The sequence below is a fragment of the Candidatus Omnitrophota bacterium genome (assembly GCA_030688425.1).
GTDB lineage: Bacteria > Omnitrophota > Gorgyraeia > Zapsychrales > JANLHA01 > JAUYIB01.
The window spans coordinates 112,893-168,243 of sequence record JAUYIB010000018.1 but is presented as its reverse complement, the minus strand read 5'-3'; the positions used below and the strand labels follow the sequence as shown (position 1 = coordinate 168,243).

Here is a 55,351-nt window from a genome sequence, read left to right as displayed (position 1 = left end):
CCTGCTGGGGACTGCGGTCCGTGCGGCTGCCCGGCGCGACGTAGGCCTCACAGCCGATGATGGGCTTGACCCCGACCTTGACCGCGCTCTGATAAAAATCGATCGCGCCGAACATGTTGCCGTGGTCGGTCAGCCCCAGGGCCGGCATCTTGTATTCCGCCGCCTTCTGGACAAGCTCCTTCACCCGGCAAGCGCCGTCGAGAAGACTGTACTGGGAATGGACGTGGAGATGGACGTAGTCGGAATGATACATGCGTTAGCGGATAGCGTATAGCGTTCAGCGGTTAGAAAAATCCGTGGCTTTAACAAAGCTCAACCCCGGGGATTGAGCAGTCACAATTTCCGGGGTTGCATGAGGCATCTTTAGAACTTCAGCGGACTTATTGTATTACTTCAAGGAGGGCTGGTCAAGGGGGGAAATCTGGACGGACAGGAGAAATTTATTAAGAAATAATTAATTTTCGCCGTGTGTCCCGGGAGTGATACTCGGCACCCAGTTATACTTTGGAAAATTTACGCCTGCGCCAAAATGCGCCAGCCAATCCGCCTCCTAATAAAAGCATTGTTGACGGTTCGGGGACGACATGTCCATATACAGATCCCGGAAACATTGAGCCATCGCCGCCAGCTTGTGCTGCAATCCAATATTTTCCAGGTGTTAATCTGACATTAAGCCCATCAACTATATACAGATCATTTTCATTAAAGTCACGATTAGCCCCATCATAAGGCGGCGCTTGAACATTCCAATTCTTATAAAGTTTATCAGGCACATTTGAATCGGTTAAATACGAATATCTTGTTCCCTTATATAATCTAATATCGAAATCCGGCGTATATGACGATCCCACATAAAACTGATCAGGAATATAGTATCCGGATACTGCTGTCAGTATATACGTTTTTGTAAAATTAAACTCATTTCCCAATCCATCATCAGATTGGTTTGACGTAAAACCAGAGTATGGGAAGCTTGGGCAGGTAAGATAAGTATCATTGCATTCAGTCCAAGTCCCTTGCTGAGCAACAGCTCTGCGAGTAATTGGCTCAGAAATTACTGGGAAAAAGGCATGTGCCATTGACGGGAACAAAACAATAACCAAAACGATTATTAACTTTTTCATCCTCCCCCTCCTTAAATTAAAAAACATTTTCTAAAGAAAGGGGGCAGTCCCCTTCCGATTCTAATAGTTAAAAAGGTCCCGAAGCATGAACTTCTGGTCAGGGCACAAGGTGTGGAGCGCCTCGAGGATCTTGATTTGGACGTTGGACGTGAGCTTCCGGCCTTTTCTCCCCTTTTGCACCATCTTGTGCGTCAATTGGCTTGTCGAAACCTTCACAAGATCGGCATTGGATATCCCCAACCGCGTCATCAAACCATCCAGCGGCTGGGGGCCGAGCTCCCTGTCTGTCATGACTTAACTCCCTATGTTCCCGGGAAACAACCGAAAATCAACCCCGGGGGTTGAGCAGGTCCCAACCCCCCGGGGTTGGAATGGTCAAAGCTGGCCCTGAATCAAGTCATGTGTTCCCGGAATTAATCTGGAAGGTTTCCCGCGATATCATCGATTGTCCCGAACTCATTGTCGATCCCACTGCTTATTAATGTAAACCCCTCCCCGTCCCCGCTCACCTGATATTGAAAAGGACACCCCACAAATGACTCGGGCAGACCTTCCAGCATCCAGGGCTTGTTCATTTCAACCAATGACTTTGGGTAATGCCCCTTTTCCTTTTTATAAGTCTCCAGGGCCTCGGCTACAGACCGAATTTCCTGCCGGATAACCCTATCAAATCCTTCAACACTCTTGTCTTTCGGCCCGAGATCAACATAGATCCTCCGGTTGAATTGGATCCAACCATAAATCATAAATGCCAAAAGGATCAATACGAAGTTGCCTATCAATAAATCCCATAATTTATTTCTGATCTTATAATAGAACGAAACACAGAGCGCCAGTCCGGAGATCAAAAGGCCCGCGGTCCCGATCCCCATGGAAAGGTCATGGCAAATATCATACATCCCTCTGTCCGCGTAGAACAACTCCACCGCGGAACGGGATGAGGGCGCAAAATAACCCGACAGGATCCGCTTCACGAGAATAAAGGCAAGAAAAACAGCAAGCGGGATCCAGGGGCTTCTCAAGAACTGATGAATCATTCTCCCCATTTTAAGGGCTCCGACGAAGTTGGGGACACAGGACTTAACTGAATATCAACCCCAGGGGTTGGAATGGTCAAAGCTGGCCCTGAATTAAGTCATGTGTCCCCGGAATTCCTAACATTCTCGTGGCGCCACGAGAATCCAACCCCCAGGATTGGGATGGTTATGGTTGGCCCCGAATTAAGTCATGTGTTCCCGGAATTCCTTCTTTTCCAACAGGAGACACTTCGCTCAGAACTTTATGGGCTTCAAGAGGTTTTAGGTACCCGGTCCTTAGGGGCGTGTCCTCGGAAGCCACGCTCGAATGTCTGCGAAGACGATTTTCATATTTCAAGTTTTTCCCATTTATTCTTAAATTCATCGGCATTTAAAGCGTACCTGTTTACAATTCCTCTTTCCTTGTATTCTTTAACATTACCCTTGGCTTCATCGCTGGTGCAAATAAAATATTCGGGAGTCTCCATCTTATCTGCGCAGAGATTTACAAAAACATAAAAGCAGTCACGCCTAATTTTGTTTTTAGTAATTGGCCAACCGACATTTTTCTTTTGATAGATAGCTTTTACCTGAATCGCTACCCGTTTATCCCCTTTTTGAGCAAATAAATCTACAGCCTTTGCATTTCCAACAGTCATACCGACAGACCAGCCCCTACGATAAAGTTCTGCAGCAACAAAGTATTCACCAGATAATCCGGTATTGTTTCTTGAAATTTCTGCCATTTAAATTCACCTTTGCCTGTGTCGGGTTAACCCGCTTCCTACAGTTGCACCTTTAAATCTGAGGACACTGCAGTTAATGATAAGCATATTCCTTCCGGCAAAGGGGTCTGACCCCAAATGGGGTCAGACCCCTTCACTCGGGGACACTTCGTTTGGAAACTGATGCGGCTCAAGCGGTTCTTGGTACCCGGTCCTTAGGGTCACATCACAACAACCGCGTTTCTCATATACTTCCTTCTCCAACAGGGGACACTTCGCTTGGAAGCTTGTGGGCTTCAAGAGGTTTCTGGTACCCGGTCCTTAGGATGCAAGGTTAAGCCTTCTGTCGTTTCTTTATTTCATCTATAAAAATAACAATCCGCTTCAAATCTTCTTCTATCTCCTCATGGCCTGGCAGCTTAACAGGCGCCTCTTCAGGCTGTGAGTGCTCATAAAAAGAATACTTGGTCAACATGTCATCCATGAATTTACAATTGTCTTTGGTAATTTCAGCCAGTGTTTCAATCTTACCTTTTGTTTGAACATCGGGTTCGTATCGACGAATTATTCCAGCCAAAAGATCAACCTCAACGACATGCTCAAGTAGAACCCGGATGTCTCTACACAACGCCTTTGTCTCTTTTTCATATTCCTCATCTCCCTCCGTCAATGCAACCTTAAGCTGTTTTATCCGATCTTGGAGGAAACGATTTGCTGTTGGCCCTGTCTTACTCCACATTATCGCGTCTGAAACATCACCAATTCTTGATTTACTTAAACAGACAATGGCTGGGTCAATCTTTTCTTTTTTTGCATATTTCTGCAAAAGACCCACCAGGGATAAACGGTGCGTAAATACAATCACTTGCCGAGAACTACTTAATTCAATTAGCCGCTCAGCCGTAACCTGCTCGTAATCTTGATCCAATGAGGAGATAGGATCATCAAAAACAAAGGGAGTCTTTGATCCTCTCCCTTCAGTATCTGCTAAGAATGCCGCCAACGAAACAATTCGAAATTCCCCCTCACTTAGAATGTCACCCGCCTTAATAGATTCCGAAGCATTTCGGATAAAAATCCCGTGGTATATCCGTCCCACCTCGGCTCCAGTTTTTCGTAGCTCAACTGAGACTTGAGAAGCCCTGAGATGCTTAAGTTCAGCTTGAAATCTTTGGACATAGGCATTCGTTATAAGATCTGTGCTTAGCGCCGATTTCTTTTTTGAAAGAGTCGTAGTATCCGTTAACCTCAATGCGTTCTCGAGTAAACGCAAATGCTGCAATCTGTCAACCTCATCTTTAATTGCCTTACGTTGTTGATTTAACCATCCTCGCGCTAAAAGCTCATTACGATCTTCCTCAAGCTGTGGTCTATTTTGACCTTTAGCATCCTCGTCACATTTTAACGCTTGTTTTTCCATTTCTCCGACGAATCCCTTCAGGTGATTCAACCCTCCTGCCGGGGGAAGCGGGCTTATCGCATCTAACGATTTCGCTGGAATATTTGTTTGCTTACGGATAGTCAATGCAGACCCAAAATCAATAATAATTTTCCTAACCTCGGCATTAGCACAACCAGCCACATCCAACATTGAATTAATTTCTTCAGGACTTGGGACATTCAGGAACCGAGACTCCATCTCCTGCATCAACTTTTCAACTTCAACCGCTAACCCTTGCAATTCTCCTTTAACAAATTCCTCAAATGAATCCAATCGCTCACCTGTTTCCGGGTCCAACTTTCTCTGACATAACAAACAACTTGCATCCGGTCGTATTACCGGGAAAACCTCATCGGGATACGCCTTTTTTTCTGAATAGAGTCGCGCCACCTCCCACAAAGCTCTCCACTCTCCAGAACCCGTGCCAGCAAGCGGCGCATCCTTAAAAGCCTTTTTAGCGAAAGCTTCAACAGCGTTTTGCTTTAAGATGGCGTCTTCTTTAACTTTTAAATATTCAGCACATCGGTCATCGGAAAGACTTTCATAAGACTTGCTTAAATTATCAGCAAGGGAAAGGATAGATTCTTTCTTCCTTCTCAGTTCAACCGCTCTAGCCCCAGGGTCTATTTCCCCCAACCTCTTCCTAATTTCAATCAAACTGGCTTCATCTTGTTGGGTCCACGCAGTTTTTTCACTGACCTCCTGCTCGGAAGTTGTGGCAGCAATGCTCGAATACCACACATACCCAGACGTAGATATTAAATCCGAAGGGAATGTTGGCTTTTTAGAAGCATTTATCTTGATTTGGCCTTGTATGCGTTTGCTTAAAACCGTACAGGCATCCGTTAAGCCAGTAAAAAAGCGTAAAATTCCTGGCTCATACGACACTTCCCTTTCCTCATTTACGTATATATGGCTACAAGCGGTGTCATAAATTTCAACTCCACGCAATTCCCTCAAAGGAGCCCCAGCCCATTTTAAAATCTTTACTTGGCCACTATCGTCCACTGTCAATTGGGCTGACTGTGGCGCAGGAGCAGTCTTAAACACATCCCCTAAAATCTCGCCTGGATGGCGAACACCGCAAGCATGTTTCAACAATCGCACATATCCAGATTTTCCAGAGCCGTTGAGCCCATACACAATACAAAGCGGAGTTTTTCCAAATTCAAGTGGTCGAGATAAAATAAGCGCATTAATGCCGTGTACTTCATTTATCGCTTCTAGATGTAGAGGTTTTGTGGAATCTTGAATAATTAACGAGCCAGTAGGTAGGCCTGTAAATTTTACTGCTTTCTGCGCTGCTTCGTCTGTGCAGATGGCATATAATTCGTCAAAATCTGCATCAGTTAGGATGCCATTTTGGAGAATACGGCGAGCGGCGTCTTGAAGCCATTTAGGCCGATCTTGAAACCATTTTTCAAGCTCTGTTGTCATTAAAACCTTAGGGTCATAGAGGCGCGTGACTTAATTAGTCCAATGTTCCCAAAATCAAAACCCCCTGCCATCTCTCGACCGCAGGGGGTTTGGTGTTTACGTCTTTATTTTTACGCTTCTATCGTCCATCTTCCATCCTCTATCTCTCTACTCCCACTCAATCGTCGCCGGTGGCTTCGAACTCACGTCGTAAACCACGCGGTTCACGCCGGGGACTTCGTTGATGATGCGGTTGGCGATGCGGCCCAAAAGGTCATAGGGCAATTGCACCCAGTCGGCGGTCATGCCGTCCACGCTCGTGACACAACGGATGGCGATGACGTTCTCGTAGGTGCGCTGGTCGCCCATGACGCCGACCGTTTTGATGGGAAGCAGAACGGCGAACGACTGCCAGATCTGGTTGTAGAGGTTGGCCCTCTTGATCTCTTCCAGGACGCGCTCATCGGCGTCGCGGAGGATGTTGATGCGCTCTTTGGTGACTTCGCCGATGATGCGGATGGCGAGGCCGGGTCCGGGAAACGGCTGGCGCAGGAGGATCTGCTCCGGCAGGCCGAGGTGCTTTCCGATGACGCGGACTTCGTCCTTGAACAGCTCGCGCAGGGGCTCGATCAGCTCCAGCTTCATGTTCTTCGGGAGCCCCCCGACGTTGTGATGGCTCTTGATGGTGGCGGACGGGCCTCCCAGCGGCGAGATGGACTCGATGACGTCCGGATACAGCGTGCCCTGGGCCAGAAAATGCACGCCCCTGATCTTCTTGGCGTTCTCCTGGAAGACCTTCACGAACTCCTCGCCGATGATCTTGCGTTTCTGCTCGGGGTCGGTGACGCCCTTCAAGCGGTTTAAAAACCGCTGGGACGCGTCGACCGTGATGAGGTTCATGTTGAAGGTGCCCTTGAAGGTCTTCTGCACGACAGACACTTCGTTGTTGCGCAGAAGGCCGTTGTCCACAAAGATGCAGTAAAGGTCCTTGCCGATCGCCTTATGGATCAGCATGGCGGCGACCGAGGAATCCACCCCGCCGCTCAGCCCTAAGACCACGCGCTTCTTGGCCGCGGTCTCTGCGACCTGGCGGACAGCCGCGTCCGCGAACTTGTCCATGGTCCAGCGCGGCAGACAGCCGCAGATATGGAACGCGAAGTTCTGGAGGATGCTCGCCCCGCGCTGGGTGTGAACGACCTCCGGATGGAACTGGACGGCCCAGATCTTTTTCGCGCGGTTGGCGATGGCGGCCGTGGGGGCGCTGAGCGTGTGCGCGATGGAAACGAATCCCTGCGGGAGCTTCTTCAATTCGTCGGAATGGCTCATCCAGCAGGTCAGGTTGGTCGGGAGATTGGCGAACAGGTCTTTGTTGCTGTCGATGAACAGCTCGGCGCGGCCGAACTCGCGCTCCTTGCTCCTCTTGACGTCCCCGCCGAACAAATGGGTGATGGCCTGCATGCCGTAGCAGACGCCCAGGATGGGAAGACCCATGTTGAAAATTTCTTTGTGCGGAAGCGGGGCGCCTTTGTCATACACGCTCAAGGGCCCGCCGGACAGGACCAGACCCTTCGGGTTATGCTTGCGGATCTCCTCCACCGTGATGTTGTAAGGGACGATCTTGCTGAAGACCTTGTTCTCACGGATGCGCCGGGCGATGAGCTGGGTGTACTGCGAGCCGAAATCCAGGACAAGGATCAAATCCTTGAGGCGCTGTTTGGTGATCTTGACGGAAACCGTCGGGAGCTTGCCGCGCAGTTTCAGGGCCGTGCGGCGGTGGGCGTTGATGCTCTTGATGCGCAGGACCCCTCTGCGGGCGGCCACCGGGGCCTTGGTCAATTGCCTCCGAAACGGCTTGTGCGATGTCCAGCCGGAGTGTTTCCTCACGGGGTTCTTGAGCGTCGTGAGCGTCTGGGCTTTCTTGAGCTTCTTTGTCTTCGGAAGATTTTTTGTCTTCGGAGTTTTCTTTTGGGTCTTCTTTGCCATGGGTCAACCTGCCTTAATAAAGTGTGCGAAGGTCTCTATCCAACAGCCGCTAACGGTTAAAAGTCAGAATGCCGGCGAAAGGTAAAACGGATTATCAAATATTCGGTCCCAGCACTTGTCCCAGCAGCCCTAACTGCTTCGCAGGGCTAAACGCTGTATTCATTTCCGCCGGCTGCTTCAACCGCTCCTAAAATCGCCGGCAGAACATTGATTCCGGTATTTGCCCCAGTTGCCCTAACCGCTCCGCAGGGCAGGCGACTGGGGTAAGTTCCTGCCTACCGGCAGGCAGGCGCCCATCAAATTTGCGTTCGCCTCACGGCTCCGCAAGTTTGGGTCTTACTTGCCCATCCCTACCCTCTGCCCGACCTGGAAGACTTTGCCTTCGGTCTGGATGGACGGGGCGATGATGATCTCGACGTCGTGCATTTCCTTGAGGTTGGACGCGCCCAGCGAACCCATGGAGGTGCGCAACGCACCGACGAGGTTCTGGGAGCCGTCGTCCACCTTGGCCGGCCCGAGAAGGATCTCCTTGAGCGTGCCGGTGGTGCCGACATGGATGCGGGTGCCGCGCGGGAGGTTGGCGTGGGACGTGGCCATGCCCCAGTGATACCCCCGGCCCGGCGCTTCCTCGGCCTTGGCAAAGGCGGAGCCGACCATGACCGCGTCGGAACCGGCCGCGAAGGCCTTGCAGATCTCGCCGCCGATGCGCATGCCGCCGTCGGTGATGATCGGGATGTATCTTCCCTTGCGTTTGAAATAGTGGTCTCTGGCCGCCGCGACGTCCGCGGTGGCCGTGATCTGCGGAACGCCGATGCCCAGGACCCCGCGGGTCGTGCAGGCCGCGCCCGGCCCGACACCCACAAGAACGCCGGCGACGCCGATTTCCATGAGCTCCAGGGCGATCTCATAGGTCACGACGTTGCCCATGAGCACCGGAATCTTGGAACTGGCGACGAATTTTTCCATGTCGAGGACTTTGTACTGCGTGGCGATGTGCTTGGTCGTGGCGACCGTGGACTGGACGACAAAAATGTCACAGCCGGCTTCGATGGCGATGCTGGCGATCTTTTCGGTGTTTTTCTGCGGGACACAGCTGACAACTGCGGGAACTTTGCCCTTTTTGATCTCCTCAACGCGCTTGGCAATGAGGTTTTCCTTCATGGGCTTGAGATAGACGCTCTGGACCAGCTTGGTGGCTTCCTGCGGGGTGGCCTTGGCGATCTCTTCGATGACTTCGGCCGGATTGTCGTAGCGGGTCTGGATGCCGTCCAGATTGAGGACCGCGGTCCCTCCCAGCTTGCCCATTTCAATCGCAAACCTTACGTCCACAACCCCATCCATGCCTGAGGCGAGGAAAGGAAGAGTGAATTTCTTGTCTCCGATGGCCCAGCTGATGTCGACTTCTTCCGGGTTGATCGTGACCATGCCCGGAACCAGGGCGATTTCATCAAAGCCGTAGCACCGTCTGGCGCGGCGCCCGATGCCTATCCACTCTGCCATAGGAAAAACCCCCTCTATCTATGAAAAGGTTGAGCCCGAAGGCGAAAAAATTCTAAAATTTGAGGATTTTGAGGGTGAGTAATTAAAGATATACTATAGTTAGATTTCTTTAACTTGTCAACACTTAAGAAAAAAGGGCAAAGGATTGTAACCCTTTGCCCTTTTTCTATTTACATCACCCAAGATTTCTGGATGAATTCTGGACTTTTTAATACATCCCGCCCATTCCGCCCGGGGGCATCGCAGGCATGGCCGGTTTGTCCTTTTCAGGGGCATCCGTGACCAGGGCCTCGGTTGTCAACAGCAGGCCGGCGATACTGGCGGCGTTCTGCAAGGCGGTCCGGGTGACTTTGGCCGGGTCAATGACGCCGGATTCCAGCATGTCCACGTACTCGTCCTTGTTGATGTCGTAGCCGATGTTGTCTTTCTCGATTTTCAGGCGTTCGACAATGACCGACCCTTCCAGGCCGGCGTTGGTGGCCAGCTGGCGGACAGGGGCCTCGAGCGAGCGCTTCACGATCTCGGCACCGGTTTTTTCATCCCCTTTCAGGGCGATCTTGTCCAGATCGTTGATACAGCGCAGGAGGGCCACTCCGCCGCCGGCAACGATCCCCTCTTCCACGGCCGCGCGGGTCGCGTGCAGGGCGTCCTCGACTCTGGCTTTCTTTTCCTTCATTTCCGACTCGGTAGCGGCACCGACGTTGATGATGGCAACGCCGCCGGCGAGTTTGGCCAGGCGTTCCTGGAGCTTTTCCTTGTCATAAGACGACTCGGTGTTCTCGATCTGGACGCGGATCTGGTTGATGCGCTCCTTGATCTTGGCGGTCACACCGGCGCCTTCGACGATGGTGGTGTTGTCTTTGTCGATCTTGACCTTCTTGGCGCGGCCCAGGTTGGAAATGTCCACGCTCTCGAGCTTCATCCCGCGGTCTTCGGTCACTGCGGTCCCGCCTGTGAGGACGGCGATGTCATCCAGCATGGCCTTGCGGCGGTCGCCGTAGCCCGGCGCTTTGACAGCGGCGCAGGACAGGGTCTTTCTCATGGAGTTGACGACCAGGGTCGCCAGGGCTTCGCCTTCGACCTCTTCGGAGATGATGACCAGCGGCCGGCCGGATTTGGCGACCTTCTCCAGAAGGGGAAGCATGTCCTTGATGTTGGAAATTTTCTTCTCGTAGATCAGGATGTAAGGATCATCCAGTTCGCATTCCATCTTCTCGAGGTTGGTCGAGAAGTACGGGGACAGATACCCCTGGTCGAACTGCATGCCTTCGACGATCTTGAGCTCGGTCTGCATGGTCTTGGATTCCTCGACCGTGATGACCCCGTCTTTGCCGACGGCGTCGAACGCCTCGGCGATCTTTTTGCCGATGAGCGTGTCGTTGTTCGCGGCGATCGTGGCGACCTGCTCGACTTCCTTGGATTTCTTGGGGTCGATCTTCTTGGAGAGGGCGGCGATCTTGGTCACGATCTTCTCGACCGCGGCGTCGATCCCGCGCTTGATGGCCATGGGATTGGCTCCGGCGGTGACGTTCTTGAGGCCTTCCTTATAGATGGCCTCGGCCAGGATGGTGGCGGTGGTGGTCCCGTCGCCGGCCAGGTCGGAGGTCTTCTCGGCGACTTCTTTCACCATCTGCGCGCCCATGTTTTCATAGGGATCTTCGAGTTCAATCTCCTTGGCGACCGAAACGCCGTCTTTGGTGACGGTCGGAGAGCCGAATTTTTTGTCCAGGACAACGTTGCGCCCCTTGGGGCCCAGGGTGACCTTCACGGCCTGCGCGAGCTTCTCGACACCGGCGAGAATGGCGCGTCTGGCCTCGTCACCGTATTTCAATTGTTTTGCTGACATGTTCTTATTCCTCCGTTGGTTTTCAAAACGTTTTCAAATGGATTAGCTGAGGACGGCCAAAACGTCTTCTTCCCTCATGATTAACAGCTCGTCACCGTCTTTGTTGGTGATCTCGGAGCCGCTGTATTTTCCGTAAAGGACCCTGTCCCCGACCTTGACTTCCAGCGCGTGGATCTGGCCGTTGTCCAAAAGCTTGCCTTTGCCGACAGCCACGACTTTGCCTTCCTGGGGCTTCTCCTTGGCCGTGTCCGGCAGGAGAATTCCGCCCTTGGTCTTTTCTGCCGCTTCGAGCGGTTCTACAACGATTCTGTCTCCTAACGGTTGGATCTTCACTGTGAACCTCCTTGTTTAACGCTTGACCTGTTCATGTTTATGGGTTGGAATTTAGTTAGCAGTGTTTCCCGTAGAGTGCTAATGTACAAAAAACATGTTTTTTTGTCAAGAAAAATTTTCGTTCTCCCAGAAAAAACTCCACAAATGACATTTGTGGAGTTTTTTCTCGCCGGGGAGAATCGACCCCGGCGCCTTGAATCCGCGGGGATCAGCCGGGGTGGATATCCTTCTCAAACCAAAACAAAAAAAGTAGCACTCAAAAATTCCGAGTGCTACTTTCCCCAAAAAAATCAACCCCCGGGGTTGAACCTCCACAACCCCGGGGGTTGTGACACTGGTGATTCAAACCGCGTTGTGCCGCTCCCACAAAAGCTTCATTCCCTTAAATACAAGATGGCGGTCGATCGCGCGGATGTCTTTCGCGATGAATTTTTCGATCAGCTCCGTGTACCCCCCTGTCACGATGACCTTGGGCCGGCCGCCGACATGCTTCGCGATCAGGTGGATCAGGCCGCGGCTCATGGCGCCGTAACCGTGAAAAAGCCCGCTCAAGATACTTTCCACCGTGTCCCGGCCGATCAGCGCGCCGGGCTTCATGATCTCAACGCGGGGCAAAAGCGCGGTTTTCTGGAATAGAGATTCGGCGGACAACCGGATGCCCGGGACAATGAGGCCGCCGAGATATTCTTTTCTGCGGGAGACGACGTCAAAGGTGATGGCGGTCCCGAAATCGATGACAACGGCCGGCGCGCCGTAAAGTTCCATGGCCGCGTAGGCGCAGACAAGACGGTCCTGGCCGACCTGCCGGGGATTCCGGTAACGGTTCACGACCGGGACAATGATGTCCTTGCCGATGACGACAGCTTTAACGCCCGTTTCCTTCCGGACCACGGCGCAGACCTCGGCGGTGGCTTTCGGGACAACCGAACAGATCACGGCCCCGTCCCACGCCCGGGAATTTTTTTTCAGCGCCCGGACCGCGGCGGACAGTTTTTTCCGGCGGGCGGAAAAAGGCAACGTGGTCTCCACCATCGCGGTCCTGACGACCTTTGTCCCGGCGAAAACCCCGAGGGAAATGCTGGTGTTGCCGATGTCCACGGTCAGCAGTGTCGTCACGTGTGATGTCTCCGTTTCGCGGGGTTTCCCGCGGATTTCGTCCCGCCCGCGCCCTTGGCCGCAGGCGCGAGAGCGGTGCCGGGGGTCCCGTCTTTCAGGTCCTTGATTCTATCACGGATTTTGGCCGCTTTCTCAAATTCCAGATTTCTCGCGGCCAGCTCCATCTGCCGCTCCAGCTCGGCGATGAAACTGTTGATCTCGTATTGTTCCGCGTTCTCGCCGATGACGGACACCACCAGCTCCTCCGCCTCCTCGGCGTATTCCTCGATGCCCAATTTTATCGCCTTCTGGATAGTGGTGGGCGTGATGCCGTGCTCTTTGTTGAAGGCGATCTGGATCGTCCGGCGGCGCTCGCATTCCTCGATGGCGGCCTGCATGGCCGGACTGATGGAATCGGCGTACATGATGACCTCGCCGTTGATGTTGCGCGCGGCGCGCCCGCCGACCTGGATCAGGGACGTCTGCGACCGCAGGAAACCCTGCTTGTCCGCGTCGAAGATCGCCACCAGGGAGACTTCCGGCAGGTCCAGACCTTCGCGCAGGAGGTTGACCCCGATGAGGCAGTCGAACTTTTTCATGCGCAGGTCCTGCAGGATCTTTGTCCGGTCGATGGTCTCGATGTCCGAATGCAGATATTTGACCTTGAGCCCCTTGCCTTGGAGATATTCGCACAGGTCCTCGGACATGCGTTTGGTCAGCGTGGTGACAAGGACGCGCTCGTTGCGCTCCACGCGTTTGAGCGCTTCCTTCACCAGGTCATCGACCTGGCCCTGGGTGGGCCGCACAAAGATGGGCGGGTCCACGATCCCCGTCGGGCGGATGATCTGCTCGACCACGTAACCCTGCGAATCCTTGATCTCGAACGGCCCGGGGGTCGCGGACACGTAGATCCTCTGCCCGATGATGGACATAAACTCAGGAAATTTCAGGGGGCGGTTGTCCAGGCACGACGGCAGGCGGAAGCCGTATTCGACCAGGGTCTCTTTCCGCGCGCGGTCCCCTTCATACATCCCCCGGACCTGCGAAGCGGTCACGTGCGACTCGTCGATCAAAACCAGAAAATCCTTCGGGAAATAATCCAGCAGGCAGAACGGCCGGCTTCCCGGCGGACGGCCGGACAGGGCCTGCGAATAATTTTCGATGCCGTGGCAGTATCCCATTTCCCGGATCATTTCCATGTCGTATTTCGTGCGGGACTGCAGGCGCTGGGCTTCCAGGAGCTTGCCCTGGGACTGGAGCTGTTTGAGCCGCGCCTCCAGCTCGGCCTCGATCTCTTTGATCGCCTCCTCCACCTTGGGCTGGGACACGATGAAATGTTTGGCCGGATACACCGCGGCCTTGGACAAAGCGGCAATTTCCCCGCCGGTCAGCGGGTCGAACTGAGTGATCTTTTCGATCTCGTCGCCGAAAAACTCGACGCGCAGGGCGTCCTGGCGGTAGGCCGGGAACACCTCGACCACGTCGCCCCGGACGCGGAACTTGCCGCGGCTGAAATCGTAATCGTTGCGCTCATACTGGATGTCAATCAGCTTGCGCAGAACTTCGTCGCGGCCGGCGGCCTGCCCCTTCTCCAGATAGACCAGGTATTCCTTATAATCGTCCGGCGAACCGAGGTTGTAAATACAGGACACGCTGGCGACAATGATCACGTCCCGACGGGACATCAGCGAGGTCGTGGCCGCGAGCCGCAGGCGGTCCAGCCGGTCGTTGATAGAGGCGTCCTTTTCGATGAAGACGTCGGTCTGGGGAACGTAGGCCTCGGGCTGGTAATAATCGTAATAGCTGACGAAATATTCGACGGCGTTGTGGGGGAAGAATTCGCGGAATTCGCTGTAAAGCTGGGCGGCGAGGGTCTTGTTGTGGGAGATGACCAGCGTGGGGCGGTTGATCTTCTCAATGACGTTGGCCAGGGTGAAGGTCTTGCCGCTCCCGGTCACGCCGAGAAGGACCTGGGCCTGGGCGCCTTTTTGAAAATTGGCCATGAGCCCGTCAATGGCGCCGCTTTGCTCCGTCACCGGCTTGAATTTGCTCTGGAGGACGAATTTTTCCATGGAACGGTTCCGGGCAGGACTTATTCTGGGGCGTTGAGCAGATCGGAGATCTTGGCGTAAACGTCATCGACGGTCTTGGCGTGCTTGTAACTCTTCAAATTTTTGACCGGGAACGCCGTGACCGCCTGGAAACGGACCTCGATGTCGGTCTCGCTCTTCTTGGACCGCACGTAAACGTTCAGACGGGAATACCGGGTCATCACCAGCATCGGCATCTGCTTGAGCTCGGTCATGATCAGGATCTGCCGGCTGCCGGGTTCGGGCGTCTTCATCCCCTCGTAAATCGCGGGGTCGGTCGTGGCCTCGACTTTCCAGCCCAGTTCTTCCAGGGCCTTGCGGGTGACGGAATAGGCCCGGTCATAATCGACGTAAAAACGCCGGGTGACCGGTTTCTTGTCCGGGATGTAGGACGGGAGCTGGATGGTGGCGCAGCCGGAGAGGGTGATAAGTGCAAATAGGGATAGTAAAATGACGTTGGATTTGCGCATGCCGATTTTCTCTATCTTTATTCCAATCCTTGTTGGTGATTATATAAATGACCCATAGTAATAAGAATCCCAAAAACCAGCAGAAGAAATATCAATAACAACAAAAAATTTCTTTCATCCCGAAAATGCTTTCTGAATACCATTCTAATTAAAAAGGCGGGTATCCCCGCTATTGCCAAGAGTCCGAGCCCGGAACTCGTGATGAATATATATATATCAACACTATTGCCGGGGGGGAGCTTGCCAGTCAGAATCGGCCCCATTGCCCCACCAGCACAGGAGAGAAAAATCGCTATAAGCCATAAGTTAGACGCAGACAGATTCATAGATCATCCCCCCTACTCTTTTTTAGCTAAAGCCGCTCATCAATCCCGGCTGCCTCGCTTGGGCTCGGCAAGTCGCCGGGACTAATTCGGCCAACAAACTTATGTTCGTCCCGCTTTCAGCAGGACTCCATAAGTTTGGGCCTCATTAGCACACTTTCCCATGCATGTAAGGCCGCTTTTTATTTTTGGCGGATTTTTGGGCGATCTCGTCTTCGATGTCGATGTTCATGCCGCCGCAGAGGTCCAGCAGGCGGATAAAGGTGTCGGCCAGTTCTTCCTTGAAATTGGCCTGGTCCTGGTGGCGGTGGGCTTCCATGGCCTCGGCCAGCTCGGTGACGATGAGCATCAGGGCCTCGCCGATGTTGCGCTCCTTGTCCCAGAAGCCTTTTTCAACGGCGATCGCGTGGCAGATCGCGGACAGTTCGTTCAGGGATTTTCCTTTGATCTCGACCGTATTTTCCAAGGATGACCTCCTTTAACGAGGGGCTTCGGCCCTCAATTGCTGTTCATGAAATCTTTCATGTCCGCCGGCAGAGGGGATTCCACCAGGATATCCTCATGGGTGACCGGGTGCTTCCACTCGATCTCGCTCGCGTGCAGGGCCACCCTCCGGAATTTGAGGGTGAAGTCCCGGCCGTAAGCGTAAACCCGCTCGCCCAATAGAGGATGCTCGATCTGGCTGAAATGGATGCGGATCTGGTTGGTCCTCCCGGTCAGGGGGGTGACCTCCACGATCGAGAACCGGTGTTTGACCTTGATGACTTTGTAACGGGTCACGGCCGTGCGGGGCGGGGCGTTGCGGTGATATTTTTTCTGGAAAGCGTCCTGGATCGGCAGGCGGATCTCGCCGGACGGCCGCTTCAATTTTCCCCGGACAAAGGCGATGTATTTTTTGTGGACCGCGGACTTGTGGAACACCTCCATCATCAGCTGCTGGTTGCGTTTGCCTTTGGCAAAGATGATGGCGCCCGAGGTCTCCCGGTCCAGCCGGTGGCAGGGGTGAAGGCGGCCGGCGGTCCTCCCCGCGTTCACGATGTCGACCAGGGTGTGCTTTTCGTTTTTCGGCGTGGGGATGACCAGAAGGCCCGCGGGTTTGTCAAACACGACCAGGCAATCATCCTCATATAAAACCTTAACAGGCGTTTGCATGAAATTCCGGTGGCAGTGGGATTTTTACGGCTGAGGATCTTCAGTGTCGTCTTCGTATTGCGCTTCCAAAAGAGCCGTCAGATAATTGAGCTTGCGGATGACGATCACGGGAAAAATGACGAACATCCAGATCATCAGCCCTGTGGCGATCATGGACTGGACCATGTATTGCTGCGGGGTCAAGCCGAGCATCTGTTCCATCGCGCAACTCCCTTGGGCCGGCGGGGTCGGATTAAGACGACGCCCCGGCCGCCATGCCCGTCTTGATGAATTCCGAAATGTATTCCGAATCCCGGCCGTTGATGTCGTTGAAATAAATGGCCACATTGAACCCTTCATGGCCGGAGACCGATTCGGTCCGGACGATCACCCCGCCGCAGGTGACCTTTTTTGTGGCAACCTTGCCGTTCTTGCGGATCGGCAAAAGCAGGTGGATCTTGAGCTTGGTCATGGGCTCGATGTACTTCTCCACGCGGCAGTAAACCCCGGTACGGCTCAAATTTTTCGTTTCCGTGACCAGATCCGCGTCATCGCTGCAGATCTTCAGCGGAATATTGCTCTCAAAACGCGGGTGCTGGCGGCGGTCTTCAGAAGGATGATGCTGGATCACGTCGGCTCCTTAAGTGTCCCCATTCGGGGGCGGTCAAAACTTCATGATTTGGATATATTTGCGGATTTCGTTCCTGGCAATGACATCGTCCGGCCGGGCGGAGAACTCCACGCCGACCTGGTAGGTTTCAGCATGGGGAACTCTCTGGATCCAGGCCACGCGGCCCAGGACATTAACCTTGCGGTCGACATCCACCGGGACCGAAACCGCGACCCGGCTCTCAAGAGGGACAAAGTCATCAAAATACATCCTCAACCCTCCCTCGCTCAGATCGCAGCTCAGATGGCCGTGGGAAGCCGTTTCCGGCAGAATGGACACCAGCACGGGTTCTCGGAAAGAAACCCTCTGATAGCGGCGCTTGTCTTCGTTGACCTCTTGTTTAGGCATAATTCGGTTGAAATCCCTTTCCGTGGCTGAAAGGAATTATAGCATAATCCGGAGGACATACAACCAATTTTCCCGCAGACAGCCCACAACGCTCCCGGGGCCTGCCAAAATTGTCAATTTACCAAAATTTTCGTCCGTGCTATACTGTTTTCCGTTCTAAGGAGTCCTTGGACCTCTGCGGCCTGGACAACAGAAAGAAAACAGCGCTCCGGTGTATAAAGAATATTACAATCTGGCTGAAAACCCGTTCAACGTCACCTCGGACCCGGCATTTTACTTTTCAAGCAGCCGCCATGCCGAGGCCTTCTCGCATCTGGTCTACGGCATCCAGGAACGCAAAGGCATCCTGGTCGTCACCGGGGAGATCGGCACGGGGAAGACCACCCTCTGCCGGACCCTGCTCAACCAGCTCGACCCGCATATCAAGACCGCGCTCATCCTGAACCCCTATTTTTCAGAAACCCAGCTTCTTCAGCTCATCATCAAGGACCTGGGGATCACCGGCGAATACAAAAACAAGCTCACCCTCATCACCGCCCTGAACGACTTCCTGCTCGAACAGGCCAGTCACGGCAACAACGTGGTCCTGGTCATCGATGAAGCGCAAAACCTCCGGGTCCGCCAGCTGGAACAGCTGCGACTGTTGTCCAACCTGGAAACAGAGAAAGCCAAACTCCTGCAGATCCTCCTCGTCGGCCAGCCGGAACTGCTCGACAAACTCAAACTGGATTCCCTGCGCCAGCTCAACCAGAGGGTCTCGGTGAGATATCACATTCTGCCCCTTGAGAAAAATGAAATTCCGGAGTATATTAATCACCGGATCAAAGTGGCCTGCCGGTCCAAAAACGGAAAACTCCCGGTCACGTTTACGCCGGGGGCCGTGGACGCGCTGTTCACCCTGTCCAAAGGAACGCCGCGCGTGATCAACATCCTGTGCGACCGCGCGCTCCTGGCCGGGTATGTGGCCGAAAGCCATAACATTGACGAGCAAATGGTTTACAAGTGCGCACGAGAGATCAATTTGTGAAGTCCCCCGGCTGTCCTCAACGCTTCGCAGGACACTTCGCCGGGGTTAATTCGGCCAACAAACTTATGTCGTCCCGCTTTGCGGGACTTCCATAAGTTTGGGCCTCATTAATATGAGCATCATCAACGACGCGTTAAAGAAAGTTCAGAACAATCTTCAGAGCAATGGGGCCGGCCCGGAAAAGGTTCTGCCTATCCCGCAGGCCGCCCCGGCCCTGCAGGCCGCGTCCGTTCCTCCGGCGGCCGCTGTTCGTGTCCCGCCTCCGAAGCCCGAGAAGATCCGCCAGGCGGCAGAGACCGTGATCACGCCGCAGACCGTCGCGGATAAATCCGCGGGCAAAAAAGAAGGGCTCATCATCGGCATCTGCGTCCTGATCTGCGCGGTGCTGGTCTTCCTGATCATCTATCTGGTCGGGGAATACAACCGCTCCCGCACCTGGATGGGAAAAGCAGGCTCGCCCCACCGCATCGTCATCAAGGGCATCATGGCCATGGGGGACAGGAACGTGCTCCTCATCAACGACGAGGTTTATGAGGTGGGGGATTCCGTGCAGGGGAAAAAGATCGTCAAGATCTCGCTGGACCGGGTGGAGTTCTTGGACAGGGGCAGGGTCAGGACCTTCAGGGTCAGCAAAAAATCGAAGGACCAGTTTTAAAACTTTTCAGCTTTGCCGCAGGTATTTTCTCACCGCAGACCGGATCACCGCTTCCGGAAGACCTTCCACAACTTTCACGCTTCCGATCTTCGCCGCCAGGACAAACTTTTTTGTCTTCCCGGAAAATTTTTTATCATGGGCCATGTGCTTCATGATCCGGGGCAGAGTGACGCCGCGGATCCGTTCGGGCAGGCCGACGGCCGTCAAAAGGTCTTCCACGCGCCGGGCGGACGGCGGCGGCAACAAGTTCATCCGGCAGGACAGCTCCAGGGCGACCCGCATCCCCAGGGCCACGGCTTCCCCGTGATGGTACCGGCTGAACCCCGCGGCCGCCTCGACGGCATGGCCAGCGGTGTGGCCGAAATTCAGGATCGTCCGGATCCCCTTGGTCTCCTTTTCGTCCGCGGACACCACGCTGGCCTTGATCCGGCTGCAGGCCAGAACGACCTCGGTCATCGCCGGGACATCCAAGGCCAGAAGGTTATCGACGTTCGCTTCCAGAAAATGAAAAAACTGCTCGTCGCAGATCACGCCGTACTTGACCGCCTCGGCCAGGCCGTTCCGGATCTGGCGGCGGGTCAGGGTCTGCAGGACGGCGGTGTCGCTGAAGACCAGCTTCGGCTGGTAAAACGCGCCGACCAGGTTCTTGCCGACCGGCAGGTCCACGGCCACTTTGCCGCCGATCGCCGAATCGATCTGCGCCAGCAGGGTCGTCGGGACCTGGATGTACGGGATCCCCCGTTTATAGGCCGCGGCCACGTATCCAGCCAGATCTCCGATCACGCCGCCGCCGAAGGCCACGATAAAAATCTTTTTGCGCACGTCATACCGGGCGATCTTCTGGAACAGGTCGAACGCGGTCCGGACCGACTTGCTCTTTTCCCCGTCAGGGACGATGAACGCCTGGACGGAAAAACCCGCCTTTTTCAAGCCCGCGGCCAGCGCCTTGCCGTGCAGGCGGTTGACCACCGGGTTCGTGATGACCACGGCGTCCTGCCCCAGGCCCAGGTCTTCCAGGTTCTGGCCCAGGGACGGCAGGGTCCCGTGCCCGATCATGATCGGGTAGGTGTTTTCCTTGAGATCGACTTCAACGGTCCGCACGATCGTCTCCTTGCTGTTCACGCCGCCGATGCAACGCCCAGATGGGCCGCCAGCACCGCGACAATCCCCCACACAAAATCCAAAAAGCCGTAATTGAGCAGGAACAAAAGGATGATGAACCCGAACGGCTCCAGATAACCGTAATACCTGTCCAGCGGCCGGGGCAAAAGCCCCATCAGGATGCGAGAACCGTCGAGAGGCGGGACCGGGACAAGGTTGAAGACCGCCAGCAGGAGGTTCAGCACGATCACGAGGCTGAAGATCTCGGCCGCCCATCCGGGCACCGGGACCTTAAGCAGGACGCTGAAGACCGCCGCCAAAAACAGGTTGACGGCCGGGCCTGCCGCGGCCACCCAGATCATGTCCGTCTTGGGGTTGAACAGGTTCCGGAAATTCACCGGGACCGGCTTGGCCCACCCGAACGGGACAAATCCCAAAAGCCGCAGGACCACCGGGACAATGATCATCCCCACAAGGTCGATATGTTTGAGGGGATTGAGCGTCAGGCGGCCGGCCAGCTTGGCCGTCGGGTCGCCCCGTCGGTTCGCCTCCCACCCGTGCGCGTATTCATGGACAACAACGGCAAAAAGCAGAACCCCGACCGTTACAACAAACTCCATCATATTCTCGCAGTGTTCTCAGGCCCGGAAGGAATCTGGGGATATCACAGGACCAAATGGATTTTGGAAATCGTCAGGACCGGGTAAGGGGCCGCGATATCGGCCTGCAAGGTCCCTTCCATCCTGACGGTGTGGCGCAGGAACCGGCCGATCATTTCGGGATCGCCCTTGATGTAATAAACGGAACTGTCGCCGGCGGTGATCGTGTGGCGCACATCCGCGGCGATCGAGCGCTCTCCCGCGTCCTCCACGAGGCCAGAGACGGCGATCCTCTTTTTTCCCGCGGCGGGGGCGGCCGCCGGCCCGGCGGCTGCGGGTTCGGCGCTCTTGGCGTCTTCCATCCTCTTACGGGCATAAATATTGCGCACCGGCGGCTCCACGGTCCGCGGCGGCGGGAGGTCTTTTGAATGAAAGGCAAGGAATTCCTGGGACACCCAGCCGTAGCTCTGCTCGACCGGCTCGATGCGGTACCACGCGTCCAGCTTGTTGAGGATCCTGACCAGCGTTCCCTTGTTCAACTGGGTGATGACGGAAAATCTGTCTCCGGCCCCGGCCCGGACGTTGACGCGGTTGCCGGTGATCTCGCCGATGTCGTCCTGGATCAGGGTCACGAACTTGTTGCTGACATAACTTTCGGCGTCGATCGGGAGCTGGACCTTGTACCAGCCGTACTGCTCCCCGGCCACGACCGCCTTGTCCCCCTGCTGGAACCGGCCGACCTTTTCAAAACTTGTGCTTTGCCCGGAGCGGATGTTGACATTTTGGGCCTTGACCTCGGCCACGAACGGGAACTGCTCCTCGGAAAACGCGGCCGGGCCTGTTGCCAGGACGATCGCGAAAGCGAAAAGCAATGGTCTTTGGATGATCATGGAGGGTTTCATTGAGGGGTCTGTTGCCCCGCCGTTCCGCGTTCTGCGGCACGGCAGGGCCAAACCTTGCAACGCCCGGGCAACCCGGACATCGATTATTCTCGCGTTACTTCTTCGCGGCTGGAGCGGCGGCTTTCGCGGCCGGGGCGGCGGCTTTGGCACCCGGAGCGGCTGCCGGAGCTGCACCCGGAGCGGCTGCTCCGGCGGCTGCGGCGTCTTCCTCTTTGGCAACCTTTTTCTTGGCCTTGATCTTGAGGACCTTGATCTTGGGAAGACCCGTCGCCTTCTGGGTCTCGTTCCAGAGGCCCTTCTTCATCAGATCCTTAATCCGCTCGATGCGCGTCATGACACTGCGCTGCTGCGCGCCGGCGGAATCTATTTTCAATGAGGGATGTAACGACATTTCACAAACTCCTTATTAGACAGTCTTTATATTGTTTGCTGAGTTTTTCCGACATGACCTTGGCATCGTTCTTAGCGGAATATTTTCCGACACAGACGATCACATGGCTGCCCTTTTTCATCACCAACGTTTCATAACCTTTCTGCTGAAGCGACATCGCCTCCTTCTCTGCCCGTGACTTGAACTTGTATGACGCCACCTGGATCGTGTAGGACTTCACCGCCATCTGGGCGGGGATATCAACCGGCTGCGGAACGACCGCAGGGACCCGCTGTGCCGGGACCGGAGAGGCCGGCGCGGCTGCCGGAGGATTTTGCGTCATGGGTTTTGTAACAACCTGCTGATCTTCAGCGGCCGTTTTCTTCTGCGCCGCCGGCTGGACCGCGGGGACATTCCGTTCGGACCGGCCCGCCGCCTTCGCAGGCCGCCGGTCCCGGCTCACGACCTTCCCCCGCTCGACTCCCAGGGAGAACGCCACGAGCAGAAACATGACGCCTATTATACTCAAAACAATGCAATTTTCCAAGGATAACGTTAGGCTGGTCAGGGAGAACCCGCGCCGGGTCACATCGACCGGCCGGGCCTGAGAATTCGGGAAAAGCTCGAACTGCGATTGTTTATGAAAATTAATATTCATATTTAACATTATAGGGTCACTTTTTTATATGACTCAAGTAATTTCTGAATTTTTTTTGTTTGCAGAGGTCGCAAAAAGCGCCAACCACATTCGGGTCGAACTGGGTTCCGCTGTTGGCCTTGAGTTCCTCCAGGGCCTCGTCGATCATCAGCGTCTTACGGTACGGACGGCCGCGGATCATGGCCTCGAAAGCGTCGACCACCGACATGATCCTCGCCCCCATGGGGATCTGTTCTTTCTTCAATCCCGACGGATAGCCGGTGCCGTCGTATTTTTCATGATGATAGAGGATGATCGGCAGGACCGGCTTCAAGAACTCGACGGGCCGGATCAGCTCCACGCTCTTGGCCGGGTGGCTGCGGATGACCTTGAACTCCTCGGGGGACAGCTGGCTCGTCTTGGACAGGATGTCGTAAGGCACGTCCAAGGCCCCGGCGGCGTGCAGGATGCTCGCGTAATGCAGGCATTCGATCCCCTGCTGGCCCATGCTCAGTTTCTCGGCGAGGAATTTCACGATCTTGAAATACACCGGCGTGTGGTGCGACACCGCGTGCCCCTGCCTCTCCAGCAGGTTGCCGATGAATTTCATGCTGCCCAGGATGACGCCCTGCTGCTGTTCATACAGCTGGAGGTTCTTGATGGCGGTCACGGCCTGCTCCCCGACGACCGAGAGCATCTCCCGGTCGAACTCGGTGAACGCCGGCTGGTTTTGCCGGCGGCGGATAAAAATCGCGCCGACGTTGTCGTCGGCCACCAGCGGCAGCCCGATCAGCCGTTTCTCGAAAACCGCCTGGCCCTCGGCCACCTTGCGCTCTTTCTCGGAGACCCTGGCGATGTCCCGCCGCTTGTTCAAAAGGATATTGATCTTGTTGTCAAAAATGGCGATCAGGATGATCCTTTTTTTCTGCGGGTCCAGGATCAGCACGCTGGCGGAGTCGGCCTTGATGAACTGGCACAGCAGCCGGGTCAGGCGCAGGGACAGCTCCCTGACGTTATACGTCGAATTGACCAGACGGTAGACCATGTGCACCGCCGAGAGGATCAGCTTGTATTTCTGCGACAGGCTTTTCGAATTATAAAAGTTCATTCTCACGTATCTCGCTCGCATCAGACGTCCCGCCTTTAAATTTTTTCGTAAGGATGAAACACTTTCTTGTGCTCTTCCAGGGCGAACCGGTCGGTCATCGAGGCGATGTAATGGCAGATCACCTCGTATTTTTCCTTTTTGGAGTAGCGGCGCCCCCGCCGGTAGACCGAATACGGCAGCTGGGTCGGCTCCTTGAGGTACACATAAAACAGATCGTGGATGATGCGTTTGGCCTTTTCGGTCATGCGGACCACGCGGTAATGATGATACAACTTCTCATTGAGGAGACGCTGGAGCGCGTCCCGCTCTTTCGTCATCCGGGCGCTGAAACCGACCACGATCTTGCGGTTTTTTTTCACGTCTTTCACCGAACGGAAGCTCATGGCCCGGATCTTCGCGTCGGTGGTCGACAAAAGGTCCTTGATCTGCATATCGATGAGCTCTTTGACGATCTGGTATTTGAGCATCTCCCGGTCGTCATGGCCCACAACGGCCGTGATGTTCCGCAGGGCCCTCTGCCACAGGGCGCTGCCGATCAGGTCTTGCTCGGTGATGTAGCCGGACGTCAGTCCATCGTCGATGTCGTGGTTCAGGTACGCCAGGGAATCCGCGAAATCCACGACCTGCGCCTCGAGGGTGGGGCCTTCATTCAGCCCGCGGCGCGCGCGCCCCGCCCGGTCGTAGACCGTCTGGTGCTTGAGGATCCCCACGCGCACCTCGGTGGTGAGGTTGAGGCCCGGGAAATTCGGATAACGGCGCTCGAACGCGGTCACGATCTTGAAACTGCGCTCGTTGTGGTTGAATTTGCCCAGCCCGGCCTTGGTCATGATCATGTTCAACGCGTCCTCGCCGGCATGGCCGAACGGCGGGTGGCCGAGATCGTGGGCCAGGGCGATCGCCTCGATCAAATCCTCGTTCAGGCGGAGGTTGCGGCCGATGGTCCTCCCCATCTGGGCGACCTCGATGGTGTGCGTCAGCCGCGTGCGGTAATAATCGCCTTCCAGGATGGTGAAGACCTGCGTCTTGTATTCAAGCTTGCGGAACGCCTCGCTATGGATGATCCGGTCGCGGTCCCGCTGATAACAGGTGCGGGTCGCGTGGTCCGGCTCGTCGTATTCCCGCCCCGATGAGTCCTTGCTCTTCATGGCGTACGGGGCCAGGATCTTGTCTTCCAGCTGTTCAATGTCGTCGCGCGTGCGCATAAGAATTTACCGGTCCCCGGACTTCCGCCGGCCCCGACGTTTCTGATTTGCCAGCCACAGCTTCTCAAACAAAACTTTCAAAGACATGGAGATGACTTTCGTGAACCCGACCACCGGCATGAAGTTCACGTCTCCCCGCCAGCGGGGCACGACGTGGATGTGCAAATGCCCGGGGATCCCGGCGCCGGCCACGCGGCCCAGATTCATCCCGACATTATAGCCGGCCGGAGAAAGCACTTCGCCCAAAAGCTCCTGGGTGTGCTCCAGGAGGTCCATCAGGTCCTCCCGCTCCGCGCGGGTCAGCCGTTTCAAATCCCCGACATGACGGTTGGGGAGGATCAGGCAATGGCCGTTATTGTAAGGATAAATATTGAGGACGGCGTAGGAATGGCGGCTGCGGGCGAAGACAAAATGTTTTTTGTCCCCGGACGCGTTTTTCTGGATCTTGCAAAAGACGCACCCCTTGGTCTTGTCGATCTTGGTGATGTATTTGACGCGCCAGGGCGCCCAGAGTTTATTGGTCGTCATTTTTTGACTTTGATGATCGATGCCTTGATGCCGTTGTCCGCCACGTCCAGGATCCCGTAGGAACAGAACGGGGCGGAAATGTCGTCGTTGGGACTGCCGGGGTTGAAAAACAAGACCCCGCCGATCTTCTCATTGAACGGTTTGTGCGAATGGCCGAAGACCACCGCGTCCACGGCCTCGCCCTGGAACTCCCGCTGGACCGTCTCCAGGATAAAATGCGCCGATCCCTCCCCGTGAAAAACGCCGACGCGAAACCGTCCGCAAGGGATGATCTGGCTGCGCGGGAACTTTTTGCGGATCTGGGCCCCGTCCATGTTCCCCTGCACGGCCTTGACGTCCCGGATCTTCGCCAGGGCCTCGTAATCCGCCAACTCGCAAAAATCGCCCGCGTGGATGATAAAATCCACCCCGGCGAAATCCCGGACCATCTGGGCCGGGAGGGGTTTTGAATGAGTGTCGGATACGACGCCGATGCGCATGCCGCCTTTGTGCCGTTTGCCTACGGTCAGCCGACGATGAACGGCTTGCCGTAAAGATTCAACAAGGAATTGATTTCGCTTTCGCTCCAGATCCACATCCTCTCGGCCAGGGCCTTGACCCGCGTGTTCTCGTCCATGGCGTTGAGCGCCACCAGGATGCACTTCTGGGGCTTCTGGGCGTTTCTCTTGGACTCCGTCATGATCGTCTGGATATCATTCTCGGACAGCCCGCCTTTTTTGAGAACGACCCACCAGTCCCCCTCCGGCCCCGTGGCCTTGATGATGTCAAAGGGGCTGCCGGAAACGCTGCGGACCTTGGTCTGGACGATCTGCTCGAACAGCGGGAGCTTGTACCGGCGGCCGTTGACATGCAGGGCCTCGTTCTCAAAACAGTACAAAAGGTCCACAATGCGCGACGAGAGGTCCTCGCCCGAAGCCCTCTTGAAATTCTCGACCGAGGCCTCAAATTCCTGCTGAAAGCCGGCCCTCTGCTTTTCCGGGTCCGGGTCGAGCGAGCGCAGGCGCCTCTGGTAAACGTACTTGACCCAAAACCGGAGCATCTTGTCATGCAGATAATAAAAATGTCCGCTCTTGGCGGCAAGCCCCTGCTCCAGGAGGCGGTTGAGGCGCGGCTGGAGCACGCTCTGGGTGGCCGCGATGTCATCGGCGATGTCCTTCAGCTTTTGCTTGCCGCCGGACAGCGAAATGAGAACGGAGGAAATGAGCTGGTTCCCCTTGCCCGCGACGACGCGGTTGACCATCAACTCGAAGTGGCGGCTCAGGACCCCCCAGGGGTCGAAAAGGACGCGCTCCACGGCCCGGGCCAGGAGAGGGACGAAAACTTCTTTCTGTTGATGGACCGCCGCCAGGTGAAGCAGTTCCTGGGTGATCAGGTGCAGATACAACGGGTGCCCGCCGGTAAAATCGATCAGAAAATGATTGAGCTGTTCCCCCATGGCCAGGCCCTTGAGCCGGACGGACACGAATTCCTTCCCGGTCCCGGGGTCAAAGGCGTTGAGAGGGATCTCCTCAAAATTCCCGAACAGCAGGGACAGCTTCTCCGTGAGGATCTTGCCGGCAACGGCCGGAAAAGAACTGGACACGATATACAGACAGCGTTTCTGGGTCATGATCTTCTTGCCCAGCTCCTGAAAGGCGTCGCCGCCGCCAAGCTCCTCCAGATGGTGGAACTCGTCGATGATCAGGACACAGTACAGGTTGGACTCCTGGGAAAAAACTTCCGGCAGGGACAGGATCTCCCGGCAGGCCTCGGATTCGCGGTCCTGGGCGATCAGATCGCGGATATTCAGGATGGCGCGGACGGTCTGGGGCAGATGGGGCTGGATTTTTTCGCAAAGGGCGGACAGGTCGTCGCCGGTGGGCAGCCCCTTGAGCCGGGAAAACTGGTAGAGGATCTGTCCGGCGTATCTGTGGTAAAAGGCGGGAAAATCGGTGTTCGACAGGTCCAGATAGATCGCGACAACGGCATGATCGTCGATCTCCGACAGGAATTTCTGGAGGATCATCGTCTTGCCGACGTGCTGGCGGCCCAGGAGGGCGATGTTCTGCCGGTACCCCTCCTTGAGGTCGGTCAATCTTTTCTTTAACAGCGCCAAAACGTTTTCGCGCCCAAAAAACTGCTCAGTGTCCATGACCGTCACGTTAAGCCCTCATTCCCGTGGCAAATAATACATCGGGTTATCCGCTGAGGCGTTCTTGCGAATTTCAAAATGTAAAAAAGAATTCCCGCCGTTTTTTCCAACCCGGGAGATCGGCTGTCCCTGGCTGACGCGGTCGCCGACCTTCACCAGGCTTTCCTGGTTTTGAGAGTAAATGGAAAGAAATCCGTCCAGGTGGTCCAGGATGACCATGTGGCCGTAACCGCCGAGGAAATCGCTGAACACCACCCGCCCGGAACGCGCGGCCGCCACATCCTGCCCTTCGGCGGCCTCAATCCCGATCCCCTTGCTCAAATACGATCCTTTGCGGTCGCCGAAATAAAAAAGGACACGCCCTTGCAGGGGCCAAATGAAATCTTTTTCCTGAGGGATCGGCTCATCCACCGGGACCGCCACGCTGCTGCCGGCGCCCGGGATGAAGAGCAGCTGGTTCTCCTCGATATGGGCGACGTTGGGAATGTTGTTGATCTTGATGATATCGTCGATCTTGACGTGATACGCATTGGCGATCCGCCAGATCGTCTCCCCCTTGCCGACCTTGTGATAGATCCCCTTTTGCGGCGCCGGGGGCTTCGGCTGATCCTGTCTCGGCGGCAGGGCGATCGGCTCATCCGACGGCGACTGCACCACCGCGCAACCCGGGGCCAACAACACAACCATCAAAAATGGAGCGAGGGACGGGAATCGAACCCGCGTGATCAGCTTGGGAAGCTGAAATTCTACCATTGAATTACCCTCGCAAAACTTCCACACGCCTAAATTCTAAATAAAATTCTTGTGAGAAACGCTATCTCGCTTCCCTTGTGGTTCGACGCGTAACCCGCCCCGGCTCACCGTCTCGCCGGGCGTCGCTGTCGTGTTCCAACTTATTCGTTGGAACAGCGACCCCGCACCCCTTTCGTGCCATGCTCCAACAACGGTCGTATGGCACAACTCTACAAATCAAGACGGCAACTTCTTCCTGAAATCCCTGACGGCTTGACCGGCATCCTGGGCCTGGCACACGGCTCTTGTCACGGCGATCCGGGTGATGCCGGTTTGCAGGACCTGCCCGACGTTCCGCAATTCGATCCCGCCGATGGCGAAGACCGGGATGCGGATCGTCCTGACCGCGCGGGACAGCAATGCCAAATCCATGGGATCGCGGTCGGGTTTGGTCCGGGTCTTGAAAACGGACCCGAAACCGATATAATCCGCGCCGTCCTTCTGCGCCTTCGCGGCGTGCGCCAGCGTCTGACAAGACACGCCGATCACGGCGGACGGGCCCAAGAGGCTCCGCGCTTCCCGGCAGGACAGATCGTCCTGCCCGACATGCACGCCCGCGGCGCCGCTCAACAGCGCGATATCCGCCCGGTCGTTCACGATGAACGGCACGCGTTTTTTCAAAGACCTGACGGCGGCCCTGGCAAACGCCAGGGTCTCGCGGGCCTCGCCGTGCTTGTCCCGCAGCTGGACGACATCCACGCCGAACGCGGCAGACTCTTCCAAAATTTCAAATAACCGGTCGTAGCCGCACACCTGCCGGTCCAGCACCAGATACAGCCGGGCTTCCGACAGGTCAAAATCTTTTCGCGACGTCTTTTTCGATGGCATAAACTTCGTACCGGACACGCTTCAATCTTTCCGCCAGCGAACGGTCCACGAGTTTCGCGACTTCTTCCAGCACGCGGACCGACTCTTTGACCCTCTGCGAATTCGCGAAATAGATGTCTTCAGCGTTCCCCCGCCGGCGTTCCGGGGCCGATGTCGGCCGGCCGATGTCGCTGTTCACGTCCCTGGCGCCGATCAGGTCCCGCAGCCCCAGCGCCTTGGCCGCGGCCGTCAGCCGGTGGCGGAGACGTTTGTACCGGGCCGTCGCGGCCTTGTCGCCGCGAAGGAAACGGCACACGTCCTCGCACACCCTGAGGCCTTCCCGCGCGCGGTTCATGTTCGCGTCCATCAGCCGGTATAGCCGTTTTGTGTCTAATCGCAGCACGTCTGCCGAACCGCTTCGATGATATTGGTCGTGGACCAGGACGGGAGATAGCGGATCAACTCCACCCTTCCGCCGCGCTTTTTCACGATGTCGCTGCCCGCGATGTCCCTCCCCTTCCAGTCCGCGCCTTTGACGAGCACGTCCGGCTGGACGGCGGCGATCAGCTTATAAGGGGTGTCCTCGGTAAAGACCGCCACAAAATCCACGCAGCCCAGCGCCGCCAGGACCTTTGCCCGTTCCTTCTGTCCGACGACCGGCCGCTTCGGGCCCTTGATCCGCTTGACCGAGGCGTCGCTGTTGAGCCCCACGATCAGGACCCTGTCTTTTTTCTTCGCGGCCTCGAGATAGCTGACATGCCCCGCGTGCAAAATGTCAAAACAGCCGTTGGTGAACGCGACTGTCCGGCCCTGCCTGCGCAGGCGGGCCACCTGCCGTTTCAGCGCGGCCCAACTCATGATTTTCTTTCGAGAATCCATATCAGCCGCTGAACTGGTTTTCCACCAGTTCGCAGATGCAGTGCGCGATGCAAATGTGCGATTCCTGGATCCGGGCCGTCACCTTGGACGGGACCATGATCTTGATGTCGCTCAACGGCGCCAATTTGCCCCCGCCTTCGCCGGTGAACACGACCGCGGTCATGCCCATGGACTTGGCCTTTTTAATGGCCGCGATCACGTTGGGGGAATTGCCGCTCGTGGAAATGCCGACGGCCACATCACCCTTGTGCCCCAGCCCTTCGAGCTGGCGCGCGAAGACCACCTCAAACCCGTAGTCGTTGCCGATGGCGGTGAGGGCGGAGGTGTCCGTGGTCAGGGCGATCGCCGGCAGAGACCGGCGTTCCTTCTGGAATCGGCCGATGAATTCCGCCGCGATGTGCTGGCTGTCCGCCGCGGACCCGCCGTTGCCGAAGAAAAAGATCCTGCCGTTGTTCTTCAGGCACGCCGTGATGGCCTGCGCCGCGGAGGCGATCGCGTCCACGTTGTCTTTGAGGGTCTGCTCTTTGACACGGATGGACGCGCGGAAGACTTCTTCGATGAATTGTTTCATCTCGGGGGTTCCTTGTTCATTCATTAGCCCCGGCATTGACTTGCGTTCATCCCGCTTCTTGCCCCGCCCTTGGCGCAAGGGGCAGCGGGATTCCGCAAATCAAGCCGTCAGTCTCATTATCCCTGCTCCGCAGTCATTCGCTCGCAAGCTCGCTCTGCTTCGCAGGGCTAATTCCGGCATTGATTTGCGTTCACTTCGTTCCGCAAATCAAGCCGTCATTAGTATGCCGAAAAAACCTGGGCGATCTGGTACAACTCCATGTCGATCGTCTTGCGGGCCTTGACGGCCTCCTCGATGTCCACGGACTGCAATCTGTTGTTGCGCAGGCTGACCATCTGGCCGAACTGGTTCTCTTTCACCAAGTCCACGGCCTTGATCCCGAACTGGGTCCCGATCATCCGGTCGTACGCGGTCGGGGTCCCTCCGCGCTGGATGTGGCCCAGGACGCTCACGCGCGTTTCAAATCCGGTTTCCTTCTCGATGGTCTGGGCCACGAATTCGGCGATGTCGCCGAAACGGCGGCGCCCGAAATCATTGATATGAGGGTGCTGCTGCTCATGGCCGAGGACCTGGGTGCCTTCGGAAGCGATGATGATGCTGAACGTTTTGCCGCGTTCGTGCCTGGACTTGATCCCCTCGCAGACTTTCTGGATGTCCACCGGGATCTCGGGCACCAGGATAATGTCGGCGCCGCCGGCGATGCCGGCCTCGAGGGCGATCCAGCCGGTATAACGGCCCATGACCTCGATGACCATGATGCGGTGATGGGATTCCGCCGTGGTGTGGAGCCGGTCGATGCATTCCGTGGCGATGTTGACCGCTGTGTCGAATCCGAACGCGTAATCGGTCCCCAGGAGCGCGTTGTCGATCGATTTGGGAACGCCGACCACTTTGACCCGGTTTTCCTTGTGAAGCTGGAGGGCCACCTTCAGGGTTTCCTCGCCGCCCACCGCGATGACCGCGTCCATGCCGCTGCGCTTGAAATTTTCCGTGATCTTTTCGATCTGTTCGGGGTGTTCATACGGATTCAGCCGGCTCGTGCCCAGGATGGTCCCGCCGCGGTCCAGGATCCCCGAGGTGACCCGCAGGTCCAGGATCCTCATGTCGTTCTCGATGAGCCCGGTCCATCCGTTCTTGATGCCGGTCACGACATAACCCTCGATCATCCCTTTGCGGACAACGGCCCGGATCACCGAGTTTAAACCGGGGCAGTCCGCCCCGCCCGTCAAAATCCCGATTTTTTTCATTGGTCCTTCGCTCGATTCCTCATTTTAAATTCTTGGTTTTCCGTTTTCTCCAAAAAACAAAACATCACGCCCGATATCCCTGGAACGGCAGATTGGCATCGGTATCGGCTTCCCCTTTGTCTTTCGAGTGCCTGGACTTCCGGTCCTCGGTCAAAATCTTGACGATATCGATCTTGACGTTGACCGACTCGTCCAGCCCGATCGTTTCCTGGATCTTGCGTTTGATCGTTTCCTGCAGACGGGCCGTCACCTCGGGGATGCTCACGTCCGAATTGAGTGCCACGCGCACCGCGATGTTCAGCCCTTTTTTGGTGGCGACGATCGTCGGCCGGATCTCTTTGACTTCGGGGATCCGGTAGGTGACCCTCTTGATCAAATCCTCAACCGCCGCCAGGGACACCGTCACCCGGCCTGAAGGATTGTCGAAAGCGATGGTTTTCTCGCGCTGCTGCCGCCCGGAGATCGCGCTGGAAAACAAAAAGTTGAGAAACAGGACCACCACCACAGCCGCGCCGGTGATCACGCGGGCCTGGTCCTCATGATACACCACATACAGAACATCCACAACATCCTGAAACCCGATCTTCTGAAAAACGAAAAACGCAAAAAAGATGGCCAGCAACGCGATAGCGACCTTATAAAACCACAACCCCAGCCAAGCCATAAACCTCATGTTTCACCCCTCTCTCCGACCCCTAATGGTTCCTATGAGTTGGAAGACGACGTTTCCGTCCGTTCAATGCCCTGGACGTTCACATGCACGTCCTTCAAATCCACATCAACGGTATTTTCCACGGCCGAGCGGACCGCGTCCTGGATCTGCCGCCCGACGTCAGGCACATGAAGCCCGTACCGCACTTTGATCTTGACCTCGATCGTCACCTGATTGCTCTTGTCGATGGAGACAACGACACCGGGATGCCTCTTGACCCCGACCAGGTCCAGAAAACCGGTCCAGGTATTCCGTGTGATCACGCTCACGCCCTCAATTTCGTTGACGGCGGAAGCGGCGATCTCGGCGATCACCTTCCTGTGGATCTTGATCGCGCCGAACTCTCCCTTATGATCTTCTCTCATGGGGCTTCTCCGGTTCGTTTTTCATCAATTTTTCCAAAAAACGGGTCGTCACGTCGCCTTCCAGGAACTTCGGATGCTCCAGGATCTCCTGGTGAAGCCCGATCGTGGTCTTGATGGGGCTGATGTAAAATTCGCTCAGCGCCCGCTGCATGGTGCGGATGGCCTCGTCGCGCGTATTGCCGCGGACGATCAGCTTGGCGACCATGGAATCGTAAAACGGGCTGATCACATAGCCGGGATAGATGTGGGTGTCGATCCGCACGCCGGGGCCTCCGGGCAGGTTCAATTCCTCGATCTTCCCCGGGGACGGGATAAAATTGTTGGTCGGATCTTCGGCGTTGATGCGGCATTCAATGGCCGCACCCTGCAGGACGACCTGCTCCTGGCGGAGCTTCAGCTTCTGGCCCGCGGCCGCCTTGATCTGCTCCTTGACGAGGTCGATCCCGGTGACCATCTCGGTCACGGGGTGCTCGACCTGGATGCGGGTGTTCATCTCCATAAAATAAAACTCCCCGCTGGAGTCCAGCAAGAACTCAATCGTGCCCACCCCCCGGTAATTGGCGAATTTGGCCGCCTTGACCGCCGTCTCGCCCATCTTGCGCCGGAGCTTCTCGTCCAGCGCGGGCGACGGGGATTCTTCCAGGAGCTTCTGGTGCCGCCGCTGGATACTGCAGTCGCGCTCGCCCAGGTGGATCACGTTGCCGTAATGGTCCGCCAGGATCTGGAATTCCACGTGGCGGGGCTCGGCGAGATATTTTTCAATGTAAAGGTCGGAATTCTTAAAATTGGCCTCGGCTTCTTTCTGGGCCAGGGAGAAAGAACTGGTGAGGGTCACGTCGTTGTGGCAGACGCGCATGCCTTTTCCCCCGCCGCCGGCCGCGGCCTTGATGATGACCGGATACTTGATTTTCTTGGCGACGGTCAGGGCGTCCTGCTGGTTTTTCACCACGCCCTTGGCGCCGGGCGTGAGCGGCACGCCGATCTTGCGCATGGCGTCTTTCGCCTGGACCTTGTCCCCCATCAGGCGGATCGTCTCTGGCGTGGGGCCGATGAACTGGATGTTGCAAGACTCGCAAATCTCCGCGAAGTGCGCGTTTTCCGCCAAGAAACCGTAGCCCGGGTGGATCGCTTCGACATCCGTGATCTCGGCGGCGGAGATGATGGCGGGGACATTGAGATAACTGTCCAGGCTCTGGGCGGGCCCGACGCAGACCGCTTCGTCCGCGAAACGGACATGCAGGGAATTCCGGTCGGCCTCGGAATAGATGGCCACGGTGCGGATGCCCATCTCGCGGCAGGCGCGGATCACGCGCAGGGCGATCTCTCCCCGGTTGGCTATCAAAATTTTAGAAAACATGGATGATTTCAAAGCGTTTCCTGAAAAGGAAGGATTAGGCCGGTTCAACCACGAACAGCGTCTGGCCGAATTCCACCGGCTCGGCGTTCTCCATCGCGACCTCGACGACCCGTCCCCGGATTTCCGACTTGATCTCGTTCATGAGTTTCATGGCTTCCACGATGCAGACGACCTGGCCGACCTCGACGATCTGGCCGACGTCCACAAACGGCGGCGCCTCCGGAGACGGCGCGCGGTAAAACGTCCCGACCATCGGGGACTTGATGTCTTTGGCATTGCCGCGGACCAAAGCCGCCGCGGCGGGGGCGGCTGCGGACTGGGCCGCGGGGGCCGCCGGGCCCTCAACGACAAACTCGGCCGGCGAACGGCCCGGAGCTCCCGACAGGGCGGAGGATTTGCGGATCTTGATCTTGGTCCCCTCGCGCTCCACTTCGATCTCGGCGAGGTCGTGCTCGTTCATAAGGTTGATGATGTCCTTGATCTCTTTCAGGTTCATTCCACCTTCCTCCCATCCCTAAGCCATAATTTCTGAGTTCCCGATCCATGACGTTCGGGATCAGCGGAATCGCCAATCCACGACGGAATGAAGCCCCCATCTGAATGAAACAAAGAACGGCGGGAGGGCTTCATCTTTGCACCCTTTCAACATAGTCCCCGGTTCGCGTGTCGATCTTGATCCTGTCCCCTATATTGATAAAAAGCGGGACCTGGATGGAGGCCCCGGTCTGAATCGTGGCGGGCTTGGTGCCGGCCCTGGTGGAATCGCCCCTCACCCCCGTCTCCGTGCCGACGATCTCGGTGGTGATAAAGTTCGGAAGGATCACTTTCAGGACCCGGTGCTCATGAAAAAGACCGGTCACCTGCAGATTTTCCAGCAGGAACCGGTCGTTGTCGCCGAGGAGCTCGTGGGGAACCACCATCTGCTCGTAGCTCTCATGGTCCATGAAATGGAATTCATCGCCGGAGCGGTACAGAAATTCCAGGCGTTTCTCGTCCAGGGGGATGTCATCGAGTTTTTCTGCGCTGCGGAAGGTCCGTTCGATCACGGAAGACGTCTTGAGGTTCTTCATGCGCACGCGGACAAAAGCCGAACCCTTGCCGGGCTTCACATGCTGGTAATCCAGAACCATGTAGATCTGGTCGTCGATCAAAAGCCCGATCCCGGACTCGATTTCGTTGATGGTGATGGACATGCCAAATCCTCTCCTGACAAATACGACAATGATGACAGCAAAAGGTTTAACCTGCCTTGCGGCTCAAGATTTCACACCCTCCGGGAGTGACAAGAACCATGTCTTCAATGCGGATCCCGAACTGATGAGGAAGATACACGGCCGGCTCAACAGTGAAGACCATCCCTGGCTTGAGAATGACGGGACTGCGGGGAGAGACACGAGGATCCTCGTGGATTTCCGCTCCCACACCGTGCCCTAAGGAATGGCCGAAATATTTTGCTAACCGTTTTTCCCGCAGGAAGTTACGCGCCGTTTCGTCGATCTCGCCGGCTTTCTTTCCAGGCCGAATGGCTTTGATCGCGCGCGCCTGGGCCTCTGCGACGAAATCGTTCACTTTCCGAATAAGAGGGGGTATTTTACCTAAAAAGAACATACGTGTCAAGTCGGACTTATAGCCCTTGATGTCCATTCCCATGTCCACCAGCACCGGTTCGTTGTTTTTGACCTTCCGGTCGGTCACGCGGGCATGGGGATAGCAGGAATTGGGCCCGGAAGCGATGATCGGGGGGAAAGAAAACCCCGCCTTGCGGGCCTTCACATAGCGTTCCAGGGATTCCAGCACCCGCTTCTCGGTCACGCCGGGCCGGATCACCCCCTTAAGGAAACGGTAGGCCTCCAGGTTAAGCGCCAGAGCCTTGCGGATCAGGGCCAATTCTTCCTTTTCTTTAATTTCACGTAAAAATTCGACGATGCCCCGCACGGAAACAAGCCGCACGCCGGGCGATACTGCGGACTTCAGGGTTTTGAACTGGGCCAGGGAGAGATGCCGGTCGTCAAAACCCAGCCGCCGGATATTATGCCGTCGCGCCAGATCCAAAACAGCCGCGGCCATGGACTTTTCGTAACGGACGACGGTGACGCCTTTGAGCCCCTGCCGGGCTTCCAGAATATAACGGAAATCGGTGATGTAATAGGCCTTCCGGGGCAGGACCAAAAGCCAGGACTCCGAGGCGGAGAAGCGGGAAAGATACGAGATATTGACGTCGCTGGTGACGAGGCAGGCGTCAAGCTCATGACGGTCAAATTGAGCAACAAATTTTTGAAGGCGGGCGTTCAAGGTCGAGGATACGTCGCTGAAAAATCTTAAAATTTATTTGATGAGATTCACAGCCGCCTGCAGGCCCAGGAGGTAGCTGTCCACGCCGAACCCGGTGATCTGACCGTGGCTGACCGGCGCGATGAGGGACTTGTGGCGGAACTCTTCCCTCTTGTAGATATTGGACAAGTGGACTTCCACCGTCGGGACGTCCGCGGCCAGGATCGCGTCGTGGATGGCGACGCTGGTATGGGTGTAGGCCGCGGGATTGATGAGAATCGCGCTGATCCCGGCCTTCTTGGTCCGGCCGATCGCGTCTACGATCTCGCCCTCGTGGTTGGACTGGAGAACCTCCAGCTCAACCCCGGACGTCTTGGCCAGGTCCCGAAGCTTGGCGTTAATCTGGTCCAGCGTGGCCAGTCCGTAAATGTCCTTTTCTCTTTGGCCGAGGAGGTCCAGGTTGGGGCCGTGGATGACGAGGATCTTTTTCATTACGGTTGTCCCCCGGTGTCTTTTTTGTAGATCTCGATGAATTTCATCTGCAGTTCATAAATAGAACCGTTGAGGAGGTTGTCCTCCTCGGCGGTGAGGTTCCCCTTGGTCTTCTCGCGAATCAAAAGGAGCGTGTCGATCAGGAATTTCGCCTGGCCCAGGTCTTTTTGCGTGAGGCCATTGACCGGGTTGGCGATCTCGCCCAGAAAAATCATGGTCTGCAGGGCCAGGCTGGTGATGTAGTTGAGGAAATTGACCTCATACTCGCCCGGATCCTCCTGGCCATCCGGAGAAACGCCCCCGAGTTCCTGCGGCGAAGACACATCGTCCATCGCCCCCGGCGGGATGTAAAGAGACGGCCCTTCCTTGTCCTTGGAAACCGATTCCTTCCAGGATTCGTCGATATTTTTGTCAGGAGTCATAAAGGCACCTATCGGATCAATGGTTAATGGGACCAGGGACTTGTTATCCCTGCGCTCGCCCGTTCTGTCTTTTATTTTATACTTCGTTAAGATAGCATTACGGACGGGGGTTGTCAATCAGGGCGTGGGAGGATTCAGGGAACGAACCATCCCACGAAAGGGGACATCACGGAACCAAAGTACGGCAGACAATCCACCTTTCAAAAAACACACGAACAAAAAAAGCAAAATCAAAACAAGGCCATGATGACGGACTGCTCCCACTGCGCGAACAATCCCTCCAGGTTGCCGGGACCTCCTCTCTCCTGTCCTGCCATCAACCCAGGAACCGCGGGATAACCGGCCCCAAACCCTATGACACCAAAACCACCGGCACAATATATATAAATAGGCAGAGGCATCGCACGGGTTTTGACCGGCATCCCCGGCGTTGAACGCCTTGATCGCAACAGCGGTCAATGGGCATTCCTCAAACGGCAGACCCAGCGCGGCGGAAGAAAAAGTCGTCTTTTCATGAAAATCATTTTTTTCCCGGACATCCGGCTTGCAAGCAATATTTTATTTTCCCGCCTTATATGTATCCATTACGGTCATGTAACCATAACTATTTTGATTTTGATAGTTTACGGAAATACCCGACCCCTGCCGAAAAACACATAAACCATTCGGCGGCATTCAGTTGTATTCATCCCTGACCTTATGGCATACTTAACTTAAGGCGCTGAAGTGCATTACGGCACCGGAAAAAGAGCAACTTGCACAGGCTGAAGAAGGAGGTGGTAAGAATGAAAAGAACAATGGCGTTAGCTGTGGTCTTTGCATTCATGATCGCCTACGCGAGTCCTGCCTTCGCAGAACTCCCCAAGCCCGTTGACAAGGCCTACCATGGGCTCGAAAAAATCGTAAAATCCCCGAAACACCTGCTGGATCATCCGATTGAAGAATTCAAGGTCGCCAAATTCAAGCCGTTCGGCTTGTTGGGAGGGATCATGAAAGGTGTCTGTTACACAGTTGTGGACACGGTTCATGGCGCTGTGGACGTGGTGACATCGCCGCTGGAACTGCTGCCGGAGTAGCAGAGATCCTGAACTTACCACCTGGAAATAGACGGAAAAAGCCCATCGGAAAATCCGATGGGCTTTTTATTCCATAAAAGACGCCGAAATCCCCGCCTTTAAAGAAAATTCTTGACCGTCACGACCAAAAAGGCAATGACAAAAGCGATGATGGAAACTTTCAGCACCACCAAAGCCTCCGCAATCCGCTTTAACTCCTTGTTGTTGGCCTGCAGGTTCTTGAGCAATTCTTGATCGATGTCCATGGTCGCCCTCCGAGGTTAGAATCCCTATGGTTGAATGTCATTATCCACCTAAAAAGATGACTTTCCAAGAACAAGTCTGAATATTTACACCCCGGGCCGGAACGCGGTTCTCCCTCATTTTCCCAGGACCACTCTCAAAACCAACTCCCCGCGCCCTTTCAGCGTCGCGCGCTTGATCTTCACGCACGCGGGAGACAGGACCTTCACCTCCAGGGGCTTCTCACCTGAAAGGACTTTCTTGACGGCATACTGGCCGTAGTCGAGCCCGGCCTTGTTCTCAAAGACAACCGTCACCTTCCGTCCGGCGAAACTGAAAGAAGAACCCGCCTCTCCGTTGCGGGAAAACTGTTCCTTGACGAGCTTGGGGTTGATCACCAGGTCCCCGTACTCTCCCCGGATGCCGAACACCTGGGTCAGCAGTGTAAGGATCATCCAACTGGCAGAGCCGGTGAGGTAATGATACATCCCGCGGCCTTCGGAATCGAAATATTCCGGGATCCCCGGATAAATCCTGGCCAGTCCTGTGTCGCCGCACATCCGGACAATGGAGCGGAGCACTTCATTCCCTTCCCGGACAAACCCAGCCCTGTACAATGCATAGGCATACATCACCGCCATATGGCTGAAGAACGCCCCGTTCTCCTTGGTCCCGTAGGCGAAGCTGAACGCGCGCCCCAAATCCAAATCATTCCTCACGCCGAAATCCGTGTTGAGCCGGTAACCGCCCAGCGCTTTGTCCTTGAGGAACTGCCGCACGCTGGCGATCACGTCCTTGATGTCCTTTTCCCCGGCCAGCCCGCTCATGATCGGGAATACCTGTCCCGTCAGGGTCATGCGGATCTTGCCGTCCCTGCGCCCCTCGACCCGGCGGCCCTGATTGTCATAATACCCATTGAACCAGCGGTGGGTCTTGCCGCCGTTCTTGACCGTGACAATTTCCTCGTCCCGGATCTTGCCGAAGATCCAATTCCCCTTGCGGCGCAGGTCCGCGGCCACGTCCTTGACCGGAAGCCCGACCTTTTCTCCGCTGATCTCCGGCTGGACGCTCGGAAAATACGCGTCAAACAAAAGGCTTTTCTTGTCCTGAACACTGTCGTAACGGCACGGCACGGTCCCCATCGTGTCCAGCAGGGTCAAGACCTCCCGTGACACCTGGATCTCTTCGAAAGATCCGGTTTGGGCCGCGTGCTCAATGACATCGGCCAGGGCGAACAGGTTGCCCCCGTACATGGCCATGAACGCGACGCTTTCCCCTCGCTGGGAAGCCATGTCCAGCCCGTCGTTCCAGTCGGCATTTTCCAGGCGGATCAGGTTATGCTCCCCGACGTTAAAAAACGGGACCAGATGCTGGATGAGCAGGTGCTCGAGGACGCTGCCTTCATAAACCTGTCCGGACTTGGTCTTAAGATGGCGCCCGTAGGACGGGACCCACGCGAGGTCTTTTTGCATGCCCCGGGACAGCTGGGGGTCGCGAAAATAGGTCGCGGATTCAAACAGGATGTTCTCATCCCCGGTCTGGTGGATATACAAAAGCGCCGTCAACAACGGCCAGACCCCGTGGTCCATCCACACGCGGCTGATGGCGTTGCGGTCCGCGACGAATTCGCCGGGCTTCTCCCCGATGATGGTGGCGTTAGAACCGTCGACGCGAATGCCCTTGAAATTGTTGATCAGGTCCCCGCGGACGGTCTCCGGTTCGATCATGATGAGCGACAGCAAATCCTGCCACAGGTCGCGCCAGCCCTTGCCCCCTTTGCCGTAATCATGGTCCGGCAAAAACGAGCAGCCCCAGATGCGGCGCAGGATCGGCTGAAGCATCACCCAGTTCATCCAGGAATCAAAGTCCCGGTCCCTGCTGGCGAACGAGATCGAACGCGTTTTCCCCCGCCAGAACGCCTTCACCTCGTCCCAGGCCCGGTCAAAAGCGCCCGCGCCGGAAAAACGCCGGAACACGCGGCCAGCCTCGGCCGGATCGGAAGCGGTGCCGAACATGATAAGGTATTCGCGGGACGCGCCCGGCTTGAGGGTTTCGTCCTTAAACCTCAGGGCGCCGACGGTTTCCTTGCCGTTGATCTCGGCTGAAGAAAGCTTACGGGGCGGAAGATTTTCAACGACCGCGGCCGGAGAGGACCATGTGCCGCCGTCCGAATAAAACGATTCGAATGTCGGGAAGGATCCCACGGATTTTTCCCCGCGGCCGGAAAGGCCGAAGACAAAATAGGCACGGCGGATCTCCGTGTGCCCCTCCTCATTGAACAGCATGGTCGGAGACACCAGGACCCCTTCGGGAAGCTGGCGCGTCCGGTGCAAAAGCGAGGTGACGTGCTCATGGTCGTGCTTGTTGGCCAGCGCCCGGCCGAACAGCGGCACGGCGGATGTCGGGGTGACCCTGACGGGCCTTCGCGATACGTTGCGGACCGTGACCCGCATCAACTCGACCGTCTCTCCGCTCACCGGCACAAAATTGACCGCCTCCATTTCGATGCCGGCGGACGGATGACGGCGCGTGATCTTCTGCCAGAGCTGCCCGATCTCGACCGAAGCGGAATCCGGCGAAGACTCCGCGGCCAAAGAGAACACGCCCTTGCCGCGGACCAGGACAAAAAAATCCCGCAACGCCTGACGCAGGTCTTCGCGGGAGGCCGGCCTGGTCACAAAGGTATTCTTGTCGATCTTGACGTCTCCACCCAGGAACGGAGTGACGCAGGACTTGAGGCCATCGGCGGTCGTGCCGGAAAGCGGCAGATAAATCAACCGCATGCGGGCGATTTCGCGGGACGTGAAACTGACCCCATCGGGAAGGAAGTGATATAACGGTTTGTGGGCCGGCATGACGGTTTCCTTGCATGTATGGAGCCACGCGGGCTTTTTAACCCGTGGCCCCTGACTGTCTGACCCGTCTCCGTCCCGTCACTTTCGTGCGGGACTTCGCCGGGTTCATCCGTCTTCGCAATCTGGTCGGCGGAATCCGGCGTAGCCGGAGGCCTTTTTTCGCAATTGCAACATTTGCCGAACACTTCGAGTTCAGCTCCGCTGGGCCAGACTTTAATCCGGGGCCTCCGGCGAAGACGGATGAAAATTTAAGACACTATAACAAAACTTGGAGGCGATGTAAAGACGGGAACGGACGCCGCCTCACGGCTCGACCTCAAATGAGATCACGACATTGAACGACAGCTCGGGATAATTCAAATCCTGAGGGAACGGGGGAAAAGGGCTCGCCTCCTTCATGCTGCGAACCACCACCCCGCGCAGGTAATTGTTGGCTCTGGTTTTGTCGTCGATGATCTTCATGTCCCGCAGGGACCCGTCCGACGCGATGACAAACGTAAGGTACACCTCTCCGGTCCGGAATTCCGGATGCTCCACGTACAAATACGCGCGGTTGCGGATTTTATTGCGGATGCTGTTCTGATAATTGGCGTACTTGGGGTTGGAGATCTTTTCAGACTTCAGGAACGGGACCGAGATGTGCCGCTTGCCTTCCGGAGCGGACACCCTCGCCAAATGGCGCTTTTCCAGACGCAGTCCGGCCGGGTCTTTGCCCGCGCTCTGCAATAGCGAAGCCGGCAGAGACTCGTCTTGCCGCAAAAGCTTCGGAGGAAGCCCCGGCTTCTCGTCACGGACGCTCCGGACGTCCTTGCCCCTGGCGGACATGCCCTGCGGGGGAAGGGCGGCCGCGGCCTGATAAATGACCTCAACATTCTTGAACGGCTTGCGGGCGTTATGGACATTCAGAAAGAAAAAACTCGCCACGATAACCACATGAACCAGGATCGAAGTGACGATCGAAAGGGAAAAGATCCTATCTTCCAGATGGGCATCCACGATTGTCCTCACAGCGCCACTCCATTTCAAATCCCGGCCCGGGGCCCGTCCCTGCATCCGGGGGGCAGAGGAAAGCATCTCTGCTACGCGCCGGGTCGCCCCATCTCGCGCAGCAAATAACAAAAAAACCTGATCGTATCCCGAAAGGGCCGGATCTTGCTCTTTTCGCCGCTGTAGATGGTCCTGATGGGAACGGACCGGACCTTGTATCCCATCTTGCTGGCCTGAATCAGGACTTCGCTCTCGATCTCAAAATCGCTGGACGTGAGCCGCAATTTCTCCAGGATCTCGCGGTGGATGTAACGGTACCCACACTGGCTGTCGGGGATCGGTTGGCGGCAGACCGCGGAGATCAACCCGGACATGAAACGGTTGGTCCAGCGCCGGATGAGCGGCATGCCCCGGGTATCGGCCATCCGGTTGCCGTTGACGACGATCACCGGCTCCCGGCGGGCCGCTTCAAGAAAGCCGTCCAGGTCTTCGACCGCATGCTGGCCGTCGCCGTCCATGGTGATCACCGCCGCATAACCCTGCCGCAAACAGTGCTGAAACCCAACCTGCAGCGACATCCCCTTGCCTTTGCGGGTTTCATTAGTGATCACGAACGCGCCGTTCCGGCGGGCGTCATCGCCCGAACCGTCCACGGAACCGTCATCGACCACAATGACATCCAGATCTTTCCTGCGGATCCTGCTGACCAGCGGCCCGATGGCCGAGGACTCGTTGTGCGCCGGGATGATGATCCCGATTTTAAGTTGAGAAGAAGGGCTGGTCATCGGCGTCATGAGACCCAATATTTCCGGAACATCAGCCATTGGGTCGGATACTGGCGGATTCTCTGCTCGATCACGGCCAAGTACGGCCTGATGACGGACTGGAGTACGTCGTCCTCGATCTGTCCCTCCTCCTGCATCGGAGGGTATATCGGCTGTTCCAAGGTCATAGAAAACGTGTTGTCGTCATTGCGGATCAGAAACGACGGCACAATGGGGGCGCCCGTCCTCACCGAGAAGATGGCCGGCCCTTTGGGGATCTGCGCTTTCTTCCCCAGGAAATCCATGAGAAAACCACTGGAGGTAAAATCCCGGTCGGCGACCAGGGCCACGACCTTATTCTCCTTAAGAGCTTCCAGGCACCGCCGGAATGCGTGCTGAACAGGGACAACGGAAACGCCTTTCATTTCCCGCTGCTTGTTAAACAGCTCGTTCACCGGCCGCTCCTTGTGCGGCAGCGCGATCGCCACCACCGGATACCCCAGCAACCCGAGGACCATCGCCCCGAGTTCCCAGTTGCCGATATGCGCGGTCACCACGATGACGCCCTTACCGCGCTTGAGGCAGTCGTCCAGATAGGGCAAGTTCTTCACCGTGATATGACGATGGACGAAATCCCGGTCAATGCTCTGGGTCATCCGGAAAAACTCGACCAGGTATTTCCCGAAATTCTGAAAAACCTGTTTGGCCTTTCCTGCCAGATCGTCAGCGGGATCCGGAAGGATCTCTTTCAAATTGTTGCGCACGGCCCGCCGGTCCCGGGGAGAGAAATGATATTGCAGGGTGGAAACAAACGACGCGAACCCGTAAGAAAAGTCCAGCGGCAGATAATTGACGATGAATTGTCCGATTTTATAAATGACGAATTTGAACATACGGCGGCAAATCCCTCCGGACGAATTCCATTACGCCTCCGACACAACAGACGGTTCCTCCTCCACGCCCTCGTCCTCGGAATCTTCCGCATTCTGGAGGATGAGGCTGGCGACGTCGGACGCCGCGTGGGGCTTCCCGTGATCGGACGCCGCCCGGCGCATGGCGGACAACCGCTCGGGAGAGCGCAAAAGCAGGTCGATCTCCTCTCCGATGTCCTCGGTGCCGTCGATCCGGATCGCGATGCCTTTGTTCAATAGGAAATCCGTGTTGCGCATCTCCTGCCCCGGCAGGGGGTTGATGATGGCCATCGGCAGGCCCTTGGCCAGGGCCTCGCTGGTGGTCATCCCGCCGGGTTTGGTGATGATCAGGGTCGCCATTTCCATCAGCTCATCGACGTTGTTCGCGTATTCATAAGAGATCAATTTCTTGGGGCTGGTCCGGGCGGTGTCCTGCAGCCATTTGAGCAATTCCGTGTTGGTCCCGGCGATCACAATCATCTGCAGATCCGTCGGGACCCGCAGGAGCGACGTCACCGCTTCCTTGATGGGCCCCAGCCCCTGTCCGCCGCCCATGAGCAGGAGGGTCGGCAGGTCGGCGCGCAGTCCGAGTTTCTCCCGGATAGGATTTTTGTCCAATTGGACCGCGAACTTGGCCCGGATGGGGATACCGTAAACCTTGATCTTGTCCGGGGGAACGCCTTTTTTCACGAACCGGTCCTTGAGTTCGGCCGCGGGAACGATGTAATAATCGATGCCCTCGTGGATCCAGAAGGAATGCGGGGCGAAATCGGTCAGCACCGCGACCAGCGTCACATCGAGGCTGTGGGATATCTTGTAATCCGCCACCATCCCGCAGGGGAAGGCCTGCGTGCAGACCACCGTGTCCGGCTGATAATCTTTGAACAACTGGGCGATCTTTTTATGGCTCGCTTTGTGCAGGAAATTCTGTATGAACTGGGACCTCTTGACAAGCTTGGGATTGTCGTACATCGAGTCCCAGATATGCGGGGCCCGGCGGATGACGGCCATGTAGGCGCTGTTGACGACCTTTTCCAGGAAAGGATAGGTATAGCCGAAACCGTTGATGCTCGGGGCCTCAACGTTGGGGTCCAATTTGCGCAGGGCGCGCTGAATGGCGATCGTGGCCTGACGATGGCCGGAGACCTTGGAAATGTACAAAAGCAGGATGCGGCGTTTCTGGGACCCGGAAAGGTTCATGTCTTGGTTGCCGGTCTGATGAGGGCCAGCGGAGACCCGATCGGGGCGTCGGCCCCTTCCTCGACCAGGATTTTCTCAACGATCCCCGATGCCCCGGCCGGGACGTTGAACGTGGCCTTGTCGGTCACAAGCTCCACGATATCGTCATCGGCGCGCACCTCGTCGCCCGGCTTGACGTGCCAGCAGGCCACCGTGGCTTTTTCTATCCCTTCCCCCAGTTCTGGAAGCAGAACTTCAGTCATGAAAATGTCCCTCTTCAGATTCGCAGGCTGGATAGACCCGCGACGGTTATTTGTCTTTGTTAATCGGGGGCACCCATCCGGAAACACCGGCCAAAGGCCCGGGCCAGCCGTTCCTTGACCAAACTCATGTCCACCGGCTTGCCCAGCACCTTCTCCAGCGATGTCATGCGGACATCCAGCCCGCAGGGCCTGATCAGGGAAAACAGCTTAAGATCGGTGCTGACGTTGAGGGCCAGGCCGTGAAATGTCACCCATTTCCGCACCCCCACACCGATCGAAACGATCTTTTTCCCGTCGACCCAGACACCGGTCCTCCCGGGAAATCTATCTGCCACTATACCAAAATCCTGCAATAAATCAATGGCAACTTGTTCCAATTGACGGAGATACCAATGTAAATCTTTTCCGTAATATTTCAGGTCCAGGATGGGATAAACGACCAGCTGCCCGGGGCAGTGCAGGGTCACCTCCCCGCCCCGGTCAATGGAAAACACCTCCACCCCAAGCCTTTTCAGCTCTTCCCGCGGCGTTAAGATGTGCTCCTCCCTGGCCAGCCGCCCCAACGTCAGGACAGCCGGGTGCTCACAGATGATCAGGCGTGCCGCCGCCCCGCTCAGGACCTTCTCCACCTCTTTTTTCTGGGCAAGGTAAGTTTCCTGATACGGCATCAGCCCCAAACTCATCACAACCGGAGGAGGCAATTGATCTTCCGCGCGCTGCGTCATAGGGTCTCCAAACAACTGATCTTTCTGTTTTACCACCACCCAACAAAAAAGGCAACCTTGGTACGGTTGCCTCGAATCCTTCCCATGTCCCTCAATTCCCGAATTTCTACTTCCCGGCTTTCAAACGCCGGCAGATCGCTTCAGCCATTTCTTTGGTGCCGACGGCCGTGGGGTCGTTGCGGTCCGGCTTAAGATCATAGGTCACGTCCTTGCCCTCGGCGATCACGGCCTTGACCGCGTTTTCCAGACGGTCCGCGGCCTGGTCTTCCTTGAGATGGCGCAGCATCAAAACGCCGGAGAGGATCGTGGCCGTGGGGTTGACCTTGTTCAGTCCGGTGTATTTCGGGGCGGACCCGTGCACCGGTTCAAAAAGGGCGATACCGTCCCCGATGTTGGCGCCGGGGGCGATCCCCAGGCCGCCGACCAAGCCCGCGCAGAGGTCGGACACGATGTCCCCGTACAGATTCGGCAGGACCAGCACGTCATAAAGGTCCGGTTTCTGCACGAGCTGCATGCACATGTTGTCAACGATCACGTCCTGGGACTCCACGCACCCTTCGTATTCCTTGGCGACTTCGCGGCACGTCTTTAAAAAAAGTCCGTCGGTGAATTTCATGATGTTGGCTTTATGGACGATGGTGACCTTCTTGCGCTTGTGCGCCACGGCGTACTCAAAGGCGTACTTGGCGATGCGGCGGGAACATGTCACCGAGATGGGCTTGATCGAAATGGCGGAATCCTCGCGGATTTTCCGTGGTTGCAAACCATTGATGTCCTTGATGAGCTGCCTGGCAGGGTCCGTTCCGATGTCAAATTCGATACCGGCGTAAAGGTCCTCCGTGTTCTCGCGGAAGATCACGAGATCCACGTTCTTGACGATGGTCTTGACCCCGGGATAGTATTTGCACGGCCGCACGCAGGCGTAAAGGTCCAGCGCCTGGCGGAGCTGGACGTTGACGGAACGGAACCCCGTGCCGATGGGCGTGACGATGGGGCCCTTGATGGCGACTTTATTTTTGCGGACCGAGTCCAGCGCCGCGTCCGGCAGGGGCGTTCCGAATTTTTTGATGGCGAATTCGCCGACGGGATGCTCTTCCCACTCGATCTTGACGCCGGTGGCGTCAACGCACATTTGCATGGCCGCGGCGACTTCGGGCCCGATCCCGTCTCCGGGAAGAACGGTAACGCGGTAAGACATGGCGCGATCCTTATCCTGTGCTTACTTGTGTTTTGGGGGGGTCGTGTTGAGCAACTGCTTGAACTCATCGCGGTTCTTCACATGGTCCAGCGCGGTCTCCATGGTGATCTTGCCGTCCTGAAACAACCTTTGAAGAGCCTTGTCCATCGTGTGCATGCCGAACGCGCTGCCGGTCTGGATGGCCGTGGGGATCTGCTCGATCGCCTGTTCGCGGATCAAGTTGCGGATCCCGGGCGTGGCGATCATGATCTCGGTGCACAGGATGCGCCCCTGCCCGTCGGCCTTCGGCAGCAAAAGCTGCGAGGCAACGCCTTGAAGCGCGGAGGCCAGCTGGAGCTTCACCTGCTGCTGCTGGTGCGGCGGGAAGACGTCGATGATGCGCTCGATGGTCTGCGGGGCATCGGGCGTGTGCAGGGTCGCGAGGACTAAATGGCCGGTCTCGGCGGCGGTCAGCGCCGTGGAGATAGTCTCCAGGTCGCGCATTTCTCCGACGACAATGACGTCCGGGTCCTGGCGCAGACAGCGCTTGAGCGACTCGGCGAACGAATGCGTGTCGCTGTAGACCTCTCTCTGCTTGATGATGGATTTTTTGTTGAAATGGATGTATTCGATCGGGTCCTCGATGCAGATGATCAGGGCCTCTTTTTCTTCGTTGATCAAATTGATCATGGACGCCAGCGTCGTGGTTTTTCCCGTCCCGGTCGGTCCGGTCAACAGCACGAGCCCGTTCGGCTTGCGGGCGAGATCCGCCATGATGGGCGGAAGCCCCAGTTCCTGCATGTTCGGGATAAACAGCGGGATCCTCCGGAACGCCGCTTCTACCGCGCCGCGCTGCATGTGGATATTCACGCGAAAGCGGTCCATCCCCGAAAGCGCGAGCGAAAAATCCAGTTCCTTGTCCTGCTCGAACTTTTCCTTCTGGCTGTCGGTCAAAATTCCGTAAATCATCTTTTTGAGGGCTTCGCGGCTTAAAGTTTCCTTGCCGGCCAGGGTAAGGCGGCCGTCGATTCTCAGGACGGGAGGGGTATCGTAGGTCAGGTGGAGGTCTGAGGCGCGTTTCTGAATAGACATCAGCAGGAGATCTCGGAGTTCCATCTTAGCCTCTCTGGGGTTGCCGAAAGGGGTCGCGCCCGGTCCGGCTGAGTCTTTTTAAATCTTGGCCTTGATATTTTTGATCCACCCGTCGATGCGCCTGACGCCTTCCTGGATCCGGTCCATGGACGTGGAAAAGCTCAAACGGATCCATCCGGGGGCGCCGAAGCCGTCGCCGGGGATGACGGCGACGTTGACGTCATCCAAAATGCGCTTGGCGATGGCCTCCGTGTTCCCGACCGAGGAAAAATCGCAGAACAGATAAAAGGCACCGCCGGGACGCACATAAGAAATCTGCGGGATGGCTCCCACAGCCTTCATCATCGCGTCACGCCGCTTCTGAAACTCGTTGCGCATGGCCACCACGCTGTCTTCCGGGGCCTTCAGCGCCTGCAGGGCGGCCACCTGGCTGATGGACGTGGGGTTGGACGTGGAGTGGTCCTGGAATTTTTTCACGTAATCCATGATCTCCGCCGGTCCGGCCGCGTAACCGATACGCCAGCCGGTCATGGCGTAGGCCTTGGACACGCCGTTGACCGTGATCGTCAGATCGAAAATCTCCTTGCCCAGGGCGCCGATCGATGTGAAGGTTTCGCCGTCGTAAACCAGCTTTTCATATATCTCGTCGCTTAAAACATAAATCCTGTTCTTGGCGCATACTTCGGCGAGGGCTGTGATCTCTTTTTGGGAATATAAAACGCCGGTCGGGTTAGACGGCGAGTTGAGGAGGAAGAGTTTTGTCTTTTTCGTGATACTGCCGTCCAGCTGCTCTGCGGTGATCTTGAAATTATTCTCGCGGGAAGTTTGAACAAAACGGTTGACGCCGCCGGCGGCCTTGACCATTTCCGGATAGCTCACCCAGTACGGGGCCGGAATGATGACCTCGTCCCCGTCGTCGACCAAGACCTGGATCACGTTGTAAAGGGAATGTTTGGCTCCGCAGGAAACGGCGATTTGGCCCGGCTTGTAGGTCAGCCCGTTGTCTTTCTGGAATTTGGCAGAGATGGCATCCCTGAGCTCCTGGGTGCCCGTGCTGGGAGTGTATTTGGTGAAGCCGCTCTTGATGGCTTCGATGGCCGCCTGCTTGATCGGCTCCGGCGTGTCGAAATCGGGTTCCCCGCCGGCAAAATTAACGACATCTCGGCCCTGGGCCTTCAATTCCTTGGCCCTGGCCGTGATGGCCAGCGTTGAGGACCCGATGAGATCCCTGATCCGCCGATTGACTTTCAAGGCAGAAGTCTGCATATCTTTTGGAAGATTGAGAGCTTCCAGCATCGCAAAATCGCCGAATGGTTACAGAATCTTATTCCGAAGGCTTTTTAAAGATCCCCCGGATACCTCCGCCCAAGCCCCTCTTTTCCTGCTTGCCCTGGTCCTTGGGGGCAATTTTCTTCTCGAAGGGTTTTTCAACCTTGGGGGCCGCTTTCTTCTCAACCTGGGGTTCCTTGACCGCGGTCTCGACCGGCTTGGCTTCGATGTCCTTGGTCTTGGCGACCGCCTGGGATTTGGGCTTGCTGATGATCGTTTCGTCTTTCTCGGTCAGTTCCAAATACACCATCTGTGCGTTGTCGCCCCGGCGGTTCGCGAGCGTGATGATCCTCGTGTAGCCGCCGTTGCGGTTCTTGAAACGCGGAGCGATTTTATTAAAGAGGTCGCTGACAACCCCGTGGTCGCAAAGGATCGAAAACGCATGCCTTTTTTGGGCCAGCTCGCCCTTTTTGCCGAGCGTGATCAATCGTTCGACAAGCCTGCGGGCCTCTTTGGCCTTCGCCTTTGTCGTGCAGATCCGCTGGCGGACCAGCGTGGCCTTGGCCAGGTCACGGAGCGTGGCCTTGAGCAAACTGGAGTTTCGTCCCAAGCGGGTCCCGGAGTATCGGTGTTTCATGTCATTAGTCTTTCTTTAACTTTTTGGGATCGACCTTCATCCCGAGCCCCAAGCCCATGACCTTCAACAGGTCATTGATCTCGCTCAATGATTTTTTTCCGAAATTGCGGAAACTGAGAAGTTCGGACTCCGACTTCTTGACCAGGTCCGCGATCGTTTTGATGTTGGCGTCCCGCAGGCAGTTGGCGCTGCGGACGGACAGCTCCAATTCCGAGATCGGCAGGCGGAGTTTTTCATAAAGGGCCTGCTCCTCGATGGAGATCTCTTCCTCTTCAACCTCTTCCTCCGGAAGCTGGCCGTAACTCACGAATACGTCCAGATGGCGCTGGAGGATGTTGGCCCCGTACAGGAGGGCTTCCTTCGGGTTGATGCCGCCGTTGGTCCAGATCTCGACGACCAAGCGGTCGTAATCGGTCCTCTGTCCCACGCGGGTGTTCTCAACGAAAAAGTTCACTTTGGTGATCGGCGTGAAGATGGAATCCACCGGAACGGTCCCGACCGGCGTGCCTTCCTTCTTGTTCTGCTCCGCGGGCACATATCCGCGGCCGCGCGACACCTCCAGCTCCATGTTGAACGGGATGTCCTGGGTCAGGGTCACGACATGGTGATCGGGATTGATGATCTCCACGGTTTCATCGCAGATGATGTCCTTGGCGCGGATGGGGCCCTTTTGGTCCTTCTTGATATAAACCGTCTTGGGGACCTTGGAATGCGACTTCACGATAATCCCCTTCACGTTCAGGACCATATCCGTCACCGATTCCAAAACGCCCGGGATCGTGGAAAACTCGTGCTGAACGCCGTCAATGCGGATCGCGCTCACCGCGCTGCCTTCAATGGAGGACAACAGGATGCGTCTCAGGGAATTCCCCAGCGTCACACCGTATCCGCGTTCAAACGGCTCGGCAATGAATTTGCCGTAAGTCGCGATATAAGACGACTCGTCACAATCCAGCCTTTTGGGCATCTGAAAATCTCGCCATTTAACCCCCATGTTCTCCTCCTAAATTGGTGATGAGAGACGATTATCTCGAATAAAGCTCAACGATCAACTGCTCGTTGATGGCGTAGCCGATGTCCTCGCGCTCCGGCAGACGCGCGACCTTGCCTTTGAAATGGTCAGGATCGGCGGCCAGCCAGGCGGGAACGGTCCTGCTCTTTGAGGCCTCAATGTTTTCCTTGACGGCCTTGAGCCCCGTGTTCTTGAACTTCAGGGAAACCTCGTCGTTGGGCTTGACAAGATACGATGGGATGTTCACCCGTCTGTCGTTCACGCACGTGAAGCCGTGGCTGACCAGCTGGCGCGCTTCCTGGCGCGACGTGGCAAACCCCAGTTGAAAGATCACGTTGTCCAGGCGGCGCTCCAGGAACTGCAGAAGCACATGGCCCGTGACCCCTTTGCTGCCGACGGCCTTGGAAAAATACAGGCGGAACTGCTTCTCCATCAGCCCGTAAATGCGCTTGAGTTTCTGCTTCTCGCGCAGCTGGATACCGAAGTTCGAAAGTTTGGTGCGCTTGGTGCCGTGCTGGCCGGGAGCATAATCTCTCCGCTCAAACGCGCACTTGTGGGTGTAGCAGCGCGCGCCCTTGAGGAAAAGCTTTTCCCCTTCGCGTCGGCACAGCCGGCATTTTGAGTCCAAATCTTTTGCCATCTATCAGATTCCTTTCTTCCTTTACACGCGGCGTTTCTTGCGCGCACGGCATCCGTTATGAGGCATCGGTGTCACATCCCGAATTGACGTGACCATCAGCCCCGCGGCCTGGATAGCCCGGATGGCGGACTCGCGGCCCGACCCCGGTCCCTTGACCAAAATATCAACCGTCTGCAACCCGAGATCCCTGGCCTCCTTGGCGGCCGTTGAAGCGGCGACCTGCGCGGCGAACGGGGTGGATTTCTTGGAACCGCTGAACCCCACCTTGCCGGGGCTCGACCAGCTGAGGATGTTCCCCTGCTTGTCGGCGATCGAAATGAGCGTGTTGTTGAACGTCGCCTGGATATGGACGATGCCCGCGGTGACCCCCTTGAGCGAACGTTTTTTCGCTTTCTTCTCTTTACGTGTCGGTTCCTGCGATGCTGGTGTTGGATTATTGGCCATGTCGTGTCCTTATCCGTTTCGTTATCAGATCCTTACGCCCCGGGTTTTACGATGCGCCCGACCATTGATTTGCGCCCCTTGCGGGTCCGGGCGTTGGTCCTTGTCCTCTGCCCGCGGGACGGCAGCCCTTTACGGTGACGCAGGCCGCGGTAGGCGCCGCTGTCCATGAGGCGCTTGATGTTCTGCTGGACGTCGCGGCGAAGGTCGCCTTCGGTCACATAATTGTTCTGGACGATCGCCGTGATCCTGGAAATCTCTTCTTCCGTGAGGTCTTTGGCCCTGCGGTTAACGTCCACCTGGGCCTGGGTCAGGATTTTCCGGGCCGTCGAGGGGCCGATCCCGTAAATGTACGGCAACGCGGCCTCAATCCGCTTTTCCCTGGGGATGTCCACACCTAAGATTCTTGGCATTGCTGGTTCTCCTGTTGTGTCATGGATCCCGGCTGCCCCGCTTCGCGGGGCACATCGCCGGGACTAATTCCGACATTGGCTTGCGACACTTCGTTCCGCAAGTCAAGCCGTCATTAGCCCTGCCTCTGTTTATGCTTGGGATTGGAACAGATAACCCTCACGACGTTTCTGCGCCGGATAATTTTACACTTGCTGCAAATCCTTTTAACCGAAGATTTCACTTTCATGTTTTTGATCTTTCTGTTGACTCATCGGAACAACACGACGGATCACTTACACCGGAACGTGATGCGCCCGCGCGTGAGGTCATACGGGGACAATTCCACTTTGACCCGGTCGCCGGGGAGGATGCGGATGAAATTCATCCGGATCTTTCCGGAAATGTGCGCGAGAACTTTGTGCCCGCCATCCAACTCCACCCGGAACACCGCGTTGGGCAGTGCTTCATGAACAACACCTTCGACTTCAATCAAATCTTCTTTGGCCATTTTATCCCGTCAGAATTTCCGGCCCCTCGGCCGTGATGGCGATGGTATGCTCAAAATGGGCCGATGGCTTTCCGTCGCTGGTCACCACCGTCCACCCGTCTTCCAGAATCCGTGTCTGCCACGTCCCCAGGTTGACCATCGGCTCGATCGCTAGGACCATGCCTTCCGCCAGGACGGGTCCGTTATGCGGCGGGCCGTAATTGGGGATCTCGGGCTCTTCGTGCAGCGCCTTCCCGATCCCGTGCCCGACAAAATCCCTCACCACCGACAAGTGATTCGCCTCGACGTAACTCTGAACGGCGGACGAAATATCCGACACGTGGTTTTCCGGCTTGGCCTGCGCGATCCCGCGCCGCAACGCCTCCCGGGTGACATCCATCAATCTCTTCAGCTCGGCGCTGATCGGACCGACCCCGATGGTCACGGCCGAATCGGAATAATAATTCCCGTCGATGATCCCCACGTCCACCGAAACGATGTCGCCGTCGCGGAGGACCTTCTTGCCGGGGATCCCGTGAACCACTTCATGGTTCACCGACACGCAGGTGCTCGCGGGATATCCGCGGTACCCTTTGAACGCGGCCCGGACTTTTTCCTTTTGGATCAGCTTCTCCGCCAGGGCGTCCACGTCCCGGGTCGTCATCCCTGATGTTAAAGAACCGCTCAATGCCCTGATGATCGCCGCTAATTTCCTGCCCGCCTGCCGGAGGATCTCAACTTCTTCCGGAGACTTTATTTTGATGTGATGGTCTTTTTTCATCAAACATGCCCGCCAGCGACATCAGCAGATATTCAGAATCTTTATGCGCATCCAGGGTCTTGAGTTTGCCCTGGGTCTCGTAATATTTGACGATCGGCATGGTGCTCTTCAGGTAAACGTCCATGCGCGTCTTGATCGTTTCTTCGTTATCGTCGCTGCGCTGATAAAGCTCGCCGCCACACTGGTCGCAGACGCCGTTTGCCTTCGCCGGCCTGTTCTTGATATGATAGATCGCCCCGCATTTGCGGCAGACCCGGCGGCCCGTCAGGCGGAAAATAATGACCGGGAGTTCGGCTTCCATATAAAGAGCGGAATCGATCGGCTGGTTCAATCTCGTTAGAATCGCGTCCAAGTCCTTCGCCTGCTGCACGGTCCGGGGAAAGCCATCCAGAAGATACCCGCGGTCCAAATCCTGGGTTTTCGCCAGTTTGTTATCAATAAGCTTGGTGACCACTTCGTCCGGGACCAACTTGCCGGATTCGACATACTGCTGGGCTTCACTCCCCAGAGGGCTGCCGGCCTTGATCTCCTCGCGCAGGATATCCCCTGTCGAAAAATGGTACAGGCCGAACTTGTCCTTGATCAGCCCGGCGAGAGTTCCCTTGCCCACGCCCGGAGGTCCCAGAAGAACGGCCCTCATCGGCGCCCCCGTAGTTGCCCGGATTTCATAAAGCCCTCGTAGTTGTGCATCAAAAGGTGCGATTCGATCTGCTTCATCGTGTCCAGCATGACGCCGACCATGATCAGGACGCCC

The 55,351-nt window shown here is 56.5% G+C and carries 66 protein-coding genes and 1 tRNA gene (2 of these 67 only partly in view); 3 read left to right on the top strand and 64 right to left on the bottom strand.

The window, feature by feature from the left end:
* The 18 genes from Q8Q08_07755 to Q8Q08_07670 all read right to left on the bottom strand — a co-directional run.
* Positions 1-253: the beginning of a DNA polymerase III subunit alpha gene (locus Q8Q08_07755; protein MDP2653909.1), read on the bottom strand. It extends 3,182 nt beyond the left edge of the window; 253 of the gene's 3,435 nt are visible here — the first part of the coding sequence; the start codon lies at positions 251-253; its stop codon lies off the left edge, out of view.
* Between the two features lie 244 nt (positions 254-497).
* Positions 498-1,124 (bottom strand): PEP-CTERM sorting domain-containing protein, encoded by a 627-nt coding sequence (locus Q8Q08_07750; protein ID MDP2653908.1) that lies wholly within the window; start codon positions 1,122-1,124, stop codon positions 498-500.
* 60 nt (positions 1,125-1,184) lie between these two features.
* Positions 1,185-1,415: a hypothetical protein gene (locus Q8Q08_07745; GenBank protein MDP2653907.1), complete on the bottom strand. Its 231-nt coding sequence runs from the start codon at positions 1,413-1,415 to the stop codon at positions 1,185-1,187.
* A 122-nt stretch (positions 1,416-1,537) separates the two neighbouring features.
* Positions 1,538-1,996, bottom strand: coding sequence for a type II secretion system protein GspG (locus tag Q8Q08_07740; GenBank protein ID MDP2653906.1), 459 nt, complete (start codon positions 1,994-1,996; stop codon positions 1,538-1,540).
* Positions 1,997-2,487: 491 nt separating this feature from the next.
* Positions 2,488-2,886 (bottom strand): hypothetical protein, encoded by a 399-nt coding sequence (locus tag Q8Q08_07735; protein MDP2653905.1) that lies wholly within the window; start codon positions 2,884-2,886, stop codon positions 2,488-2,490.
* A 313-nt stretch (positions 2,887-3,199) separates the two neighbouring features.
* Positions 3,200-5,743: a hypothetical protein gene (locus Q8Q08_07730; protein ID MDP2653904.1), complete on the bottom strand. Its 2,544-nt coding sequence runs from the start codon at positions 5,741-5,743 to the stop codon at positions 3,200-3,202.
* Between the two features lie 147 nt (positions 5,744-5,890).
* A complete protein-coding gene (gene guaA, locus Q8Q08_07725) occupies positions 5,891-7,705 on the bottom strand; it encodes a glutamine-hydrolyzing GMP synthase (protein ID MDP2653903.1) in 1,815 nt (604 codons plus the stop codon).
* 336 nt (positions 7,706-8,041) lie between these two features.
* A complete protein-coding gene (locus Q8Q08_07720) occupies positions 8,042-9,205 on the bottom strand; it encodes a GuaB3 family IMP dehydrogenase-related protein (GenBank protein MDP2653902.1) in 1,164 nt (387 codons plus the stop codon).
* Positions 9,206-9,413: 208 nt separating this feature from the next.
* Entirely contained in the window at positions 9,414-11,051 is a 1,638-nt protein-coding gene (groL, locus tag Q8Q08_07715) for a chaperonin GroEL (GenBank protein ID MDP2653901.1), read from the bottom strand.
* Positions 11,052-11,093: 42 nt separating this feature from the next.
* Positions 11,094-11,384, bottom strand: a complete 291-nt coding sequence (gene groES / locus Q8Q08_07710) for a co-chaperone GroES (GenBank protein MDP2653900.1) — start codon at positions 11,382-11,384, stop codon at positions 11,094-11,096.
* Positions 11,385-11,726: 342 nt separating this feature from the next.
* Positions 11,727-12,500 carry a type III pantothenate kinase gene (locus Q8Q08_07705; protein ID MDP2653899.1) on the bottom strand — a complete coding sequence of 258 codons (774 nt, stop codon included), beginning with the start codon at positions 12,498-12,500 and terminating at the stop codon, positions 11,727-11,729.
* Positions 12,497-14,551 (bottom strand): excinuclease ABC subunit UvrB, encoded by a 2,055-nt coding sequence (gene uvrB / locus Q8Q08_07700; GenBank protein MDP2653898.1) that lies wholly within the window; start codon positions 14,549-14,551, stop codon positions 12,497-12,499. The genes Q8Q08_07705 and uvrB overlap by 4 nt, the downstream gene beginning before the upstream one ends.
* Before the next feature lie 20 nt (positions 14,552-14,571).
* Entirely contained in the window at positions 14,572-15,039 is a 468-nt protein-coding gene (locus Q8Q08_07695; protein MDP2653897.1) for a hypothetical protein, read from the bottom strand.
* 471 nt (positions 15,040-15,510) lie between these two features.
* Positions 15,511-15,828, bottom strand: coding sequence for a MazG nucleotide pyrophosphohydrolase domain-containing protein (locus Q8Q08_07690; protein MDP2653896.1), 318 nt, complete (start codon positions 15,826-15,828; stop codon positions 15,511-15,513).
* Between the two features lie 32 nt (positions 15,829-15,860).
* Positions 15,861-16,514 (bottom strand): RluA family pseudouridine synthase, encoded by a 654-nt coding sequence (locus tag Q8Q08_07685; GenBank protein MDP2653895.1) that lies wholly within the window; start codon positions 16,512-16,514, stop codon positions 15,861-15,863.
* Positions 16,515-16,538: 24 nt separating this feature from the next.
* Complete coding sequence (locus Q8Q08_07680) at positions 16,539-16,715, bottom strand: hypothetical protein (GenBank protein MDP2653894.1); 177 nt, start codon at positions 16,713-16,715, stop codon at positions 16,539-16,541.
* Between the two features lie 31 nt (positions 16,716-16,746).
* Positions 16,747-17,124, bottom strand: a complete 378-nt coding sequence (locus Q8Q08_07675; GenBank protein ID MDP2653893.1) for a PilZ domain-containing protein — start codon at positions 17,122-17,124, stop codon at positions 16,747-16,749.
* A 33-nt stretch (positions 17,125-17,157) separates the two neighbouring features.
* The gene (locus Q8Q08_07670) at positions 17,158-17,511 is read right to left on the bottom strand and encodes a PilZ domain-containing protein (protein ID MDP2653892.1); all 354 of its coding nucleotides are present in this window, start codon (positions 17,509-17,511) and stop codon (positions 17,158-17,160) included.
* Between the two features lie 211 nt (positions 17,512-17,722).
* Between Q8Q08_07670 and Q8Q08_07665 the strand changes: the two genes are divergently transcribed.
* Positions 17,723-18,538 (top strand): AAA family ATPase, encoded by an 816-nt coding sequence (locus Q8Q08_07665; protein MDP2653891.1) that lies wholly within the window; start codon positions 17,723-17,725, stop codon positions 18,536-18,538.
* Positions 18,539-18,650: 112 nt separating this feature from the next.
* Positions 18,651-19,193, top strand: a complete 543-nt coding sequence (locus Q8Q08_07660; GenBank protein MDP2653890.1) for a hypothetical protein — start codon at positions 18,651-18,653, stop codon at positions 19,191-19,193.
* Positions 19,194-19,199: 6 nt separating this feature from the next.
* Here the strand turns inward: Q8Q08_07660 and aroB are convergent, their stop codons facing one another.
* The 25 genes from aroB to Q8Q08_07535 form a co-directional block, all read right to left on the bottom strand.
* Positions 19,200-20,294, bottom strand: coding sequence for a 3-dehydroquinate synthase (gene aroB, locus Q8Q08_07655; GenBank protein ID MDP2653889.1), 1,095 nt, complete (start codon positions 20,292-20,294; stop codon positions 19,200-19,202).
* Between the two features lie 17 nt (positions 20,295-20,311).
* Complete coding sequence (locus tag Q8Q08_07650) at positions 20,312-20,917, bottom strand: site-2 protease family protein (GenBank protein ID MDP2653888.1); 606 nt, start codon at positions 20,915-20,917, stop codon at positions 20,312-20,314.
* Positions 20,918-20,958: 41 nt separating this feature from the next.
* A complete protein-coding gene (locus Q8Q08_07645) occupies positions 20,959-21,783 on the bottom strand; it encodes an SH3 domain-containing protein (GenBank protein MDP2653887.1) in 825 nt (274 codons plus the stop codon).
* Positions 21,784-21,889: 106 nt separating this feature from the next.
* On the bottom strand, positions 21,890-22,186 hold the full coding sequence (locus tag Q8Q08_07640; GenBank protein ID MDP2653886.1) for a small basic protein: 297 nt from the start codon (positions 22,184-22,186) through the stop codon (positions 21,890-21,892).
* A 1-nt stretch (position 22,187) separates the two neighbouring features.
* Positions 22,188-22,823 (bottom strand): SPOR domain-containing protein, encoded by a 636-nt coding sequence (locus Q8Q08_07635; protein MDP2653885.1) that lies wholly within the window; start codon positions 22,821-22,823, stop codon positions 22,188-22,190.
* Between the two features lie 16 nt (positions 22,824-22,839).
* Positions 22,840-23,910, bottom strand: a complete 1,071-nt coding sequence (locus Q8Q08_07630; protein ID MDP2653884.1) for an HD domain-containing phosphohydrolase — start codon at positions 23,908-23,910, stop codon at positions 22,840-22,842.
* Positions 23,911-23,945: 35 nt separating this feature from the next.
* Positions 23,946-25,112, bottom strand: coding sequence for a deoxyguanosinetriphosphate triphosphohydrolase (locus Q8Q08_07625; protein MDP2653883.1), 1,167 nt, complete (start codon positions 25,110-25,112; stop codon positions 23,946-23,948).
* A gap of 6 nt (positions 25,113-25,118) precedes the next feature.
* Entirely contained in the window at positions 25,119-25,640 is a 522-nt protein-coding gene (locus tag Q8Q08_07620) for an HIT domain-containing protein (protein ID MDP2653882.1), read from the bottom strand.
* The gene (locus tag Q8Q08_07615) at positions 25,637-26,119 is read right to left on the bottom strand and encodes a metallophosphoesterase family protein (protein ID MDP2653881.1); all 483 of its coding nucleotides are present in this window, start codon (positions 26,117-26,119) and stop codon (positions 25,637-25,639) included. The genes Q8Q08_07620 and Q8Q08_07615 overlap by 4 nt, the downstream gene beginning before the upstream one ends.
* Before the next feature lie 26 nt (positions 26,120-26,145).
* Positions 26,146-27,771 (bottom strand): ATP-binding protein, encoded by a 1,626-nt coding sequence (locus Q8Q08_07610; GenBank protein ID MDP2653880.1) that lies wholly within the window; start codon positions 27,769-27,771, stop codon positions 26,146-26,148.
* A gap of 18 nt (positions 27,772-27,789) precedes the next feature.
* On the bottom strand, positions 27,790-28,458 hold the full coding sequence (locus Q8Q08_07605) for a peptidoglycan DD-metalloendopeptidase family protein (protein ID MDP2653879.1): 669 nt from the start codon (positions 28,456-28,458) through the stop codon (positions 27,790-27,792).
* Between the two features lie 6 nt (positions 28,459-28,464).
* Positions 28,465-28,538 (bottom strand) — tRNA-Gly (locus Q8Q08_07600).
* A 202-nt stretch (positions 28,539-28,740) separates the two neighbouring features.
* Entirely contained in the window at positions 28,741-29,391 is a 651-nt protein-coding gene (gene thiE / locus Q8Q08_07595) for a thiamine phosphate synthase (GenBank protein MDP2653878.1), read from the bottom strand.
* Positions 29,357-29,773 (bottom strand): thiamine-phosphate pyrophosphorylase, encoded by a 417-nt coding sequence (locus Q8Q08_07590; protein ID MDP2653877.1) that lies wholly within the window; start codon positions 29,771-29,773, stop codon positions 29,357-29,359. Before Q8Q08_07590 ends, thiE begins: the two co-directional genes overlap by 35 nt.
* On the bottom strand, positions 29,761-30,249 hold the full coding sequence (rfaE2, locus tag Q8Q08_07585) for a D-glycero-beta-D-manno-heptose 1-phosphate adenylyltransferase (GenBank protein ID MDP2653876.1): 489 nt from the start codon (positions 30,247-30,249) through the stop codon (positions 29,761-29,763). Before rfaE2 ends, Q8Q08_07590 begins: the two co-directional genes overlap by 13 nt.
* Before the next feature lies 1 nt (position 30,250).
* On the bottom strand, positions 30,251-30,820 hold the full coding sequence (locus tag Q8Q08_07580; GenBank protein MDP2653875.1) for a D-sedoheptulose 7-phosphate isomerase: 570 nt from the start codon (positions 30,818-30,820) through the stop codon (positions 30,251-30,253).
* Positions 30,821-31,038: 218 nt separating this feature from the next.
* On the bottom strand, positions 31,039-32,067 hold the full coding sequence (locus Q8Q08_07575; protein ID MDP2653874.1) for an ATP-dependent 6-phosphofructokinase: 1,029 nt from the start codon (positions 32,065-32,067) through the stop codon (positions 31,039-31,041).
* A 64-nt stretch (positions 32,068-32,131) separates the two neighbouring features.
* A complete protein-coding gene (gene amaP, locus Q8Q08_07570) occupies positions 32,132-32,740 on the bottom strand; it encodes an alkaline shock response membrane anchor protein AmaP (protein ID MDP2653873.1) in 609 nt (202 codons plus the stop codon).
* A 32-nt stretch (positions 32,741-32,772) separates the two neighbouring features.
* Complete coding sequence (locus tag Q8Q08_07565; protein ID MDP2653872.1) at positions 32,773-33,144, bottom strand: Asp23/Gls24 family envelope stress response protein; 372 nt, start codon at positions 33,142-33,144, stop codon at positions 32,773-32,775.
* Positions 33,128-34,501, bottom strand: a complete 1,374-nt coding sequence (gene accC, locus Q8Q08_07560) for an acetyl-CoA carboxylase biotin carboxylase subunit (protein ID MDP2653871.1) — start codon at positions 34,499-34,501, stop codon at positions 33,128-33,130. Before accC ends, Q8Q08_07565 begins: the two co-directional genes overlap by 17 nt.
* 34 nt (positions 34,502-34,535) lie before the next feature.
* Positions 34,536-34,997 (bottom strand): acetyl-CoA carboxylase biotin carboxyl carrier protein, encoded by a 462-nt coding sequence (gene accB / locus Q8Q08_07555; GenBank protein ID MDP2653870.1) that lies wholly within the window; start codon positions 34,995-34,997, stop codon positions 34,536-34,538.
* A 130-nt stretch (positions 34,998-35,127) separates the two neighbouring features.
* Complete coding sequence (gene efp / locus Q8Q08_07550) at positions 35,128-35,694, bottom strand: elongation factor P (protein ID MDP2653869.1); 567 nt, start codon at positions 35,692-35,694, stop codon at positions 35,128-35,130.
* A 46-nt stretch (positions 35,695-35,740) separates the two neighbouring features.
* Positions 35,741-36,793, bottom strand: coding sequence for a Xaa-Pro peptidase family protein (locus Q8Q08_07545; protein MDP2653868.1), 1,053 nt, complete (start codon positions 36,791-36,793; stop codon positions 35,741-35,743).
* Between the two features lie 33 nt (positions 36,794-36,826).
* A complete protein-coding gene (aroQ, locus tag Q8Q08_07540) occupies positions 36,827-37,264 on the bottom strand; it encodes a type II 3-dehydroquinate dehydratase (GenBank protein ID MDP2653867.1) in 438 nt (145 codons plus the stop codon).
* Entirely contained in the window at positions 37,264-37,686 is a 423-nt protein-coding gene (locus Q8Q08_07535) for a DUF1844 domain-containing protein (GenBank protein ID MDP2653866.1), read from the bottom strand. Before Q8Q08_07535 ends, aroQ begins: the two co-directional genes overlap by 1 nt.
* Before the next feature lie 785 nt (positions 37,687-38,471).
* On the opposite strand from Q8Q08_07535, the gene Q8Q08_07530 reads away from it, so the two are divergent.
* Positions 38,472-38,762 (top strand): hypothetical protein, encoded by a 291-nt coding sequence (locus Q8Q08_07530; protein ID MDP2653865.1) that lies wholly within the window; start codon positions 38,472-38,474, stop codon positions 38,760-38,762.
* Between the two features lie 98 nt (positions 38,763-38,860).
* Here the strand turns inward: Q8Q08_07530 and Q8Q08_07525 are convergent, their stop codons facing one another.
* From Q8Q08_07525 to secY, 21 genes are all read right to left on the bottom strand, one after another.
* Positions 38,861-39,007 carry a hypothetical protein gene (locus tag Q8Q08_07525; GenBank protein MDP2653864.1) on the bottom strand — a complete coding sequence of 49 codons (147 nt, stop codon included), beginning with the start codon at positions 39,005-39,007 and terminating at the stop codon, positions 38,861-38,863.
* A gap of 114 nt (positions 39,008-39,121) precedes the next feature.
* Entirely contained in the window at positions 39,122-41,839 is a 2,718-nt protein-coding gene (locus Q8Q08_07520; protein MDP2653863.1) for a cellobiose phosphorylase, read from the bottom strand.
* 303 nt (positions 41,840-42,142) lie between these two features.
* Positions 42,143-42,847: a hypothetical protein gene (locus Q8Q08_07515; GenBank protein MDP2653862.1), complete on the bottom strand. Its 705-nt coding sequence runs from the start codon at positions 42,845-42,847 to the stop codon at positions 42,143-42,145.
* 71 nt (positions 42,848-42,918) lie between these two features.
* Positions 42,919-43,620, bottom strand: coding sequence for a glycosyltransferase family 2 protein (locus tag Q8Q08_07510; protein ID MDP2653861.1), 702 nt, complete (start codon positions 43,618-43,620; stop codon positions 42,919-42,921).
* A complete protein-coding gene (locus Q8Q08_07505; GenBank protein ID MDP2653860.1) occupies positions 43,617-44,483 on the bottom strand; it encodes a lysophospholipid acyltransferase family protein in 867 nt (288 codons plus the stop codon). The genes Q8Q08_07510 and Q8Q08_07505 overlap by 4 nt, the downstream gene beginning before the upstream one ends.
* 30 nt (positions 44,484-44,513) lie before the next feature.
* A complete protein-coding gene (locus Q8Q08_07500; GenBank protein ID MDP2653859.1) occupies positions 44,514-45,701 on the bottom strand; it encodes a glycosyltransferase in 1,188 nt (395 codons plus the stop codon).
* Entirely contained in the window at positions 45,698-45,943 is a 246-nt protein-coding gene (locus Q8Q08_07495) for a lipoyl domain-containing protein (protein ID MDP2653858.1), read from the bottom strand. Before Q8Q08_07495 ends, Q8Q08_07500 begins: the two co-directional genes overlap by 4 nt.
* Before the next feature lie 59 nt (positions 45,944-46,002).
* Positions 46,003-46,668 (bottom strand): lipoyl(octanoyl) transferase LipB, encoded by a 666-nt coding sequence (gene lipB / locus Q8Q08_07490; protein ID MDP2653857.1) that lies wholly within the window; start codon positions 46,666-46,668, stop codon positions 46,003-46,005.
* Positions 46,669-46,774: 106 nt separating this feature from the next.
* Positions 46,775-47,866, bottom strand: a complete 1,092-nt coding sequence (locus Q8Q08_07485; protein ID MDP2653856.1) for an isocitrate/isopropylmalate dehydrogenase family protein — start codon at positions 47,864-47,866, stop codon at positions 46,775-46,777.
* 21 nt (positions 47,867-47,887) lie between these two features.
* The gene (locus Q8Q08_07480; GenBank protein MDP2653855.1) at positions 47,888-48,961 is read right to left on the bottom strand and encodes a PilT/PilU family type 4a pilus ATPase; all 1,074 of its coding nucleotides are present in this window, start codon (positions 48,959-48,961) and stop codon (positions 47,888-47,890) included.
* 54 nt (positions 48,962-49,015) lie between these two features.
* Positions 49,016-50,203 (bottom strand): pyridoxal phosphate-dependent aminotransferase, encoded by a 1,188-nt coding sequence (locus Q8Q08_07475; protein ID MDP2653854.1) that lies wholly within the window; start codon positions 50,201-50,203, stop codon positions 49,016-49,018.
* Between the two features lie 58 nt (positions 50,204-50,261).
* A complete protein-coding gene (gene rplQ / locus Q8Q08_07470) occupies positions 50,262-50,843 on the bottom strand; it encodes a 50S ribosomal protein L17 (protein ID MDP2653853.1) in 582 nt (193 codons plus the stop codon).
* Between the two features lie 4 nt (positions 50,844-50,847).
* Complete coding sequence (locus tag Q8Q08_07465; GenBank protein ID MDP2653852.1) at positions 50,848-51,837, bottom strand: DNA-directed RNA polymerase subunit alpha; 990 nt, start codon at positions 51,835-51,837, stop codon at positions 50,848-50,850.
* A gap of 31 nt (positions 51,838-51,868) precedes the next feature.
* Positions 51,869-52,495 (bottom strand): 30S ribosomal protein S4, encoded by a 627-nt coding sequence (rpsD, locus tag Q8Q08_07460; protein MDP2653851.1) that lies wholly within the window; start codon positions 52,493-52,495, stop codon positions 51,869-51,871.
* A gap of 21 nt (positions 52,496-52,516) precedes the next feature.
* The gene (gene rpsK, locus Q8Q08_07455) at positions 52,517-52,939 is read right to left on the bottom strand and encodes a 30S ribosomal protein S11 (protein MDP2653850.1); all 423 of its coding nucleotides are present in this window, start codon (positions 52,937-52,939) and stop codon (positions 52,517-52,519) included.
* A 32-nt stretch (positions 52,940-52,971) separates the two neighbouring features.
* Positions 52,972-53,349: a 30S ribosomal protein S13 gene (gene rpsM, locus Q8Q08_07450; GenBank protein ID MDP2653849.1), complete on the bottom strand. Its 378-nt coding sequence runs from the start codon at positions 53,347-53,349 to the stop codon at positions 52,972-52,974.
* A gap of 113 nt (positions 53,350-53,462) precedes the next feature.
* Positions 53,463-53,576 carry a 50S ribosomal protein L36 gene (gene rpmJ, locus Q8Q08_07445; GenBank protein ID MDP2653848.1) on the bottom strand — a complete coding sequence of 38 codons (114 nt, stop codon included), beginning with the start codon at positions 53,574-53,576 and terminating at the stop codon, positions 53,463-53,465.
* 42 nt (positions 53,577-53,618) lie between these two features.
* Positions 53,619-53,837: a translation initiation factor IF-1 gene (gene infA / locus Q8Q08_07440; GenBank protein MDP2653847.1), complete on the bottom strand. Its 219-nt coding sequence runs from the start codon at positions 53,835-53,837 to the stop codon at positions 53,619-53,621.
* A 1-nt stretch (position 53,838) separates the two neighbouring features.
* A complete protein-coding gene (gene map / locus Q8Q08_07435) occupies positions 53,839-54,597 on the bottom strand; it encodes a type I methionyl aminopeptidase (GenBank protein ID MDP2653846.1) in 759 nt (252 codons plus the stop codon).
* The gene (locus Q8Q08_07430) at positions 54,551-55,237 is read right to left on the bottom strand and encodes an adenylate kinase (protein ID MDP2653845.1); all 687 of its coding nucleotides are present in this window, start codon (positions 55,235-55,237) and stop codon (positions 54,551-54,553) included. The genes map and Q8Q08_07430 overlap by 47 nt, the downstream gene beginning before the upstream one ends.
* A protein-coding gene (gene secY / locus Q8Q08_07425; GenBank protein MDP2653844.1) for a preprotein translocase subunit SecY crosses the window boundary here: on the bottom strand, positions 55,234-55,351 show its 3' end. Its footprint extends 1,229 nt past the window's final position; 118 of the gene's 1,347 nt are visible here — the last part of the coding sequence; its start codon lies beyond the right edge, outside the window; it ends in the stop codon at positions 55,234-55,236. The genes Q8Q08_07430 and secY overlap by 4 nt, the downstream gene beginning before the upstream one ends.

Bases quoted from the DNA above. Each gene is read 5' to 3' on its own strand.
- rplQ (MDP2653853.1), bottom strand. From the start codon at position 50,843: ATGAAACACCGATACTCCGGGACCCGCTTGGGACGAAACTCCAGTTTG.
- Q8Q08_07610 (MDP2653880.1), bottom strand. From the start codon at position 27,771: ATGGACACTGAGCAGTTTTTTGGGCGCGAAAACGTTTTGGCGCTGTTA.
- Q8Q08_07575 (MDP2653874.1), bottom strand. From the start codon at position 32,067: ATGAAAAAAATCGGGATTTTGACGGGCGGGGCGGACTGCCCCGGTTTA.
- Q8Q08_07525 (MDP2653864.1), bottom strand. From the start codon at position 39,007: ATGGACATCGATCAAGAATTGCTCAAGAACCTGCAGGCCAACAACAAG.
- Q8Q08_07615 (MDP2653881.1), bottom strand. From the start codon at position 26,119: ATGCGCATCGGCGTCGTATCCGACACTCATTCAAAACCCCTCCCGGCC.
- Q8Q08_07635 (MDP2653885.1), bottom strand. From the start codon at position 22,823: ATGAATATTAATTTTCATAAACAATCGCAGTTCGAGCTTTTCCCGAAT.
- Q8Q08_07505 (MDP2653860.1), bottom strand. From the start codon at position 44,483: ATGTTCAAATTCGTCATTTATAAAATCGGACAATTCATCGTCAATTAT.
- accC (MDP2653871.1), bottom strand. From the start codon at position 34,501: ATGTTTTCTAAAATTTTGATAGCCAACCGGGGAGAGATCGCCCTGCGC.
- Q8Q08_07620 (MDP2653882.1), bottom strand. From the start codon at position 25,640: ATGACGACCAATAAACTCTGGGCGCCCTGGCGCGTCAAATACATCACC.
- Q8Q08_07530 (MDP2653865.1), top strand. From the start codon at position 38,472: ATGAAAAGAACAATGGCGTTAGCTGTGGTCTTTGCATTCATGATCGCC.
- Q8Q08_07735 (MDP2653905.1), bottom strand. From the start codon at position 2,886: ATGGCAGAAATTTCAAGAAACAATACCGGATTATCTGGTGAATACTTT.
- Q8Q08_07640 (MDP2653886.1), bottom strand. From the start codon at position 22,186: ATGTCGTTACATCCCTCATTGAAAATAGATTCCGCCGGCGCGCAGCAG.
- groL (MDP2653901.1), bottom strand. From the start codon at position 11,051: ATGTCAGCAAAACAATTGAAATACGGTGACGAGGCCAGACGCGCCATT.
- Q8Q08_07625 (MDP2653883.1), bottom strand. From the start codon at position 25,112: ATGCGCACGCGCGACGACATTGAACAGCTGGAAGACAAGATCCTGGCC.
- infA (MDP2653847.1), bottom strand. From the start codon at position 53,837: ATGGCCAAAGAAGATTTGATTGAAGTCGAAGGTGTTGTTCATGAAGCA.
- Q8Q08_07520 (MDP2653863.1), bottom strand. From the start codon at position 41,839: ATGCCGGCCCACAAACCGTTATATCACTTCCTTCCCGATGGGGTCAGT.
- accB (MDP2653870.1), bottom strand. From the start codon at position 34,997: ATGAACCTGAAAGAGATCAAGGACATCATCAACCTTATGAACGAGCAC.
- amaP (MDP2653873.1), bottom strand. From the start codon at position 32,740: ATGAGGTTTATGGCTTGGCTGGGGTTGTGGTTTTATAAGGTCGCTATC.
- Q8Q08_07670 (MDP2653892.1), bottom strand. From the start codon at position 17,511: ATGCCTAAACAAGAGGTCAACGAAGACAAGCGCCGCTATCAGAGGGTT.
- Q8Q08_07660 (MDP2653890.1), top strand. From the start codon at position 18,651: ATGAGCATCATCAACGACGCGTTAAAGAAAGTTCAGAACAATCTTCAG.
- lipB (MDP2653857.1), bottom strand. From the start codon at position 46,668: ATGACGCAGCGCGCGGAAGATCAATTGCCTCCTCCGGTTGTGATGAGT.
- Q8Q08_07680 (MDP2653894.1), bottom strand. From the start codon at position 16,715: ATGGAACAGATGCTCGGCTTGACCCCGCAGCAATACATGGTCCAGTCC.
- Q8Q08_07495 (MDP2653858.1), bottom strand. From the start codon at position 45,943: ATGACTGAAGTTCTGCTTCCAGAACTGGGGGAAGGGATAGAAAAAGCC.
- Q8Q08_07740 (MDP2653906.1), bottom strand. From the start codon at position 1,996: ATGGGGATCGGGACCGCGGGCCTTTTGATCTCCGGACTGGCGCTCTGT.
- aroQ (MDP2653867.1), bottom strand. From the start codon at position 37,264: ATGAAAAAGATCCTCGTCATCCACGGCCCCAACCTGGACCTCCTCGGC.
- rpsK (MDP2653850.1), bottom strand. From the start codon at position 52,939: ATGGCCAATAATCCAACACCAGCATCGCAGGAACCGACACGTAAAGAG.
- Q8Q08_07465 (MDP2653852.1), bottom strand. From the start codon at position 51,837: ATGGGGGTTAAATGGCGAGATTTTCAGATGCCCAAAAGGCTGGATTGT.
- Q8Q08_07485 (MDP2653856.1), bottom strand. From the start codon at position 47,866: ATGTCTTACCGCGTTACCGTTCTTCCCGGAGACGGGATCGGGCCCGAA.
- Q8Q08_07720 (MDP2653902.1), bottom strand. From the start codon at position 9,205: ATGGCAGAGTGGATAGGCATCGGGCGCCGCGCCAGACGGTGCTACGGC.
- map (MDP2653846.1), bottom strand. From the start codon at position 54,597: ATGAAAAAAGACCATCACATCAAAATAAAGTCTCCGGAAGAAGTTGAG.
- Q8Q08_07605 (MDP2653879.1), bottom strand. From the start codon at position 28,458: ATGGTTGTGTTGTTGGCCCCGGGTTGCGCGGTGGTGCAGTCGCCGTCG.
- Q8Q08_07630 (MDP2653884.1), bottom strand. From the start codon at position 23,910: ATGAACTTTTATAATTCGAAAAGCCTGTCGCAGAAATACAAGCTGATC.
- Q8Q08_07500 (MDP2653859.1), bottom strand. From the start codon at position 45,701: ATGAACCTTTCCGGGTCCCAGAAACGCCGCATCCTGCTTTTGTACATT.
- Q8Q08_07430 (MDP2653845.1), bottom strand. From the start codon at position 55,237: ATGAGGGCCGTTCTTCTGGGACCTCCGGGCGTGGGCAAGGGAACTCTC.
- Q8Q08_07580 (MDP2653875.1), bottom strand. From the start codon at position 30,820: ATGAAACAATTCATCGAAGAAGTCTTCCGCGCGTCCATCCGTGTCAAA.
- Q8Q08_07695 (MDP2653897.1), bottom strand. From the start codon at position 15,039: ATGCGCAAATCCAACGTCATTTTACTATCCCTATTTGCACTTATCACC.
- Q8Q08_07510 (MDP2653861.1), bottom strand. From the start codon at position 43,620: ATGACGCCGATGACCAGCCCTTCTTCTCAACTTAAAATCGGGATCATC.
- rpmJ (MDP2653848.1), bottom strand. From the start codon at position 53,576: ATGAAAGTGAAATCTTCGGTTAAAAGGATTTGCAGCAAGTGTAAAATT.
- efp (MDP2653869.1), bottom strand. From the start codon at position 35,694: ATGTCCATCACCATCAACGAAATCGAGTCCGGGATCGGGCTTTTGATC.
- Q8Q08_07535 (MDP2653866.1), bottom strand. From the start codon at position 37,686: ATGACTCCTGACAAAAATATCGACGAATCCTGGAAGGAATCGGTTTCC.
- Q8Q08_07645 (MDP2653887.1), bottom strand. From the start codon at position 21,783: ATGATCATCCAAAGACCATTGCTTTTCGCTTTCGCGATCGTCCTGGCA.
- Q8Q08_07650 (MDP2653888.1), bottom strand. From the start codon at position 20,917: ATGATGGAGTTTGTTGTAACGGTCGGGGTTCTGCTTTTTGCCGTTGTT.
- uvrB (MDP2653898.1), bottom strand. From the start codon at position 14,551: ATGGAAAAATTCGTCCTCCAGAGCAAATTCAAGCCGGTGACGGAGCAA.
- guaA (MDP2653903.1), bottom strand. From the start codon at position 7,705: ATGGCAAAGAAGACCCAAAAGAAAACTCCGAAGACAAAAAATCTTCCG.
- Q8Q08_07685 (MDP2653895.1), bottom strand. From the start codon at position 16,514: ATGCAAACGCCTGTTAAGGTTTTATATGAGGATGATTGCCTGGTCGTG.
- Q8Q08_07750 (MDP2653908.1), bottom strand. From the start codon at position 1,124: ATGAAAAAGTTAATAATCGTTTTGGTTATTGTTTTGTTCCCGTCAATG.
- rfaE2 (MDP2653876.1), bottom strand. From the start codon at position 30,249: ATGGATTCTCGAAAGAAAATCATGAGTTGGGCCGCGCTGAAACGGCAG.
- Q8Q08_07475 (MDP2653854.1), bottom strand. From the start codon at position 50,203: ATGCAGACTTCTGCCTTGAAAGTCAATCGGCGGATCAGGGATCTCATC.
- Q8Q08_07565 (MDP2653872.1), bottom strand. From the start codon at position 33,144: ATGAGAGAAGATCATAAGGGAGAGTTCGGCGCGATCAAGATCCACAGG.
- Q8Q08_07480 (MDP2653855.1), bottom strand. From the start codon at position 48,961: ATGGAACTCCGAGATCTCCTGCTGATGTCTATTCAGAAACGCGCCTCA.
- rpsM (MDP2653849.1), bottom strand. From the start codon at position 53,349: ATGCCAAGAATCTTAGGTGTGGACATCCCCAGGGAAAAGCGGATTGAG.
- thiE (MDP2653878.1), bottom strand. From the start codon at position 29,391: ATGCCATCGAAAAAGACGTCGCGAAAAGATTTTGACCTGTCGGAAGCC.
- rpsD (MDP2653851.1), bottom strand. From the start codon at position 52,495: ATGGCAAAAGATTTGGACTCAAAATGCCGGCTGTGCCGACGCGAAGGG.
- Q8Q08_07730 (MDP2653904.1), bottom strand. From the start codon at position 5,743: ATGACAACAGAGCTTGAAAAATGGTTTCAAGATCGGCCTAAATGGCTT.
- Q8Q08_07745 (MDP2653907.1), bottom strand. From the start codon at position 1,415: ATGACAGACAGGGAGCTCGGCCCCCAGCCGCTGGATGGTTTGATGACG.